We start from the raw sequence: 54,758 nt of genomic DNA, 5'->3' as shown, positions 1-54,758 counted from the left end.
GACCTTTGAAACCATCGTCAGCCGGGCAGCGGTCGAGGGGCTTCAATGCAGCGGTTACGACAGCAATCCGAGCCAGCGGCCTGAGTTGCAGGGCGCACCGAAATTCAAGGGCGTTTGCGGTCCTATGTGGGATGGCGATGCGATCCGCTACGAGTGCAGCGCCACCTATGCGGAGTTGAGCGCATGAGCGCCGCCGCCGCGATACGCACCGCGCAGGCCGACCAGCTGGGCGACCAGATCATTGCCGCAGGCTTCGCGCCAAACGGCTTTGTGCTGGACATTAACGGGGCGCTTGATGTGCCCCGCGACTTTCCCCTTTCCGCGCCGTGGAATCTGCCGTCGCGCCTGTTTCAGTTCCCCATCGAGGTCATCCGCGCAGAGCAGGACGAGCCGCGCAAGATCGGCCTTCGCCATCCTTTGCTTGCCGCCCATCCTTTCGTGCAACACGTCGAGCGTGCGCTAGGGATCGAGATCGCCCGCGATGGCGTGACGAACCGCCACGGCTACAGCAACCGCGTTCATTCGCTCTGGCATCATGCGGTGGACCTTATCAGCGCCGGGAAATGGCGCGAATTGCTCGCCACGCAGGAGTTCACCGAGCCGCGCAATATCTTCAATGCCGTTGTCTATGGCCTTCGCTATTCGGACCACGCCGACAGGAAGGCGAGCGGCCACATCAGCACCGTCGAGGCCCGCCAGATCATGCGGGAAATGGGAGCTACCGAGCCGACCGACCGCGCCGCGTTGCTTCGCAGCTTTTCCGCGCCGTCGCCCTGCCAGCAGGAACGCGGGGCCGAGCATTGGCCGATCAATCTTCACGGACCTTGCGCCGAGGATAAGGCATGGTCTTTCATCATCGGGATCGAGGATGGTTGGTTTTCCTATGACCGTTCCGGGCATCTGCAATGGTCCCCCATGGGCCGCGACCGTTACGCGGCAGGCGATAGCGCCAGCTTTACCGAGGCGAGCGGCCAGACCGCTTTCGCCTTTTGAGGGGATCGAGCATGGCCCGCCATTGCATCCGCGAACCTCGCTACGTTCCCCCGGTGCAGCGCATCGGGGAGCAACCCGACTTGTTCGGTGGACCGACCCTTAGCCACGTTGCCGAGCGCCAAGGACCGCCGAAAGGATGGCAGCGCCAATTGCAGAAATGGGGCCGCTGCACCGTCATTGCCGATCTTGAGGCAGCGCCGCCGTCTGTCATCGACCCTCCCCCGTCCCCGTCTCCGGTTTTCCTTGTCGCTTGCGTTGCTGCGAAGCTGGACCGCCCCGCCCCGGCGCGCGATCTTTACGCATCGCCATGGTTCCAGAAGGCCCGTGCCTATGTCGAACGACAGGGCGGCGCATGGTTCATCCTGTCAGCAAAGCATGGCCTGATCGCCCCGGAAACCGTCATCGCGCCCTATGACGAAACGCTAGGCGCGATGAAGGCAGGCGCGCGCCGCCTTTGGGGCGCGCGCGTGATCGAAGCAATGGCCGAGCAGATCGACGCCGCCGCGCCGCTGATCGTTCTCGCAGGCCGCAACTATCGCGATCCCCTTTGGCCGCAGATCGAACGGCGCGCATCGGTTCCGATGGAGGGGCTTGGAATCGGTCAGCAGCTCGCTTGGTTGAGCGACAACTGAGAGCGAGAATTGTCGCGGTCCATGCGCAACTTCGCACGATGCGCTTCGAGGGGGCATCTGTTTGTCGCGCCGCCCTTTCAATCTATCCAACGCCATTTGGCGTTGTGAGTTTGAGGATTATAGGCCCAGCAACGGCCCAAGCCCCCCGGTAGGGCCGCCCACTCTCGGCAAGCGCAAATGGCGTAGTTTGCGCTTGCCGGGAGACCAGTTGCCCTCTCTATATGGCAAGGTGACTGCCCTCTCACCGACAGCGCCCTTGTGGACCCAAGATCAGGCCATCGCCTATGAGGCGGCCCTTGAGGCCATCAACGACGTTATCGCCGGTTACAGTGAGCAGATCGCGCTCGAGCATGGTTGCGTAGCGCCGAACGCGGCGCGGATCGCTTGGCTCGAAATGCGGACGGATCAGGCATCGGCCACCGGCCATGCGCTCAATGTGGTGGATGATGAGAATGTCCGGCAAACGCTGCTGGAATACAGCGCGATCGTTCGGGCGCGAGACGGCGCAGGGTGAAGGTCCGCTCGATGGGCGGGCGTTAGTTTGTTAAATCCCCCCGTCAGTGTCTTCCTAGCATGAGGGCTGCACCAGGCCGCATCAAGGATCGGCGGTTCCCCCAATTTGCTGCGCAAATCGGCTCCCCCACCGCCCGCTAGCGCGGCCGCTTCGCGGTCCCTGACCCGACCCGGCGCTGCCCTCCCCTTGGCCTTGCCAATTCCGGCAACAAGGAGGTTGTTATGTCTCATCGTCTGTTCGCTCAGCTGGCTTTCGAGCGTGCGCTTGGAAATGCTGCGATCGAGGCGCTGGCGACCGCGTTGAACGATAAGGATCATTTCGACGCGGAAAGCATGTGGCCGAAAGACCCGATGTTTATCGGCAAGACGAGTGCTGACATCGAGGCGGTTGCGGCCGAGCTGGGCCAGATCATCGAGGACCGTATAAAGGACGTGCTCGACGGCCCCGGCATCCGCAACATCGAGCGCGGCGAATGCGTCTATCCGCAAGTCGTCGCGGTCGTGCTGGCGGCCAAGGCGAAGCGCGGCCAATCCGGCTGACGCCGGAGGGGCGGGCTAACCCCGCCCCTTTTCGCCCGCTGGGCGAAACCGATGATCTCGGTGCCATGCAGAGCGCGGGGCGGGGCATCGAACCCCGCCCCGCGCAATCTCTTCTCTCTGTGTGTCGTGGCATTTTGGCATGGGTGCGCGCCAGCTTTCAAGGATCGGCGGTTCCCCCAATTTGCTGCGCAAATCGGCTCCCCCACCGCCCGCTAACGCGGCCGCTTCGCGGTCCCTGACAGCCGGCGCCGGTGCCCATGCCGGGTGTCTCCCGTCACCAACGAGGGGTGACTACACGAAAGTGACGTATCTGCACGCTAAGGGTGAACGGATCGGGAACGCTTGGGCTTTGCGTCCTTCTCCGTGGCTTCGAGGGCTTTGTAGAGGGCGGTTTTGCCGATCTTGAGGCGCGCGGCGGCTTCGCGAACGGTGAGGCCGGAAGCGATATGATCGCGTGCCTTGCGGAGCTTGTCGGGTGTGACCACTGGCCGACGCCCGCCGGGACGGCCTCGCTCGCGAGCAGCCTTGAGGCCGGCATGGGTGCGTTCCCGGATCAGATCGCGTTCGAATTGGGCAAGCGAGCCGAAGATGTTGAACACCAGCATCCCGCCGGAAGTGGTGGTGTCGATGTTTTCGGTGAGCGAGCGGAACCCGATGCCGCGCGCCGCCAGCTCGCCGACTTTCTCGATCAGATGGCTCATGGAGCGGCCAAGACGATCGAGTTTCCAGACCACCAGCGTGTCACCGCTGCGCAGATAGGCGAGCGCTTCGGTCAAACCAGGCCGATCGGCCTTCGCCCCTGATGCGTGATCGTTGAATATACGGTCGCACCCGGCATTGTTCAGCGCGTCGAGCTGAAGCGAGAGCTTTTGGTCTGCGGTCGAGACTCGCGCATAGCCGATCAGCGCCACAGACTGTCCGATCCTGTCCGTTTTCCCGTCATTATGCAATCTTGTCCGAATCGCCGTTGCAGGTCCAGAGTTAACGGACATATTCCTGTTGGCCGCCAGAGGACCGTTTGACGGACAGGGGAAATGCCACTAGATTGTATTGCACAATACAAATGCAGGAGGTCAGATTGTTCCGTCTCGTCAAGCCGCTGCCGCCATGCAACCAGTGCGGAAAGCCAACCGCCAATCTCAAATCCCGCGTGTGCGAGGAGTGCAAGAAAGAGCGCGCGGCGCGGGCCGTCACAACCGACCGCCAGTTGTTCACCGCCGTTCGGGCGCTGCCTCATATGGCGATCACCAAAAAGGAAGGTGAGTATCGGGTGACGTTCCGGCTCGCCTCGATCGTGGAGGCCGATCAGGGCCGCCATGATGCCGATTGGCACCGGGACCATGCCGAACGGGTCGCCTACTACACGGATGACCGCGACGACGCGCTAGGCTCGGCCAAGTCGCTTTCTGACAATATGGTGCGCGTCATGGCCCGCCTCGCTGAACAGGGAGCCAGCCAATGACCCATGAAGATCAGCAGCGCGCCTATAACGCCGGGTGGAACTGTGGCCGCTGGCCCGATGATCCCCGCTATCAGGGCTGCGAACCGACCAACCCCGACCTTTGGGAGCATTACGAGGACGGCAAGGCCGATGGCTATGTTGAACGACGCCGCAATGAAAGAGGGGTCTGATTATGGCGAAGGAAAAGCCCCTCAAGGGGCACAAGCTGGCAAGCTATAGCTTTGGCGTTTCGGTAAGCTGCGAGTGCGGTTGGCGCTCCGGGACATGGTTCGGGAAAGGTGGTCGCGGTAGCGCGCTGGGCGAGTGGTATTCCCATAAGGATCGCTGCGCGGCCGAAGCGAAGGCGCTGGGCGCATGACCAACCCGACCGCGCAAGCCTATGCTGAATTGCAACTGGCGTTCGACCATTACAACCGGGAGCTGTTCGCGGGCGAGCTGCCCCCCTGCCTGATTACGATGCAGAGGGAAAAGCGGAGCTACGGCTATTTCTCATCGGAACGGTTCGTGCATCATCACGACAAGAGCAAGACCGACGAAATCGCCATCAACCCGGCATATTTCGCCGTGGTCCCCCTGCTCGAAGTCCTCCAAACCGTAGCGCATGAAATGGTCCACGCATGGCAGTTCCATTTCGGCAACCCGTCGCGCTCCGGCTATCATAACCGGGAATGGGCCGACAAAATGGAAGCGATCGGCCTCATGCCGTCCAGCACGGGCCAGCCCGGAGGCGCTAGGACAGGGCAGAAAATGGCCGACTATGCCATTCCGGGCGGCCCCTTCATGCTCGCCACGGATGCCCTGTTGACGCAGAATTTCCGCATTTCGTGGGTCGATCGGTTCCCGGCCATCATGCCGACGCCGGCGATCGACGCCGGCGCCGGCGCCGGCGCTGCCGGCGGCCATCTGGCGGACGTGCTTCAGCCCGCCACGGGGAACCGATCGAACCGGATCAAATATCGCTGCCCTACATGCGGCGTGCAGGCATGGGGCAAGCCCGCGCTGCGGCTCCTGTGCGGTGGCGACGATTGCGCCAGCGCGCCCCTCGCCCCTGTCGAATAAAGGGGCTAGGATCAGCCCATGACGATGCGCAGCCTATTCGACGGGGCTTTGACGATGATCCTCTATGTCCTCGCCTTCGCAGCGGGGACAGTTTTTGTCCGGGCCAACTATGATCTGGTTGAGGCACACCCGCTTCTGGTGTTCTTTGTCGGCGCGATCTGCGCCTACCAGCTATTCAACCTGATCCCGCTTGCCGTTGTGACCATCAACGATCACATTTTAGGCCAGCCTGAACAGCGTCAAAAGCGAGACTAGAGGCCATCCCTTCGGAATAGCGTTAATATCGAGCGCAAGCGGCTCGGTTTGTCGGGAGCTGCATGGTCCGGGGCCGGGGCCTCCGTCGCTGCGGGGTGGGCCTCATCCCATAGAGCTTTCCAACGCTCCGCCTCAATGCGGCGCGCCATTGCGCGGTTCTCAACCGCGTGCAGCCTTCGCGCTTCTCCGGGATCGCTATCCATGAATCTCGCGCTGCACGATGAATGGTAAGTTTCCGTTGCACACCATGATTAACAGCCTGCCGACGATAAAGGCTGGGCATATCGCGCGGGCGCAGCTCCTTCGCCTTGCCAGCGCCGTGCCTGCCCGATACGGCTCTGCAACAACTCTGCTTTCGGGTCGCGCACAACCCGCCGTTGTGTCCGAAAGTGCGAAAGCCCGGCCCTGTGTCGGGCTTTCTTATATTCGTGCTAGACCACGCTCCAACAAATAGTTCTGGTTCTCATAGACGCCTGCGTCTATGCCGGATCTGACAGAGGAAGCGGGATGGCATTGGAACCTATCAGGGTATTGGAGTTCGCGGACGCCGATCGCGCGGACGTGCAACGGCGCGTGGTCGATGCCGTGCAAGCTGCGCCCGAACGGTTCCTGACAGACTATGCGGCCCGACCCGGCACTTTCGGGGGGCGCTACGTCTGTGCGGACGCCATGAAGGAGCTGCTTCCCGAATATACCGCCTCAAGAGAGGCCCGCGGCCGATACAACGCGCCCGTCCACAATGCCGCGGCCGTTCTGGCGGCCGAACAATACCGGCGCGTAGTAGCCGATAGCTCCGATCCGACCCGCAACCTGGTGCTGTTCGTAACCGGGATGCCGGGGGCCGGGAAAACCTCTGAAATCCAGTATGCGGCGCTGCATGAAGGAAACCGGCTCGGCCGTGACGTGCGCGCGATCTTTGAGGGCCAGCTTGTCGATCCGCAAGCGAGCATCGCCAAGGTCGAACAGGCATTGAGCGCCGGATGCAGAGTCGGGGTAATAGCGGTGCTGCCTCGGCCAGAGGAGGCGCTTGCGCACACGTTCCAACGCTTTGAGGAGCTAGGCAGGGGCGCGAGCGCGGCCGTGATGGTGCGTATTCAGGAGGGCACGCCTGACGGCCTAGAGGCCCTTCTAGGTCGCTTTGGCGATCAGATTTCGGTTGCGGTCCATGACGTGCGCGATCGTGCGAATGTTCATCGCCTAGAAGGCATGGACGGTGTAAATATCTGGCGGAAGGAATTGGAAAATGGACCTGTCCAAGAAAGGCTTGAAAGAGAGTTCGACCGGCTCAACCAGCTCGGCCGCGTCAGCGCCGATTGCGCCCTCCAATTCAAAGGACAATCTCCCCACGGGCAACTTTACGCGATTGGAGGCCCTGATGTTGGTGGGAGCCTCGCACATGGCGACGGACGAAAAGCTACGCCGGAAAGTGGCCGAACGTCTCTCCTGAACGCGGCGCGGGGAAGCTCGCTCGCCGGACTCTCCGACGCCCTCAAGACAGGCCAGAGCGAAGGCGACGGCAAAACCAAATCCAACGAAATCGGCCACGGCCTGCCTAAGCCGCCGTCGCCCCGGCGTTCCAGATGAACGCCCCCAGCCCGAACCTTCCGTTTGGTGTTAGCCGGGGAGCGTTGCGAGGGGCTGGCCCCTTGCTGTGGGGGTCGAGCGGGACGCTGGGCGGCCCGATCGCAGGGGGACGCTTCCCCCGCCTGCTCCTTCTTTTCCAGTAGGTGCCATGACCGGCTATCTCGGCTCGAAACAGGTTTCGGGCGCATATCAGGCTGTGATTGCCAATATGCCGCCGCACGATACCTACATTGAGACGCATCTAGGCTCCGGCATCGTCCTCCGGCGCAAGCCTCCCGCTGCCCGCTCGATCGGCCTCGAAATTGATCCGGCTACCTTTGAGTGCTTCGGCTCGATCGCGGCAGAGGAATCGAGCGCGTTCGATGGCGCGGCCGTCGAAACCTACAACGTCGATTGCCTCGCCTTCCTGCGCGATTTCGACTTTTCGGCCGCTGGGCGCGTGCTGATCTATGCTGATCCGCCCTATGTCCTCGCCACGCGCTCCCATCCGGGCACGCGCTACCGCTATGACTATACGGAAGCGGACCATAGGGAACTGCTGGCCGTCCTCGATGCGCTGCCCGCCTCGGTGATGATTTCAGGCTATCCCTCGTCCCTGTATAGCGAACTGCTGCCCGCGCCGCGCTGGCGCGTCCTGTCCTATCAGGCCATGACGCGAGGCGGGCCGCGCACCGAATGTCTATGGATGAACTATGCGCCCGACGCGGCGCATTGGGCCACCCATGCCGGGGTGGATTTCACCGATCGCCAGAGGATCAAGCGCAAGGCGGCACGTTGGAAACGCATGTTTAGCGAGCTGCCTGCGGGCGAGCGAATTGCGATCCTCGCCGCGCTGCTGGAAGTGGACTCATAGCAGGCCAGCGCCGCACTCGTTGCCGTTGTGAAATGATTAACCAAAGCATCCTAGATCAGCCCTGCGACCCGAAGAACCTTTCTCGATCATTTAGGTTCTTTCACTGGACCCGGCTGCATTAGCTGTCGGGTCCATCTTTCTGCGCCGCCAGCTCGTCCACCAACATTTAACCAAGGCGGGCAAGGGTCCGATTACCGCTCCTGTGTCAAAAGAGGCGATGAACGGCGATAACAACAGGCCCTTTTCGCGCGGCGATTTGTCGGCGCTTCTGCTGCTGCTGTTCACGCTCGCCATGATGGCCTATAACTATCGGCATCCAGAGTGGGCGAGCCAAGGCGGCATATGGGCCTACATTGTTCCCCGCCACGGGACAGCATCATAGGCGTGCGCGCCTATCCGATGACTGAACGGACAAAGCGGACGATCGGCGGCCCAACGCCCGCGAGGAAGGCAAGCCCGGTAAGCGCCAGCAATCCCCAAAACTCGATGTGGATAAGCAAGTCGCTGCCGGAATCGTCGTTCGGATCGGGCCAGTCCTTCATGGCACCGGATGATTACGGCTCAGGCTCGATGCTGCAACCTCCTAAGCCAGCAAGGGGCTTCACCGGCCAGCATCATAGACGGGAACGTCTATGCCACCGGCGACATAGACGCGGGCGGCTATGCTGCAGCGCATAGACAGCGGCGACTATGCTTCAGCGGCCAACATTTCCGAGACAGGGCAACCGATCGCGTCCGCGAGCTGCGCCATAACATCCAAGGTCGGATTGGCCTTCCCGTTCTCGATAAACGAAATGTAGGAGGCCGTGACGCCGGTTTGCTCATGCAGCATCGCTTGCGACATTTTGAGGGCCTGCCTCCGCGCCCTCAACCGCTTCCCGAATAATTTGCTCAACGGGTGCGCCATATCGTCCAAACGTAGGTATATTGCCATTCTGGAACCTGCTTCGGAGTCGGGTGATGATGGACTTGAACGACGAACAATATCACCGCCTCCAACATGCTATAGCCCTCACGCGCGAAAGCCTCGCTATCGCGGCGGAGCTGGGCGACGATCTATCAGCCTTTCAACTGAAACACGCGCTCCATTCGCTGCATTACATTAGCGAGCTAGCCCGCCTTATTCACCAAAAGTGTCCTGAAGGGTTGGCGGGAGTGGCGTAAGCCTCTGATCTGAATTAGGAACTGGGTGTCTAAGCCGAACCTGCCGCAGGGCAGAAAATGCCACGGGCCACACCCGCCATGAACGATGATATCGCAAGCTCATTTGGATTCCCAGCAGTCGGCCGCAAGAAAATCACAGCTGCGTTCGACGGTGGCCGGCTTACCTCGGATGGCGGTGTTCTACTGCTTGCACAGGCCGAGCGCGCGATGGGGATTTGCCAGCGCCTGGCGGCTTGTATTGCCGATCCGCGCGATCCAGCGCGGGTGATCCATCGCCTGGATGACATTCTGCGTGCCCGTGTGTTCGCGATTGCGTGCGGCTATGAGGATGCCGATGATCTCGATGCTCTGCGCGACGATCCAGGCTTCCGCCTGGCGCTCGGCAAGCTGCCGGAATCGGGCGCGGGGCTGGCCAGCCAACCGACGATGAGCCGGTGGGAAAATGCACCGACTACGCGCGAACTGGCCAGCATGATGGCCGCGATGATCGACATCTACTGCGCCAGCTATCCCGCCCCTCCGACAGCGGTCACGCTGGATATCGACGACACGTGCGACGTCGTGCATGGCTATCAACAGCTCTCGTTCTGGAACGGGCATCATGGGGAGCGCTGCTTCCTACCGATCCATATCTACGACACCGCGACCGGCAGGCCGGTGGCCATGCTGCTGCGCACAGGCAAGACGCCTTCTGGAAAGGAGGCGGCGGGGCACATCCGACGCCTGGTGCGTCACCTGCGCCGTAATTGGCCCGATACCCACATCACTATCCGCGGCGACGGGCACTATGGTCGACCCGAGGTCATGGCCTACTGCGATGCGGCCCGCGTCGATTACGTGTTCGGCCTGCCCACCAATTCAGCGCTGCGCGCCGATCCCGCCATTGTTGCGGTCGCCGATGCCTGCGCGGTCAAGCGCGCCCAGCGTCAGTGTCCCGTCCTGCGCAACTATGCCGAGACCCGCTATGGGGCAAAGACCTGGAAGTGCCAGCGTCGCGTCGTTGCACGGATCGAGGCCAGCACGCTGGGCATGGACATCCGCTATGTCGTCACCTCGTTGGCAACAGGATCGGCCGAGCACATCTACGACACGCTCTACTGCGCGCGTGGTCAGGCCGAGAACCTGATCAAGCGCCACAAGTCCCAGCTCGCCAGCGACCGAACCTCGTGCCGCTCGGCCAATGCCAATCAGATGCGCCTGATACTGCACACTGCCGCATACTGGCTGCTATGGCGCATCCAGCAGGCGATGCCCAGGACCGCTGCTCTGGCAAGCGCGGAGTTTACCACCTTGCGCCTGCGGCTGCTCAAGGTCGCTGCGCGCGTCGTAGAAAGTGCTAGCCGCATCCGCATTGCCTTCGCTTCCGCCTGTCCGGATGCCGACCTGTTCCGCGCCCTCGTTCTCCGGCTGAAGCCTGCGCCGACGTAGCCCATGCGGCAGCGCCGCAGAACTCCGAGCCCAGCCCTTCAACCCGAAAAGCCCATCAATCCGAATGCGGTGAAACAAACGCCAGCGATGCCGGTCGTCCGCGCAATACAGCCAGCCGCAGCAAATGCCCAGAGCGGGCCCGAAACCGAGCGTCGTGAATAAGAGAGGTTAGGCGGCGCTGCACCGTCCGCAACAAGCCCTCGGGATAGTCACCCGGCTGCTCCGCCTGCAACTTCTCAAGCAGCTCTCGTCCGGTCCGCCACGGCTCCTTTTCGAACCAACACTTCAACTGTTCCGTCACGTCGACCAGGGGATCGGGTCGACGGCGGCCGCGAGGGACCTTGGGCTTGTCGGTCGCGGTCGGACGGCCGCCACCGCTCTTCCATGCGGTCCGGAGGCTCGACAGGAACGCGTCGAGCTCAGGTGAGGCCTTTTCGCCGACTTTGGTTGGGACCGTCATGTCGGCGAGCGCGACCAACCGCTGCTGCGCGGACCTGATATCGCGCAGCAACCGAACGGGATCGAGCCCCTCCTGCATGATCCGGAGCCGTTCGCGGGTAGCATCATCCGTTCGCGGATCGTCGATCAGGCGCTGGCACGGCGTTGCAGGAGAGTGATAACGCTTGTGGACGCGGGCGCCATCCCGGCGCTTCTCCGCCAGCTTGAACGATGGCTGGAAGAAGTTCACGAATAATCGCGCAGCAGCGTACAGATCGGCCAAGGCGGCAGTAGCCTCCAGCCCCTCGAAGCGGCGATAGCCGACCAGCCGGCGCACGACCGATCCGTTCTTCTGTTCCACCCACGCCTGGTCGTTCTTGCGATAGGGGCGGCAGCGAGTGAACGCGATGCCGGCCTCCAAGCAGTAATCCCGGACCGTCTCGTTGATGAAGACGCTGTCGTTGTCGGTATCGAATCCCAGCAGCGCAAAGGGCATCAACTTGCGCAGCTCGTTCAATACCGCGACCAGCACCGTTTGTTCGCGTACCAGCAGCGGGGCGCATTCGGTCCAGCCGGTGGCGATGTCGGTTAGCGTGAACGTCCAGGCGAAGCTTCCCTTCGCTACCGGGCCGCTATGCGACACCAGATCGGCTTCGATGTGTCCCGGCGCCGGATCGTTCCAGTCGGAGAACGTCCTAACCGGCACGCTACGCCTGAGCGCGGTGCCTGCCACACCTTGCCGCTTCGGCGAACGGCCACCGACCTTCACCTCGCGCAGCGCCCGATCAATCGTCGCAGCGCTCATCCGCGTCAGCATGGTCTTCACCTCCGGCGCCACGTCCAGATGCCCGTGCCGTTCCATCGCCTCCAGCAGGATCGGGATGAGCGGTTGCAATCGCTTGCCGCACAACCGGTCCGATGCTTCCCACACCATCACAAGCGCCGTCCGAACTGCCTCGTCGTAGACCCGTCGTGCGGGGCGTGTGCCTTCCGCTGCTTCGCGCTTCGCGCGCAGCAGCCGCATCGCATGCTTGCGGTGGAAACCAGTCACTGCCGCGAACTCATCGAGGACGCGCCCCTTGCTGCGTTTGTCCGCCGATCGGTAGCGTTCGCCAACCGCCTCAACCAACTCCGTCCGCGTTGCCATGCTCACCTTCCTCATCGTCCGCTCCCGATCGTCTTCGGGAGCATTCTAGATGAGGCAACGTTATCCCCGCCGGGAGCAGTTCAGGTGAGGCAATGCGGCAAGGGCGATTCTTCGCTCTGATTGTCGCTGATCGACATTTTCTCGATGGATTTGATTGTCGCGTATTTTGGGGTCCTTCCAGCCCCTGTCTGTCGCTGGAGGGCGGCCCTGCGACGATAGCTCTCGACATTCATCTCGAAGATGGTGGCGTGATGAACGAGACGGTCGACGGCCGCGAGCGTCATGGCGGGATCCGGGAAGACCCGGTTCCATTCGCCGAAGGGCTGGTTGGCCGTGATGAGCATGGATCGGCGCTCATAGCGTGCGCTGATCAACTCGAAGAGCACGGAGGTTTCAGCCTGATCCTTGGCGACATAGGCGAGGTCGTCCAGGATGAGCAGGTGGTATTTGTCGAGCTTGGCGATGGCGGATTCGAGCGCCAGTTCGCGGCGCGCGAGCTGAAGCTTCTGGACCAGCTCGGACGTGCGGGTGAACAGCACGCGCCAACCATTCTGGACAAGTTGCAGGCCGATGGCTGCCGCCAAGTGGCTCTTTCCTCCGCCCGGCGGGCCGAACAGGATGAGATTGGCGCCCTTTTCCAGCCATCCGTCGCCCGAGGTCATGGCCGTGACCTGCGCCCGCGAGACCATCGGCACGGCGTCGAAGGCGAAGCTGTCGAGCGTTTTGCCCGGTGGTAATCGTGCGTCGCTCAGATGACGTTCGATCCTACGCCGGTCACGTTCGGCCATTTCATGCTCGGTAAGTGCAGCGAGCAGTCGGGTGGCGGGCCAGCCCTCCTTGTCGGCACGTTCGGTAAACTCGGGCCAGATCACCTTGATGGCAGGAAGCCTCAACTCGTTGAGGATGAAGCTCAGGCGCTGGGCATCGACGTTATGGGCCTTGGTCATGCGGCCTCTCCCAGCAGCAGGGCATCGTAGTCGGTCAGGGGGCCAAGCTCGACCACCACCTCGGGCAGCGCGGCCGGATCGGGCGAGAAGCGCGTTCGCAACGCGGCGATGTCAGGCAGCCGGCCTTCGTCAAGGTCCTGGGCGAGAAGATCGGCAAGCTCGGCCTCGCAGGCCCGTTCATGGGCCATGGACAGCAACTCGACCATCTTGCGGCAAGCGTCACGCTCGGACATGGCTTCGAGCAGCCGTTCGAACATGAGCCTGTACGCCTCGCGCGGGAACAACTGGTCGCGATAGGTCAGCTGCAGCAGGGCCATCGGCTTACGCCTGAGGCTATGGATCACGTGACGGTAATCCACCACATAGCCATGTTCGGTAGCGCTTTTCGGGCGACCGCGTGGCCGGGTCATGAGATAACTGCCGCCCAGGAACAGATCGAGCCGATCATCGTAGAGGCGCACACGCAGTCGATGCCCGATCAACCGTGACGGCACCGTGTAGAACACCTTGCGCAGAACGAAGGTGCTGGACGAGGTGACGGGAAGGATATGTTCCTCGTAGTCGCTGGTGCGACGATCAGGTAGCGGTTTGAGCGTTGCCCTTTCGGTGTCGATGCGGGCGGCACTGCGCCGGTTCTTTCGGGCAACGATCTCGTCGATGAACCTGCGATAGGCCGCGAGGTCCTCGAAGTCGGTCGATCCACGCATCGCCAGCGCATCCTCCACCGCCGCCTTGAGATGGCCGTGGGAGCTTTCGACGCTGCCATTCTCATGCGCGATGCCGCGGTTGTTGCGGGTCGGCGTCATGCCATAATGTTCGCACAAGGCGTCGTAGCGTGTGGTCAAGTCCGCACGGGCATCGGCATCAAGGTTGCGAAACGCGGCCGACAGACTGTCGCTGCGGTGTTCGCCCGGCGCGCCGCCCAGCATCCAAAGCGCGTTCTGCAGCCCCTCAGCCAATGCGACATAGCTCTCGCCGCCCAGGATGACATGGGCATGTTCGAAGCCTGACCACACCAGGCGGAAGTGGTAAAGCAGGTGATCGAGGGGCGCACCCGCGATCGTGACTTTGAGGCTCCTCATGTCGGTGAAGTCCGAAAGGCCCATTCGCCCCGGCTCATGAGTCTGGCGGAAGATCACTTCCTGTTCCGGGCCATGAACGGCCCGCCAGGCACGGATACGACGCTCCATCGTGCGGCGAACCCCAAAATCGAGATCGGGATGGCGACGGCGCATCTCCTCGAAGATCGCCACCGCCCGCAAGCCAGGTGCCGCCTTCAGCATTGGTACGATCTCGCTCTCGAAGATCGATTCCAACGGATCAGGTCGCCGTCGGCCGCGGGGCGCTTTACGGTGTGAAGGAAGCACCGGATCGCTCGCGATCCGGTAGCCCGTCGCGGTGCTGAACCCGGCCTTCGCCGCAGCCACCGGGACCGGGTTGGTCTGTCGCAATTTCATGAAAAGCCTCATTTGATGATCGTTGACTTGGCAACCCGGCACTCACGGCATCTCCCTCCAATCTGGATATGCCAATGAATATTGGGTCGGCCCCGACGATCTGCGGCTCCTCCATTAAAGGGCCATCGGTTGTTGGGGTCTCGGCTACGGGCTTCGGGCTACGCCCTCCGCCCTTCACCGACACCCCAACAACCGATTCTCATCTTGATTGTCGCTACGCTCGCATCCTGTCAGTCGCCGCGCATCCCGCGTTGCAAGCATAAAGTGATGATCTGACGTTCCGTCGGGTGCAGTCGTCTGTCCGGCCTGTTGATGCAGTCGGTGTAGACTGCTGGCCCTGATGGTGTCCGCGAACAAGGTCCGATCGGCTTTGCAGGCTATGACGCCTAAGACAGTCCTTGGGTTGTCCTTGTTCCCGGTCCGACCGGTTTTGCCATCACATCCTTCGCTCTCACAACCTCGTGAAGCTGATCTCCTCAGCTAAACTCTTGATCTATGCTGCTGCCAGCATGGGCGCATGCCCGCGTTCGAAGACGCCGCCGCGCGCCATGACCGCCCATGCGATCCGCGCCATCTTATTGGCGATGGCGACCGAGACAACGCGCGCAGGCTTTCTGGCGAGCAGAGCGACAAAGCGCGGATCGACCGTGCTGGGTTTCTGCTTGGCGTATCGGACAAGCGCGGTTGCGCCAATGACCAGGAGCTGCCGCAGATATCTGTCGCCCATCTTGGTAATGCGCCCCAATCGGTCCTTGCCGCCACTCGAACTCTGCCGCGGGGTCAGCCCTAGCCAGGCGGCGAACTGGCGCCCTGACGAGAACTGGCTTGGATCGGTCACTGACGCGGCAAGCGCGGTCGCGCCGATCGGCCCGATACCAGGGATCGTCGCCAGGCGCCGGGCCCTGTCGTCGCTCCGCTGCAGAGCGGCGAGACGCAGGTCGAGCTTTCGCAACTGGGCGTGAAGCTGGAGCAGTTGTCCTGCCAGCATGGCGACGACGTTCACCGCTTCGGTCGGCAGGTCGAGCTTGGACTCACCCTCGGCGATCTCCCGCGCCATCTGCAGTGCCTTCACGATCCCCACCGGGATCGCGATGCCCAGCTCGGCGAGCACGCTGCGCATCATGTTGACCAGCTGCGTGCGCTGCTTGATCAGCAGGCTACGCACGCGATGCAGCGACAACGCTGCCTGCTGCTCGCGCGACTTGACGGGCACGAACCGCATCGTCTGACGTGTGACCGCTTCGCAGATTGCCTCTGCGTCGGCGGCATCGTTCTTACCGCGCTTCACATAAGGCTTCACGTAAGCCGCCGGCATCAGCCGCACCTCATGGCCCAGCTTCGTCAGTTCGCGCGCCCAGTGATGCGACGTCCCGCAGGCCTCGGCGCCGACAAGGCACGGCGGCAGCTTCTCGAAGAACGGCAACATCTGCGATCGCCGCAGCGCCTTGCGAATGACGACCTCTCCGGTCGCGCTGATACCGTGAACCTGAAAAACGTTTTTGGCCAAATCGAGGCCGATCGTGCTAATCTCCATGGCGGGTGGCTCCTTCTCGGGTCGCATGACAGCAAACCCATCTTGGCACTTAGATGCCGTGAGCGGGAGCCATCCACCTCATCCGCTAATCGATCTCGCGCGTGCGCGTTCGACCCCGCATTCGTTCTACGCGATTTCGAAGATCTTCGCGGAGCTGACGAGCAGCGGGTACGTGCTTAATCTCGTGGGATGTAGCAAAACGGCGAGTTCCCGACAGCCGCTCTCCCGTGAAGTCCGACGATATGATTGCAATTGTTCCGCAGTTAAACATCTGCTGAATAAAAGAGAAATGAACCTTGATATCTTTGACGCGATAAAGCTCAATCTCGTCCTCTTGGCGAAAAATTATTCCCGATCGGATGAATAGCCGCTCACTATCCATACGGTAGTGCGTCGTCTTATTACGAAGCCACCAAATTGCGAGCAATGGCAGCGTAATCATGAAGGCGGGAACAGACATGATGAGGAAAAGCCAGCCACCACCCGACTTAAGCAGAAACGCTTTGGTTGACGGACGAAATTCAAGGATTCTGGTCGGATCCGATGCTGAAGATGAACTCATTCTTTCCCCCATTGTATTTTATAGCGCAACTTGGCCGCAAACCGTTCAAAGATCGTTACTTTGCGTCACTCTTTGCATCAATAGTGCAATCAGTGACTCAGGTAGCGCGCTCAGCCAGGAAGCTCGTCCCGGAGACCTTCAGTTTTATGCGATTTGCCCAACTACTCTTGGCGCGGCTAGCGCGAGATAATGACTGGACAAGGCCGTTCATGCACTTTAGCCGCACTCTAACATCGGTGATCACGCCAATATCGAGGCCAGACCAATACCATTTTAGTCGCGATCATTGCGCACGAAAGGTCGCGCCCATCGGCCAAAGTGCACCAGGCTGCCGTACGACTTCCGCCAGCGCCTCCGACTGACCGACAGACCATCGGGACTGACCTCACCTGAACGTGGCCAGTCGCAATGCGTCCTTTCGGTCCTCCGAACAGATTGACCAATGCGTCACGTGCTTGCTGCGCCGATGCTTGTGGGCAAGGCTGATTAGGACGGCATGTGCCATCTGCCTCTCGGGCAGCTATGCCGCTGATCCGAACTTTTGGACCCTCGGCACACCATATCGGTCCATCTCCGTCATATACGTGAGTGGGACGACACTGGAAAACCTCGCCAGAAGGCACAATCATCGCAGCGGCGGCAATCAATGATATCATAAAAAGGGGTTGTCCTCATCCGCATAGCGCTGCCCGATAAACTGGGTATTTTGAGTGAAGGCGTCTATGTCATGCTGAGCGAGATTGCGCAGGATTTCGTCGATCCTGCCCTGCATCTTGTCGAGGCTCTCATTCAGGATGAAGCTGGCTGATTTGCCGGTCTTGCGAAAGATCTCTGACCGGTGCGCTGCCGGGATGTCGATGTAGCTTTTGACCAGTTTTGGCAGGTGGTGACTGCGCATCTGCTCGACATCAACGCGGGAGAAGCCGGGAATGGTTTCCCGCTCCATTGCCCCTTCGATCTGCTGCAGGCATGCAAGGATGCGGCGAATGCGGTCTTTGGCCGGGCCTGGGACGCGTTCATCTTCATAGTCAATGAGGGCCGGTGGCAGTGGCGATGTGGTTGCAGGGGTGGCATTGGTCGGCGTGGTTGATGCAGATGCCTGCCCGCCGAAAAGGGCACGGTTGAGCTTGTCGAAAATGCTCAATTCAGCCTCCAGCTCGCGTCTTGTTTCTCGCCATGACCTTCGTCCATCTTTCTTCAACCGCGCGTCATACGCCACCCATTCTGCCCTACCAGCACGCTTATTGCGATACTGGTAGAGCAGCAACTGCAGGACGTGCCACGCAGCAATCAGACCGATGAGGATCGCAAGGGCAGCGATCATGCGACGCTGAGTAGCGGATCCGTTCCGGCAGCGCGTTGCGATGCGCCTTCAGAGCGGGCGATGTAGCCCTTGGCCTTTTCCGTTTCGGCCGAGAGCACATCGACCGTCTGCTTCATGTTGGAGAGCGCCTTGATCTTGAATTCATCGACGGCGTCCATGGTCGCGTAGATGTTGGCAAAGGCCCTCTGCAGCGTTTCGACCTGGATGGTCGAGGAAGCGGCCTGCTCGTGGATGCGTGCCGTGTTGGTCTTGAGCAGTTCGCTGGTGCTCTCGATCATGTTCGAGGTGGTGGTGTTGAGGGCCGTGATCTGATCGAGCACGAGCTTCTGGCTGGCGAGCGCCTGGGCCACCGTCACGGCGGTGCGCAGGGCTGCAATGGTCGTCGTTGACGCGCGATCGACGCCCTTGATCAGCTCGATGTTGTTTTTCTTGATCAGGTCCATGGCGAGGTAACCCTGGACCGTGACCGCCATCTGGGTGAGGAGATCGGTGGTGCGCTGGCGAACGTAGAACAGAGCCTGCTCGCGGATCGCTTTGGCTTTCGCTGGGTCAACCGCGTCCAGATCCGCCGCCTTGTCCTCGAGGCGGGTGTCGAGCGTCTTGGAGATATGGATCATCTGCTCCAGTTTGCCCATCATCTCCCACATTTTGCGGCGCTCAGCTTCGATGGCGATATTGTCCTGAAGCAGGCCATCCTTGCCTCGGGTTAGAGCCGTGAGGATGCCGTTGATGTGGCTCTGGGCGGAGGCATATTTGTCGAAATAGGCCTTGAGCTTATTGCCGAACGGAATGATGCCGAACAGCTTGCGCGGCTGGAGCAGGCCGCCGTCGCGGGAAGGATCGAGGCCCTCGATGACATTGCGAAGTTCGATCAGGGAGCTGCCGACGCCACCCTCGCCGTCCATCGCCTTGGTGGGGCGATCGAGGAAGCGATTGCTCTGGCTCGTGAGGGCAACGATTTCCTTCTGGCCGATGTTGGCCAGCTGGTTGACCTTGTTGCCGAAGTCCGGGCTGTTGGCGTCGAGCGACACGAGTTCGCCGACATATTGATCGACCTTCAGGTCGAGCTTGCTTTTCACGTCGGACTCGATCGGTACCAGGCCGGCAGCCTTTTCCGACGGAATGGCGGCGACGGGTTCCGGCGCTTTAAGGACGAGATCGTTCATGATTACCCCCAATTTTCTTTCTGCATTCAGTGATTAGGCGATTTTTCGCGCGTGCTCCAGCCTATGCCACTCTGCATTGCGCCTCAGTTACCGGTGTCGCGGTGCCATAAATTTGTGCTCGCTGAATGATCGTCCCGGCCCACCGCAGGTGAGTAGCGGGTTCGCACATGCTGCCATGAGAACCGAACACCGCTGGGGCATCCTTTTCGAGAATGGCCCGAGCTTCAGCCATTTCTGCTCCGCTCGGTCGGTAGAGGCTCTGGATGGTTTCGATCTGTAGGGGATGGACCGCCGTCTTGGTCAGCAACCCATGTTCGATATCCTGCTCTACCTCGTTGCGGAGCAAATCGGTTGAGGAGAAATGTTCGAACACAGGCGCCGCGACGCTGAAGCCGTAAGGGAGGAAGGTTCCGGCTATGTCACGGATGACCGGGCCAAGCGGACCATCATAAGCCGTTCGCGTCTTGGAGCGGCGGACTCCAAGAATGTTGAGGATGTCGTTGCCGCCGATGCGGATGGCGGTCACACGATCCGCATAGGGCAACAGCTGATCGCGCAGCCGGCTCAGCGCAGTTCGATCGAAGGCCTCCTCACCCTCGATGGTGGGCATGAAGGCATGTTTTCCGTGTACAAGCACGGATAGCCATTGGGGCAAGTTCTGGGTCGTGATCTTGGGAAGCACGAACCCCTGAATCGCGTCGATGCCGGGCATGCGCAGCAAGCGCACCAGCATCTCGATATTGCGCGGGCGTGCGAACACGAGAACTGGCGTTGCGCTCGCGGCGAAACGGGTCAGCGCTTCTGCAAAGCGCTCTTCAGCGTGCGTGACCTCATCCTCACGGATTGCGTCTTCAAGACAGATGACAATGGACCGAACCGAAGGGTTGGCTCCGTAGGCAGTGTCGAGGAGATTCTCCTTGATCGCGGGGACGTACAGGGTTGCCCCCAACTCAATTGCCTTCATTCCTGTTCCCCCTGCAGGCGCTTGATGATCGTCACAGCGCGGTAGTTTTTCAGGTCCATTTCTTCGACCACCAGGCCGACAGCCTCTGCCAAATGCCTGATATGCTGGACTTCAGGGTCATGCAGATCGCGAACGCAGATGCGATCCGGAACGCGGCGCAGGATCGCCCGGGTCGCTTCGGCGATGCCAGGCTTGATCCGGTTCACGTCGCTGATCTTACCCTCCACGGCGAACTCGCGGAGCAGGGCTTCGCGCCCTTCTCGTGCTTCCTTGGCCGCATTTAGCGACCAGGGATTCCAGATCGCCGTAGGCATAGGCGCCTGTTCAATGGCTGCGATGAAATCACGGCTGATGTCGAATGGCGCGTGCTCTTCCTGGAAAAGGCAGGCGTGGAAATCCCCTGGTCCGACAAGGTCGTCGGTCAGCACGGAGCGGCTGATGAGGCCGGAGACGATGCCGTTCAGCAGGCCGCTGGGGATGACATAATCTTCGGTCGTGGCAGCCAGGTCCGCGCAGCCGGCCGGATCGGCGATAACGGCGAGATATGGCGAGAAGCCCAGCGATTCTTGGGCGAGCGAATGCTCAAGCTCACCTTTGATGGCGCCCTTTCCCGTCCAGCCATCGAGGAAGATCGAGGTTTCCGTGCCGTGCCGGGCTTTGATGTACCGAAGGGCGTTGAGATCGATCCCGCGCCCCCGAATGATGCTGATCGAATAATGATGGGCATCGATGCCGATACGGAGCAGCGCACGCTTCAAAAGGACGCCAATCGGCGTGCCTGCCCGGGCGAGCGAGATCACGACGCACTCCTTGGCGGTTTCCGGGCGGGCAGCGATCTTGCGGGCGAGGAACTCGACATGCGCCCGCAGTGTCCCGCCGTTGCGGCGAAGCGCATCGGCGTAGAGCGTCATATAACGTTCGTCCGGCACCTTCTCGGGCGACAGCATCTCGGAGTAGTGGCGAGAGCCAGACTGGATCAGGCGCTCCTTTTCCTCGACATCGACATGCTTGATTGCGGCCGGTTTGAGCAGGATCTGGACGTCCGAGGGATCATAGGATCCGGAGAACAGGGTGGGTTTTACAGCGAGGATCGTGCTCATCAGCGGGTCCAATCATTGTCGTTGCGGACAGCCTGCCAGAGCTGCGAGTTGGTGGGAGCCATGGCGAAATCACACAGGTCCATGAAGCCGACGTCGGACGTGCTGTCGCCCACGCCAATGATGGGCGTTTGGGGGGCCGTGGTCCGGATCTTGTTGATCAGATAGGTGACAGCATGCCGCTTGTTCAGCCACGAGGGCATATAGGCCAGATTGTTGCCGTTCTTGTGGCGGCGCCATCCCGCCGGAGTGAGCGACGCATGCGAGTCGCGCAGCTGCTCGAGAATCTCGCCATCGTCGACATTGCTCTTGATGACGATGTAGAGTGGCAGGCCGTACTCCGAAACGATCCAATGCCGGAACTGCCCCTCGTCGAGAGGACCCGTCATCGCAGCATAAATCTCAAAGATGCTCGGCTCCTTTGCAGCGGATGCCTGAAGATGGCTGTGCCATTCATCATCAATCACGCCTCCCTCAAGGGTGATGCAGCCGCCATTGGAGCAGATTGCGGGTGCTTGCTCGATGTCGACGCGAGCCATGACCTCGGTGCTGCGGGCGGTCACGGGAATGACCTTGCCGGCGCGAAACCAGTTGAGCAGGTTTTCTTGGCGTCTTGTGGCATAGCCCGACGGTGAACCGTCGACGAGCGTGCTCATCAGGCGGAGGCCATCCACCTTCTTGTCAGGGCACTTCCGGGCAGTTTGGAACAGGGTGTCATCCAGATCGGTAAACACAACAGGCGCGGTCATTCTTATTTTTCCTCCGCAGAGTGATATCCGCAAAGGACCATCTCAATCGGTATGTCCTTGCCAAGAGCGGCGACGGCCGCCTTTGCCTGGTGGACCTGCTCACCCGCGATTTCAGCGGCGATGATGATGCGGTCGGGCTGATGGCCCAGGATGTTGTAGAGGTGACAGGGGGCGCCGCTGCCATAGGCATCGTCGAAATGCGACACAGTCTCCATGGCATGTCCCAGCAGCGCGGGTGTTCGGGTAATGCACTGGATCGCGGCAACCCCGCCCTTGGCCTCGATCTCCTCGGCGATGAGCAGAGCCTCATAACTGTGTTCGCCGTCGCCAAGCACAAGGATGCGCTCTCCGGCCTTGGGTTCCACCGGCGCTCGGAAGGCGCGCTCCGGGTCGACGAGACCCGAACGGCTGCCCATGCCAGTGGCCGGCGCCGTGCCTACACCATTGCTGGTGCTGGCCAACTGGGGCGGCACCTGGTGCAGGTTCTTCTCCCAGTTCATTGCGCCCCGCAGGATCGCGTGCCCGGTGGTGGGAAGCGGCATGGCGCTGCAATAGGCCTGGCCGCTCCAGTCGGTGAGGCAGCAGGTTTCGATGCGCTCAAGGTTCGGCAAGGCTGCCATCATTGCTTCCGCGCCGCCGATGAAGGTGTTGCCCGTGCTGCATTCGTCATCGATGATGACGAGGGTGCGGGCGGAACGCGCAAGCGCGATCAGCTGCTCATCCGCGATCTGGACGAGATGCGAGGTCGCATGGCTGTGCCCCTCTTCGAAGGTTGCGATGATCGTTGATCCTTCGACGCGCTGGCGGGAGGTCTGCAGGTAGAGAGCAGAGACATCAGGATTGGTGCGCCGATAGGCGGCAAACACGCCTTGCCCAAGAGCTGTCGCCGTCTCGGCCATGCCGAGGAAGGCGACCGGCTGGGGTAAGTCGGCGGGCAGCATAGCCCCCAGCTGATCCATGGAACCGCGCATGGCGGCCGGAGCCGCCGGCAGGTGGCGTCCGAGAACCTTCGAGACGATCAGGAACCCACGCTTGGGATTGGCGCGGGCTGCAAAGCCGCACAATTCGTCGATCGAAGCGTCGTTGTGAATTTTGAGGGTGAGAGTGCCGCTTTCAAGCGACACGACGCGCGTGTCGTCGACCATGATCGTCATGGATCAGAAATTTCCTCTTTATCTGTGAACCCGATAGCCGGGTATGCCTGCATATATTTGATCATGTCAGAGGCGTCTGGACCAGCAGTATTCCTCTGCTGTTGGTTTCTATTTTTGCCCCGAGATGCCGGAGCAGATTTTGAGGTTCAATCTGCGCAAGCGAGGCAAGATTGACCTCGCCCCAGGCCGACCGATCGACCGACAAGGTAGCCACATATTCGTCTCGTTCTTGCCCAACTGCGCCGCTTCTCTGTGTGTAGGCGGAGACGGCGACCTTATGGATATGCTCAGCGACCGCCATGGAATGGCCGACGAGCCGCACCAGCAGCGAGCAGACATGGTCGAGATAGAGAGCTGCGCGCTCCTTCTGGGTCAGCTCTTTCGGGCGGAATGCCAGCTGTGTGAAGTCGGCGGACCATTTGACCGAGGGCATGTCCTCGATTTCTGGGAGGTCCACGTCGAGCAGTAGCCGTCCGCCGTTGAAGGAGATCGCGATGTTGGTTTCACGGGGCCATTCCAGCGAGCCGAGACGCTGCAGCAATGCGTCTTCGACCGCAGCGAGATCGGGCCCAGCGTTCGCTTGAGCGGCCCGCCAGGCCATGAGTGCTGCCATGTGATCCTCGCCAGAAGCAAATTGTTCCCGGCTTGGCTTTCCAGCGCTGGAGCGCAAGATCTGGCCGACCGTTTGGGGAATGTCGAGATGGATGGTCGCCAGAGAGGTGGCAGCATCATTGCGCGCTTCGACATTTTCCTGAAGAAACTCGCGCAATTCGTCCTTCATGGTCCGTTTGATGAGCGGGATCAATGCAGGATCAATGGACTGGCCCTCTCCATCGAGAAACACCAGCTGATCATCGATAATTCGAGCAACGAGGCCATTGGGGATCTGCGGCTCCGGCGGCGTCGGCGCCTCAGGCGGGCGGCTCGATGTGGACCTGCGGCTGGGCTTGTCGAGCCGCTCGCGATAGCTCAGCCCGGTCCCGGGGATGCCGACATTGCCATAGACACCGCGCTTGCCCATGGTGATCGAGGCGCCGCGCGGCCCGACGGACAGCGAGGCGCCAGATCCGCTGAGGTTGAGCCGGACCCCCGGCAAGATCGAAATACGTTTGCTGAAGCGAAAACCCATGAGACTCCCCTCAGGCGCTGACGATGATGCTGACGACACTCGCGCGCAGCCGGTTGACGACCTCGCGGCGATTATTCTCCGAATGGTGGCTAAGCATTGGCGCGGTGAAGCCGGCGGCCGCGATCATTTCGAACACAAAGCTGCTGCGGATGCCGAAGTTCACATTTTCCGAGATCGAACCCCGTTCGCGCATATTGCCATGCGCGAGGGACGCTGAAGTGACGCCTACCAAGTTGCCATATTCATCGACGATCGCCCCGCCAGAGGATCCTGACCCGATGGGGGCAGTGAACTGGAAGCGCGAGATGTCGCCGTGGTTTCCTGCAAGGCCAGAGATGTTGCCGGTGGTGACCTTAAGATCGGCTCCCAGCACGTCCATCAGGGGAAAGCCGGCAGCCATGACGCTTTCACCAAGCCAGATGGGCGCGCCGATGCGCATGGGCAGAGGCTGGCCATTGGTGGAGCCTTCGAGCAGCGCAAGATCATGCTTGGGATCGACTGCGACCGGTCGGAGGAGGTTCTGCGTTCGTCCTTGACGAAAGCTCTCGCCATCTTCGATCACATGGGCATTGGTGATGATGAGGTCGGGCGCAACGATGATGCCACTGCCAGTCCCGATCACCTGCCCAGGCTCCGCAGACGGCCGGTGACGGTCGGGCTCGAAGGGCGAGGGCCGATCCTGCTCTTCTCTCGAGCGCCTCTGCTGGCGGAACGGCATGGCGACAGAGGGGAGATTACGGGCGCGCAGATAGGCGTCGATGCCGAAGGTATAGCCTTCGTTCGAAACCTTCATGCGCCGAGTGCCGGATTTCATGTAGATTTCGGCCAGGATAATGGCGGCGAGCTGGCCATCTGGAGCAGGCAGCGCATATTGCTCGCCTGAAATCTCCATCTGGATGGGATAGCTCTGATTGACGAAACCGCCTGACCGGTCGTCGAGAATATAGGCGATGATCTCGAACTGGTCGCCAAGGGACGCGAAGGAGGAGAGATACCAGTTCCCCTCCTGGCCTTCCTCGAACGGCAGAACTGCGCCCTGCAGGTTGATCGCTGCGACGCCCAATCGTTCCGCATTGCGCCCCAGGATCCGGATATGACATTCAGGATTATCGTTGAGCTGGATGCGCTGACCAGGTTGTGGAGTGATCACCAGAGGCCCCCTCGATTAGCTGACTTCAAGAACGGTGCTTGAGATGGCGATCTCGGTGTCGATTGAACGACGATCGATGCTGTCGGGAGTAAGGCGTCCGGTCAGCAGTCCCGCCCAATCTGCAATGATGCGCGCGCCGACCTTCTCGCCATAGACAACGCCGCCGGCTGGACGGCTGTTGATCTCAAGCGCCTTCCAGCTGCCGTCCTTGGCCTTCCGGAACTGGACGTTCACAACGCCGTGCAGTTTGAACAGCTCGATGAGCCGCGCGGCAGCGTCCTTAAGCGGATGCTCGGACTGAATGCGCTGGCGGCCGTTCTCCTGTTTCGTGCGAGCGACTGCTTTCAGCAGCCGGCCGTGATGCGCGAGAATGTCGAACGAGATCTCTGGGCCCGGCAGGAATTCCATCAGCACGAGTTCGTCGATCGGGCCGTCCACCTCCTGTGCGCGCATCGCATCGAGGTAGAGGTCCACTCGGATCTTCCGCTCGTCGGGGTTGAGGAGATGGCTGGTCGGATTGACCTTGGTCAGGTGCCAGAACCCCAGGCCATTGACGCCCTTGCGCGGCTTTACGCAGGGTTCAGCGTCCTCGCCATGGACCTGGGGGAAGGTGAAGATGCTGCTCTCCAACTGCCATGTGGTTGCCACGGGCGTGGTCAGCAGGTGGAAGGGTTCCTCCTCGATCGCCTGCGCGAACTCATATTTGTCCTCGAGCAGCGCGAGGGTTTCGATCGAGCCTGGCAGTTCAACCCGGCACGGCAAGTCTGCCTGCGAGAGGGCTTTGCGGTACCGCGTCGGAATGAGGATATCGATGCCCCGGGCGATCACCATCTCCCGTGCCCATTCGACATATTGTGCCGCCGGCAAATTGGGTTCGACCCAGGTTTCGGTCGGCCCTTCATAGGTCGGCATGCCCTCGCCCACACTCGCATAGACCTCCAGCGTCGGATCGGCTGCGATCATGGCAGCCGAGATAGGAGCAAGGGAGAAGCCGCGATTGAACCAGATACGCATGGGAAAGTCCTAGAGGAGAGATGGTGCTTTTGAGGTTAAGACAGGGTGATCAGGGCATGATCCGAGCGGCACGCGCCGCCTTCAGCCACGCCGGGAATTCGGACAGAATGCGGTCGTAAAGCTGATCGTCGCTGATGCGTGAGAGATCATCGACGCTGAAGAAGCCGGCATTATCGACCACCCGACCCTCGATGGTGTCGAGCTTGCGTAACACGCCGTAGTTCGCATTGCCGACGCCCACGAACTGCCAGAAGATCGGTCGGTTCGATATTCTCTTGAGGATCGCGATGATCTCCTTCGAGGTCGAGCCGTCGATGCCGCCGTCGGTCAGAAAAATGATCAGCAGCGGCTTGGTGCGCTGGGTCGGCTCGGAGTCCAGAATGGCATTCATAACCACTGGCTCATTGTTCCCGTAGCCGATGGAGTCGCCGCCTTCCTTGATCGCGCCCCCGAAGAAGCCCTTCTTGCCGGTTTCGCGGGCGCCGATTTTTGCGCCAGGAGAAGGGAGCGTGCGAGCGACGAAGCCTTCAAGGTTTGTTGCAGTGAGATCCTCGACCTGCTTGCAGCTGGAGGCATAAAACCACGTAGCCATGGTGCCATCATCATCCAGCCGCAGGGCCACCGGCGCAATGCGTTCCACCGTCTCCTGGACCGTGCCGTTGCGGTAAAGGGTGCCCATGGAGCCGCTGCCGTCGATGACGAACAGGACTTCGGCCTTCTCATTCTCGATCCCTAGCTTCTTGAGCGAGACGCCGACTTGCTGCTTGCGCAGATCTACCTTGCTCAGCGAGACTGGGGCTGATGGAGGAGCAGCGGCAACGGGAGCAGCCGCAGGGGTGCTCGGTGCGGGGGATGAAGCCGACCCGTCATCTACTTCTCCGCCGAAGTGGGTGACCAGAGCGCCGAGACCCCCGGCAAAGCCCTGAACCACAGCGCCCAGGCGCCAGGCACCATTGTGGCGGTAGAGATCGAGCAGCATGACCGCTTTTTCGTCGCCCAGATGCGGTTTGGCATCGATCGTGACGGCATTGTTGATCGTCGCCTTCAACACCGTTGCGCGTTGCAGCGGGAGCGTATCGTGGGTTGCGGTGATCGTGATCCGCTCGATATGGGCGGGCACCTTCTCGGGATAGACCGAGAAGAGCGTGCCGCTGTCGAGCCGGGACATATTGATCGATTTGTCAGGGCTGGCACTGTTGCTGAAGAGGACCGTGTAGCGGTCGTCGGCAATTTTCTTGGCAGCATCGAGCCCGAAAGCGGCAATGTCGATGTCGGCCGGATCATGGCTGACGATCACATTGATCACATCGCTGGTGGTGAAGTCAGCGATCGCACGCTTTTCGCCGGGGTTCATCTGGTTCAAGGCTCGATATCCTGTGAATGGAAGAGATAAGTGAACCGCCGGAGGCTGGCCCCGGCGGTTCGCATCGACATCTTATGGGGGACGTATCGACATGTTATGCCGGTACGCCTCGCCATTTTATGGGGATCAGCCGAGGTTAACGCCCATGCCGCCGGCCAGGCCCGCCAGGCCCGATTCCCAGCCTTCGCCGATCGCCTTCACCTTGATCTCGCCCTGCGCGCTGCGATACAGCTCGACGAAGATCATGGCGGCGTTGGTGCTGCTGTCTTCCGACAGATCGAAACGCGCGAGCTCCTTGCCATCGGCGTCGTTCATGACGCGGGCATAGGCGTTCGAGACCGAGCCGAAATTCTGCTTGCGCTCGGCGCCTTCGTGGATGGTGACCGCGATCACGACCTTCTTCACGTCGGCCGGCAGCTTGGCGAAGTCGATCTTGATCGTTTCATCGTCGCCATCGCCATCACCGGTGCGATTGTCGCCGCCATAAACGACCGAGCCATCGGGCGAGGTCTTGTTGTTGTAGAACACGAAGTGCGCGTCCGAGATCACCTTGTCGGTCTCGCCGATGATGAATGCCGAAGCGTCGAGGTCGAAGGCCTGGCCATCGGTCTTGCGCACGTCCCAGCCGAGGCCGACCGTGACGGAGGTGAGGCCCGGAGCCTCCTTGGAGAGCGAAACGTTGCCGCCTTTGACGAGAGAAACAGCCATTGAGGACTCCTGCTGGTGCTGTGTTTTGAAAGTATGAGGCAGGTCGGGGGCGCGCTTGCGCCCCCGAACAGATCAGCCGACGTTGACGCCGAAGTTCGTCGCGAGCGGGCCAAGGCCGCCCTTGAAGCCCTGACCGACGGCACGGAATTTCCAGTCGGTGCCGTGACGATAGACTTCGCCGAGGATCATCGCGGTTTCGACCGAGGCGTCTTCCGAAAGGTCGTAGCGAACGACTTCGTTGTTCGACTTCTGGTTGACCAGACGGATGAACGCGTTCGAGACCTGGCCGAAGCTCTGGCCCTTGGCTTCGCCTTCGTGGATGGTCACGACGATGGCGACCTTGTCGATGTCGGCCGGCAGTTTCGACAGCGTGACCTTGATCTGCTCGTCGTCGCCTTCCCCCGCGCCGGTGCGGTTGTCGCCCTGATGCTCGACGCCGGCCACGACCTTGTTGTTGTAGAAGACGAAGTCACTGTCGCTGCGAACCTTGCCGCTGGCGGCCAGCAGGAAGGCCGAGGCATCGAGGTCGAAGTCGGAGCCATCGGTGGCGCGCGCGTCCCAGCCCAGGCCGATCATGATTTCGTCGAGAGTCGGATCTTCCTTCGACAGGCTGACATTGCCACCCTTGGAAAGCGAAATTGCCATGTTTCAAACGTCCTTTCATTTTGGCGTTGGTGGTTCCGCGCGGCGCCCGCCCAGCAGCACGCGAGAGATGATCAAGCTATTTGCGCTTGAATTCGATTGCCCCCTTGCTGATGTCCCAGGTGCCATCCGCATGAAGGCGGGGCGCCCGTTCGGCGGCGACAAAGGCTCGGCCGCTCTTCCCATATGTCTCGACATGCTGGATGACGATCTCGCGATCGATATCGAGATGGGTAATGGCGACCCAGTAGGAGGTTCGGTTGGGATTGAGCAGCGGGACGGTAACCTCGCTGCCATCCTGACCGTAGAAGATGAGCTTGGGACGATAGCTCTCGAAGGAGCCAGCTCCGTTGCTGACGGCGCTGTAAGCGCCAAACAGGGCGTAGCGAAGCTCGTCCGGACGATGCAGGACTATTTCTTCTTCACCAGCTACCTGAGAATCTCCCGACAGGGTGATGTAGGGCAGCGCGTGAGAGCGCCCCATGTCCTTCCAGTAAACCTTGCCGCAGGTCCCGTCCTTGAGGACGTAGAAGCAATAAAGGTCGAGGTCGCCCTCTCCCTTTCCACGTCCTTCCCATTTGAGCTTGGCGCGGATGCTGCCAGTCGATTTCGACAGGCTCACACGCTCATTCTTGGCGAGCGTGACCTTCTTGAGGGACACAGCGCTCACTGGTGTGGACGGGGCGGCTACTGGCGCGGGCGCTTGCTCATTGGCGCCTTCAACATCCACGCCGAAATTGGTCGCTAGAGGGGCTAATCCGCCGTTGAAACCCTGACCGACAGCCCGCACCTTGAAAGCGCCGTTGCGCTTATAGACTTCACAGATGATGAGAGCCTGCTCGGACATGCCCGCCAGCGGAATTTCGAAACTGTTCGATCCCATCTGCATTTTGAGAGCGCCGACGTCGGCAAGGCGGCGCGCCGGATCCTGGGCTGTGTCCAGCGCCACGCAGAAAGCGATGGTCTCGATGGTCGCAGGCAGTGTGGCCGGGTTGATCTCGAAAACCGCTGCGCGCTGTTCCTGATAGATCGTGAGATTTGCACCCGGGACGCTGCGTTGGCCATAAAAAACCATGCCAGCATCACCTTCGACCTTGCGCGCGGCGGTCAAAAGATAGGCCGAGACGTCCACCTCGGCTTTGCCGGGAGTGGCGTGCCAGCTGATTTCCACGATATTGCTATCGATCTCGGCGTTAGCGCCTTTTTGAAGCTGCATGGCTCTTGCGTATGTCTGGAGGTGATGTGACGGGGCGCCGGCCGGCGCCCCGTTGCTCGATCATGCCGTCTGCGGACCAGGGTTGCCGGTCGGAGCAGCAGCCGGGCTGGCCTGCTCGACTGCGTCGGCACCTGCGGTGTGGGCGCCGGCGATGACCTGGCCGGTGGGCAGAATGGCCTCGGCTTCACCGCCTTCCTCATATTCATGCGGGAAGCGCTTGCGGTGGCGAACCGATGCCCAGAGCGAGAGCGCCAGGATGGCTGCGCCAAGCAGGCCGGTGACGACTTCCGGCGTCTCGATCCGGATGCTCAGCAGCATGATCATGCCCAGAGCGATGATCGCGTAGAAAGCGCCCGGTTCGAGGAAGCGGAATTCAGCCAGATGGCCGCCCTTCACCAGCGCGATGGTCATCGAGCGGACGAAGAAGGCGCCGATGCCGAGGCCCAGAGCGATCAGGATGATGTTGTTGGTGATCGCGAACGCGCCAATGACGCCGTCGAATGAGAAGGATGCGTCCAGAACCTCAAGGTAGAGGAACGCGCCAGCGCCGGAACGAACGACCGCACCCGTCGCATCTTCTTCGCCGCCTACCAGGTCGCCGAACCACTGCACCAGGAAGTAGACCACAACGCCGGCGAGGCCGGCAATCAGGAAGGTCTGCTGTTCATGACCGTGGACGAGGAAGGAGAGGCCGGCAACGATCGCGACAGTGGCGATGTAGGGCGAGTAAGGGATCTTGGCGAACGCCGACAGCGGCCCTTCGATGAAGCCGAGCCAATGATGCTCACGCTCATCGTCGAAGAAGAAGCTGAGGCCGACCAGCATCAGGAACGCGCCGCCAAAGCCGGAAATGCCCACATGGGCGCCGGTGACGATCTGCTCATAGAGTTCATGGTCGGTGACCGCGATGCGTGCGGCTTCCCAGGGCCAAACGAAGGCCGAGAAGGAGACGATCAGGATCGGGAAAATGATGCGCATGCCAAAGACGGCGATCAGCATGCCCCAGGTGAGGAAGCGGCGGCGCCAAACCTCATCCATGTCCTTGAGGACGGTGGCGTTGACGACCGCGTTGTCGAGGCTGAGCGAGGTTTCCATGACGCCAAGAACCAGCGCGAGGAAAGCCATGGAAAGGGCGCCGCTGAGCAGCCCGGACTCACTGTAACCGACGAAGCCGGCTGCAATGAGGGCAAAGACGGTAAACGCCAATGACCCTGTGAAATTCTTCATTTATACCCCCTGTGGGACGGCTGGATCTGGTCAATCCTGCCGCAAAAATGTGAAACGATGAGGTGGCCGGCTCAATCCTTCGAACCGGCTGTCCAGCGCAGGCGAATGCCGATGTCGTCGGCGAACTGCTTCTGGTCGCGATAATATTTCATATGGCGCTTCATCTGCAGGTTTCCCCCCACGTTATCGATGAGGGCGATACCGCAGAGACGGCGGTTATCATCCCCTTCATTCATCTGTACCTCGATCTCAGGCTGCCCCGGGATGTTCATCCGGACGATGCCGTCGGTCTGGCGCCAGTTGGGCACGCCGTCGTAGATCAGGGCGAACACGCCGATCCGCTTGATCTGGTCGAAGAAGCGGCCGTTGACCCGGATCGTTTCCCCTGTTGCTACCGAGCCGGTGCGGTCATCGCCGGAGAGCTCAATCCAAGGTGCGAAGTCGAATGAGCCGAAGCTCTCGCCGAGTGCCTGAATGCAGCCCTTGAAGCCATCATGCATCTCGAACATGACGCCGAGGTCCAGGTCGACCTTCTTGGACCCGCCGCCGAAGAAGCCGCGCTTCGCTTCGCCCTGGTTCCAGTTCAGGTTGAGGATGATCTCGCCGAATGTCGAACCGGTCTTCTTGAGGCTGACCGATGGATTGGATTTCTCCAGCGTGATCTTCTTCAACGAGACAGGCGCTGCCGGTGGTGGCGGAGGTGGAGGCGGCGCAGCAGGACGCGGGGGCGGCGGAGGCGCGGCCGGCGTCGGCGTGGGCGCAGGCGAAGGGGTTCCAGCTACTTCCCCGCCGAAATGCTCGATGAGAGCGGCCAGCCCTGCTGCAAAGCCGGCGGCCATCGTGCCAACCTTCCAGCCGGAGCTGTGGCGATAAAGCTCGATCAGCATCACGGCCTTTTCGGACGAGAGATGCTCTGCGACGTTGAACATCGCCTTGGAACCGTCAATCGTGACAGTCAGTGGCCGGGATTCAGCGATCGGGCGCATATCATGGGTCGCGGTAAATACGATCCGATCCACGGCCACTGGCAGCTGGTCGAGGTCGATGTTGAAGACGGCACTGTCTGATGTCGGAATGAGCGTGACGGCTCCCTCCGGCGTGCGCGTGTTGGAGAAGAGAACGACATAGCGGTCGTCCCCAATCTTCTTTTCCTTGTTGAGGCCGAAGGCTGCGATATCGACGCCTTCGAGGCCAAAATCCACCTTGATCGTCAGACGATTGCCGACACCAAGATCAGACAGGCCGCGCTTTTCCCCCCGCTGCAGCTGCATGCGTTACTCCAGAATGAAGGCGGGGAGTTTTAGTCTCCCCGCCAAAAGGCATCAGATGTGGCGAGCGGCCTCGGCCGTCAGGTCATGAGCCGTCCGGCCAGTTGCACGGGCGCCGATGGCCTTGAACGTCCAATCGCCGCCATTGCGCGTGACGCTCGCAAGGACCAGGCCGGTGTGCGGGCCGGAGTCCGAGATGTCGAAGCGCGCCAGTTCCTTGCCGTTTGAGTTCACGACGCGGCCATAGGCGTTCTGGATCTTGTCGAAGGTCTGGCCCCGGAAGGAGTTCACAGTCAGAACCAGTGTTTCGACCAGGCCCGGCAGCCGGGTCAGATCGATGGCGATCGATTCATCATCGCCATCGCCTTCACCGGTGAGGTTGTCGCCGCTGTGACGAACCGAACCGTCCTTGCTGTTGAGCTGACCGAAATAGACGATGTCGAGCGGCTTGCCGTTGCCGTCGAAGAGAATGCAGGATGCGTCTAGGTCGATGCTGCCGCTCTGGCCACCGCCGAAGAGCTTGCTCATCATCCCGCCGCTGCTGGCCACGTCCCAGCCCACGCCCAAAGTAATACCTGTCAGGGCGCTGCCGGCTTGCTTCTGGAGGCTGACGCTCGAGTTCTTCTGCAGGGTCACCGTCATTGATATACTTTCCTCATTCTAACTTTGGCTGAAGTCTCTAAACTTTTGGCATGTTAATCCCGCGCCTGTCCGCACTGCGGTAGGATTGTCGTAACAACTTAAGATTTCACGAATTCCCCCTGAAATACGCTGCTGATCTTTAACCATGTCCTGCGGGATCCGCCCAGTAATTTTTTTCGTTCTCGATCACTCAGCGGGATGGTGCAGGGCAATCCGGATATTTCCCGGAAAAGATGGTGATGCTGGTCGAAGAGCTCTTCGGTCGGGTGGCGGATGCGTATGTCCAGGCCCCGGCTAACCCGCCTTATTCACCAAAAGTGTCCTGAAGGGTTGGCGGGAGTGGCGTAAGCCTCTGATCTGAATTAGGAACTGGGTGTCTAAGCCGAACCTGCCGCAGGGCAGAAAATGCCACGGGCCACACCCGCCATGAACGATGATATCGCAAGCTCATTTGGATTCCCAGCAGTCGGCCGCAAGAAAATCACAGCTGCGTTCGACGGTGGCCGGCTTACCTCGGATGGCGGTGTTCTACTGCTTGCACAGGCCGAGCGCGCGATGGGGATTTGCCAGCGCCTGGCGGCTTGTATTGCCGATCCGCGCGATCCAGCGCGGGTGATCCATCGCCTGGATGACATTCTGCGTGCCCGTGTGTTCGCGATTGCGTGCGGCTATGAGGATGCCGATGATCTCGATGCTCTGCGCGACGATCCAGGCTTCCGCCTGGCGCTCGGCAAGCTGCCGGAATCGGGCGCGGGGCTGGCCAGCCAACCGACGATGAGCCGGTGGGAAAATGCACCGACTACGCGCGAACTGGCCAGCATGATGGCCGCGATGATCGACATCTACTGCGCCAGCTATCCCGCCCCTCCGACAGCGGTCACGCTGGATATCGACGACACGTGCGACGTCGTGCATGGCTATCAACAGCTCTCGTTCTGGAACGGGCATCATGGGGAGCGCTGCTTCCTACCGATCCATATCTACGACACCGCGACCGGCAGGCCGGTGGCCATGCTGCTGCGCACAGGCAAGACGCCTTCTGGAAAGGAGGCGGCGGGGCACATCCGACGCCTGGTGCGTCACCTGCGCCGTAATTGGCCCGATACCCACATCACTATCCGCGGCGACGGGCACTATGGTCGACCCGAGGTCATGGCCTACTGCGATGCGGCCCGCGTCGATTACGTGTTCGGCCTGCCCACCAATTCAGCGCTGCGCGCCGATCCCGCCATTGTTGCGGTCGCCGATGCCTGCGCGGTCAAGCGCGCCCAGCGTCAGTGTCCCGTCCTGCGCAACTATGCCGAGACCCGCTATGGGGCAAAGACCTGGAAGTGCCAGCGTCGCGTCGTTGCACGGATCGAGGCCAGCACGCTGGGCATGGACATCCGCTATGTCGTCACCTCGTTGGCAACAGGATCGGCCGAGCACATCTACGACACGCTCTACTGCGCGCGTGGTCAGGCCGAGAACCTGATCAAGCGCCACAAGTCCCAGCTCGCCAGCGACCGAACCTCGTGCCGCTCGGCCAATGCCAATCAGATGCGCCTGATACTGCACACTGCCGCATACTGGCTGCTATGGCGCATCCAGCAGGCGATGCCCAGGACCGCTGCTCTGGCAAGCGCGGAGTTTACCACCTTGCGCCTGCGGCTGCTCAAGGTCGCTGCGCGCGTCGTAGAAAGTGCTAGCCGCATCCGCATTGCCTTCGCTTCCGCCTGTCCGGATGCCGACCTGTTCCGCGCCCTCGTTCTCCGGCTGAAGCCTGCGCCGACGTAGCCCATGCGGCAGCGCCGCAGAACTCCGAGCCCAGCCCTTCAACCCGAAAAGCCCATCAATCCGAATGCGGTGAAACAAACGCCAGCGATGCCGGTCGTCCGCGCAATACAGCCAGCCGCAGCAAATGCCCAGAGCGGGCCCGAAACCGAGCGTCGTGAATAAGAGAGGCTAGAGGCCGAAGGCCATGACGATCGGGAGCCTGTCACCCTGACCGTGGATGAAGCGGAGGCCCCGCGAACTGCGAGAACAATGCGAGACACGGACCTGAGCGATGAACAATATCGCGGCCTCCTCCACGCTATAGACCTCGCGCGGGAAAGCCTCGTTATCGCGGTGGAGATGGACGACGACATAACCGCCTTCCATCTCAAAACCGCGCTCCGTTCCCTCGACTATTCTAGGAAGCTGGTTTCCGCTTGATCTAGCGTCGAACGCTGCGGCGCTGGGCCGGTCGATCGTCTCCGATAACCGGCCCGGAACGCTTCCTTTCGCGTTCGTCGTCCAGCTCGATCCGGGGAGCCTCCCGCTCCTGCTGACGCGGGTTCTCGATCGCCGCCCTGATCTGGCGCACCACGCCTTCACGGCCCAAGCGGCTGTTCTGCTGCAAGTCGTTGAAGTCGGTGAAGCGTGCCGGGTCGGCCTGCTGCTCGCCGGGGGCGAAGGTCGGGAAGACCGGAACGCCGTTCACGGCCTGCGCCGCTTGGGTCGCCTTCTCCTTGCCGGGATTGTAGCCGAATTTCTCCAAGACGCGCTGATCGTCCTCGCCCATGATGAAAATCGGCTTGTCGGGGTAATGCTCGCGCAACGCGGCTGCGACGGCGGGAAGGTTGCCGGAATCGAACGCCGCGACGGTCGCATGGTCCACCACGCTAGAGACGGTCGCCATCGTCGCGTAGCCTTCGCCAATCATAATGCGCGGGGCCTTGTCGAGCGCGGCTAGTGCGGCCTGCGGCGTCACGCCCCCGTTGACCACATGGAAACAGCTTTCCTTGTGGCTCTCCTTCGCAAAACGCTTCGTGCCGTCTTCCTGAATATATTGCGTCGTCCAGTGCTTGCCGCTGGTGTCGATCGCCGGAAGGTGGATTGTATTATCGCTGGCGCTGGCGAGCGCGCCGATCGTCGGCGCAATGCCCTTCCTCTCCATGTAGGGCGTTGCCTGCTCGATCTGACGGCATTGCGCGGCGCGCTGCTGCACGCGCTCGGCCGTCGCGTCATATGTCGCCGTCCGTTCCCGATCGCGCTCCTCGCGCTTGGTGGCCGCCTCGGCGTTCAAGCGGGCCTTCTCCTCCTCGCTCAAGGTGTAGCCGGTGCTTTTCCAGCGCATATCCAGCCCTGAACGGTTGTTCTTGATATAGCCTGCGGGGTGGCCATCGGTGAACGCGACGTAGAAGCCCGCCGCCTCGCCTTTGCCGTCCCCCGCTGCGGGAACGCGGTGGGTCTTCCCGTCCATCATCGGGTGCCCTGCGGGAACCTCAAGGCCAAGGGATTTCATGGCGTCGGCAAACTCGACCTCCGGGCTTTTCGCCTCCTGCTGGCGCGGCTGATTGTCTATTTTCCAGCGCGCCAGCTTCTCCGGGTCTGCGCCCTCCGGCGCATACCAGCTCTTGCGCGCGGCATCCCATTTCGCGCCGTTGGCTTTGGCAAGGGTTCGTTCGCCATAAGGCACCGCCAGATATTCGCGCGTCTGTCGCGGGGTTTCCTTCATCGTATGCCCTTCCTGCGGCTGCTCCGGGGCCGTGGGGCGCTGCGCGCGCTCGCCGGGGAGCGATTGGCCTATATCTTCTGCGGGTGCCTCTACGGCGCTTGAAAGCCATTTCTGGAACGGCTCGACATTAGCGCCTGCCGGGACATACCATGATTTTTCGGCCTTATCCCACTTTGCGCCCAAGGCTTTCGCCTCGTCCTTCTCCCGATAGGGGACCGCAAGATATGTGCGGGTGGAAGGCGCTGGCGCGGCGTCCCGGTGGTCAGTCGCGTCAATGTCCAAGGATGGCGAATTGACCGCATAAAGCGGGGCCAAGCCCTGCCGCTCGCGGCGCTCATCGGCATATTGCTCCGCCTTCAAATTGATAAGGCGGGCAATCTCCTCCGGGTTCTGGTCGCGGCCATCAAAATCGCTGATCTGGTTCGGCCCAAGGGACAAGGCGATATAGCGGCGGCGCTCGCTATCGGCGGAATAGCCCGCCATAAGGTTTCGCTCGCCGTTCGGGGTTATCATCGTGCCGATCGGCCCGACGCCCTCAAATTGCCGTCGAACGGTGTGCATCGGCCCGCCACTATCAACCGGCTCCCAACCGTGCTTGTCGATCAGCGCGTGCAAAGTGCGGTCGGAATAGTGCTGCTGCGGGTCCGGTATAGAATCGCCTATGGCGGCAACGGCCCCGGCTGCGGCGGCCCATCTGTCGCCGCTATGGTCTGTCAGCCGCTCGACCGTAAACCCGGAATCATTAAGCGCCGCTGCAAGCGCCGGTCTGGCGAAGGCGGCCTTGATACGATCGTCCAGCTCCATGTTGAGGTCATCGGATATTACTAGGTCCGCTTCCTCGTTCCCATCGAAATGGGGGCCGTTCTGCCACTCCTCATAGGCTTGAACCGTCTCGGCCACGGCCGCGACCGCAAGCCGATCGCCCTCATCAAGATCATTCTGGCGCTGCTCCGGTGCCTGCTGGAAGTCTGGCGGCAAAGTCACGCGGAACCTATCAAAATCCTCGCGCGTAGCAGGCCGGATTTGATCTAGCGGACTGGCATAGAATGGCCCGTTAATCGGGTTGCGCCCGTCTATATTGCTGGCGAGGACGCCAAGCATCGTCATGCCCGGCTGCTGATAGCAAAGCGTATTCTCATTGCTGACGAAATATCGCGTATGGTCCTGCGCCTGCTCGACCTGCTGAATCAGCTTTTGTTCCAGCGCCAGAACATAGGTGTGAATCTTCTCGGCGTCCGATGCGGCGCGGACAATCTCAAGCGGGTCTTCCTCAAGGACTTTGATCCATGATCCGACATAGGCCGCGTGCTGCTCCGGGTCGTGGCCGATCTGCAATTCCTGCCCGGTTATGAGGCTCGCAATCTCGGCTCGCAATTCTTCGCGGGCATAGCCTTCCGAACCGAACGGGTGCGCCAAATCCCGGTCAAGGCGGTTGGGGTGGCCGGTCCAGTGCCCCAGCTCGTGCAGCGCCGTGGCGTAGAAGCGATCCGCGCTCGGAAACTGGCTGCGCAACGGTAAGGTGATGCTGTCGGTCGAAGGCCGGTAAAAGGCGCGGTCGCCCGCTTCTTCGGTGATTTTCGCGCCCGACGCCTGCAAGATGGCCTCGGCCCGGTCCACCGGATTCCACTCATGCGTAGTGGTGGCGATAGGTGGAAGCCCGTCGATCTGCTCGGCGTTGAACACCACGGCATAAAATGCGCGGGGCCGCTCAAGCTCGACCTTCTCTTTCCTCTGGCGGCCCTCGGCGTCCAGCACGGGCTTACCGCTCTCGTCCCGAACTACCCGTTCCTCCTCGAACTGCCAGTATTGGACAAGGGAGCCTTTCTCGCCCTTCCGCACCTGTGCGCCTTGGGCGGCGGCCTGCTTGTAGGTCAGCCAGCGATTATCAGCCCGGCCCTCGGACATGAGATTGAGGACATTGACGCCGCGATAGCGTTTCCCGGTCGTTGGATTGAACGGCAATCCGCTGCTGCCGGTTGTCTCCCAAGGCTTCTGCCAAGGGGCGGTGCCCTGCTTCAACTGCTCTATCAGCTTGTCGGCAACCCGCTGGTGAAAGGGCTTCTTCTCCTCGGCCATGTCCTCGCCCTCCCCTAGATCAATTCGCGTTGCGCGCTGCCGCGATCAATTCGCCGCGTTCCGTGGCGATCGGTGCCGCGTCACCATCAAGCCCTTCCTCGGCCTCGCGCGCGTCGGCCTCGCTCATGGCGTCCTCGACAAAGGCCCCTGCCCGCTCTGCTTCCTCCGGGTCGAACTCGACAACCGCGCCGGGAATCTCGGCGTCGGCAAGTTTGCGCGCCACCAGCTCGTCAAGGGTGGGCGCGTCCTGCGCCTTGGGCTGATCCGTCATGCTCGTTCTCCTTTGCTGAAATCGGGCTGTCCCTTGTTGTCGAAATAGGTCTGCTTGCAGCCGGGATAGGCGCTGCAACTCCACCAGAAGGCCCCCTTCTTTTTCGCGGAAGGACGCCGCACTAGGCCAGCGCCGCACGCTTGGCATTTGTGCTGCTGCGACGGCACGGGCGCGGGAGCCTTCGCCAGTTCCGGCTTGCCCGCCTTGTCGTTGGCGGTGAATTTGCAGCCGTCGGCATAGCCGGTGCAGGACCAAAAATAGCCCTTGCTCCCTTTGATCCGGCGCAGCGGCTTGGAACATGACGGGCAAGGCGGCGCGTCGATCGCTATGGCAAGGCCCTGCTCTTTCACCCGTGCGACCTCGCGGCCGACATAATCGGCCAGTCCGCGAACGAATGTCATGGTATCGCTCTTGCCCTCGGCAATCGCGCGCTGCTGTTCGTGCCAAATGGCGGTCATGTCAGGGAACTTCGCCTGATCGGGCAAGGCGTCATAGAAGGCACGCGCCTGCGGGGAACTGACGATATTCTTGCCCTTCTCGACCAAAAACCCGCGATCGAAAAGCGTGGCTATGATGCTGTCGCGGGTCGCCGGGGTTCCAATTCCGCCATGCTCACCCGCCTTCCCCTTGTCCTTCTCGATCAGGAGTTTCCTAAGCCGCTCGTCCCGAACATATTTCGCCACCCGCGTTAGGTCGGTCAAAAGCGTGGCCATCGTATAGAGCGGCTTGGGCTTGGTTTCCTGCTGGTCGGCGCTGGCCGAAAGGCATTGCCCGGCCATGCCCGACGCGATCGAACGCAAGTCGGCCGAAAGGGTGTCCTCGTCCTCGGCAATATCCTCATTACCTACATCGTTCTTATAGAGGACCGTCCAACCCGGCTTGGTCACAACCTTGCCCCGCGCGGAAAAGGCGTGGCCCGCAACCTCTATCTCGATTTCGGTCTGGTCATATTGGTTCGCGGGCCAGAACTGCGCGACATAGGCGCGCGCGATCAGCATATAGATACGCTGCTCCGGCTCTGTCAGCGCGGCAAAGTCGGCCGTGGCTTCGGTCGGAATGATGGCGTGATGCGCGGAAACCTTCTGCGAGTTGAAGGCCCGGCTTTTTATCGACGGGTCCGCGCGCTGCGCGATCGCTGCCAGCATCGGGACCGTCGCGGCGACGGCCGCCAGCACGCCGGGGGCGTCGGCGTGCTGCTCATCGCTCAAATATTCGCTGTCGCTGCGGTTGTAGGTGATAAGGCGATGCTTCTCCCGCAACGCCTGCGTAATGTCCTTCACCTGATTGGGCTTGTAGCCGAATTTCCGCGCGGCATCGGTTTGCAGCTTCAAGAGATTGTAGGGCAGCGGCGGCGCTGCCTCTTTCGCGGTGGTTTTGGCGCTGGCGATGCGAGCCGGTTGCCCCTGCACCGCCCCGGCTACGGCCGTCGCGAAATTGCGGTCGATCAAGCGGCGCTGCTCATCAACAGGGTCGCCCTCCCCGATCTGGTAACGCGCGGGGAAGGTCTGCCCGGCGAAACTGAACTGCCCCGATACCGTGTAGTAATGGCTCTTGGTGTGGGCCTCAAAATCGCGGTCGCGGCGGACGACAAGGCCCAAGATTGGGGTCTGCACGCGACCGACACTAAGAACGCCCTGAAACCCCCGCGCCTGCGCCGCGAGGGTATAGGCGCGGGTCATGTTCACGCCATAGAGCAAATCGCCCACGCTGCGCGCCTCGGCCGACGCGGATAACCCGGCATATTCGCGGTTATCCCGCATGGAGGCCAAGGCCCGCTGCACAACCTTTAGATTGTTGTCATTGATTAGCAGGCGTTGGACCGGCAACCGGCTTCCGGCCCATTGCAGAATCTCGTCAACGATAAGCTGGCCCTCATCGTCGGGGTCGCCCGCGTGAATGACGCTCCGCGCCGATTTGAGGAGTTTGCCGATCGTGCAGAGCTGGGCGCTCGTCTTGGCAACGGGCCGCTTTTCCCACGGGATGAAGCTGATCGGCAGCGCCGCCATGTTCCACGGGTCTTGCGGGTCCACTAGCTCAAGCATGTGGCCAATCGCCCACGTCACATAATGACGGCCGCAATCTATGAAGCCGTCTTGTCGCGCCCCTCCTCCAAGGCCCTCGGCAATGGCCCGCGCGAGTTCGGGCTTTTCGGCAATGACGATGATCTCTCCGCTCATGCCATCACCACGTCACTACGGGTTTGATGGAGGCGGTCACTTGCCGCGCGCTGATCGGCCCGAAATAGCGGCCGTCGAAAGAGGCCGCGCTGTCGCCAAGGACAAGGATTTCCCCATCGCCTAGCGTCCAAGCGGCATTGAGCCGGGGCAAGGCCCGCCCTGCCCCATCGGCAAGCTGCGGGGCGCTGTCGGGGACAAGGCGGCCGTTGATCCGCACGCCCTGCCCGCCAATCTCAACGCGGTCGCCTTTAGCGGCTAAAATCCGCTTCATCATTTCATAGCTTCCGCTGGGGCAGTCGCCGGGTTCGATGTAGCGCCTACGCAACGCCTCCAAAAAGGGCGGCGCTGCGGGCGGACAGAACGCCACAAGATCGCCCTTTTGCGCGGTCCCGCCCGTCGCCCGATAGACGCCTACCGGGATGCTCGGCGTAGCGTTGAAGCGAAGGCCCGCCGCCTTCGCGCCAAGCATGGCGATCATGGCCCCCGCCACGCCACAAACCGCATAGCGGCTGACCTTGGCGAAGCTCGGCCGCTTCATAGTTTGATCCTCCGGCCCCCTTCGGGCGGCTTCGGCGCGTGATTGCCCCTGATCGTGTCGCTCCGATCCGGCGCGGGAATCTTGGCGCGGGCACTAAAGGTCGGGTCTTGGAAATAGAGGGGCTGACGGCCATAGATCATGGGATAGCCTGCGACATAAATCAGCATGTCGCCCGCTTCGGAAATATCTCCGTCCGGGGTCTTCTTCGGCCCCGGCATCCTCATACACTCATCAGGCGTCAAAAGCGGGCGCTGGGTTTCCTGCACGGTCTTGGACACGGTGCCACCAAAGAAACCCCCGCCCCCGCGTCCGGTGCTTTTGGTGATTTGCTCTTTAAGAACGGTGGTCTGCCCGGTGAGTTTGGAAAGATGCTCGGCCGTCTCAACACGGTTGGGCGGATAGGCGTTCTGGATATGAGCGTTGGAGGTTATCAGCTCATCCGGCCCATAGCCGGTTTCCCGGCTCCTAAGCTGGTTGGTGTCCTGACAAATGAGATAGAATTTCAGGCCGTAGCCTGCGGCGAACGCCAAGGACTCCTGAATGATTCCAAGTTTCCCAAGGCTGGGAAACTCATCAATCATAAACAGGGCGCGGTGCTTGTAGCTCTGAACTACCCGGCCCTCCTCGAACTCCTGCTTGGGCGCAAGGATACGCACCATCATGTTGAGCATGACGCGGACAAGCGGGCGGAGCCGGTCCTTATCGGTGGGCTGGGTGATGATGTAGAGGCTAACCGGCCTCTCGCTGTTCATCAGGTCACGAATGAGGAAATCGGAAGTCGCGGTATTGGAGGCCACAACCGGGTCTTGATATAATTCTAGATAGCTCTGCGCGGTCGATAGAACCGATCCGCCCTCATCATCGGGGCGATTGAGCTGGGCGCGCGCGGCTTTGCCGACAACGGGATGATTTTTGCCGCCCGGCAAATGGCCGAACGTAAGCATTTCCTCCCAAACCTCCTGCGCGGGCCGAACCGGATCGGCCAATACGGCATCCACTTCGGCCAAGGTCGCCGCGTTGCCGCCATGCTTGGCTTTGTAGATGACATGCAGGATCACGCCTACCAGAAGCGCCCGCGAGGTCTTTTGCCAATGGCTTTCGACCCCCTTCCCGTCCGGGTCCACTATCAGCGTAGCGAGATTCTGAACGTCTGCGACTTCGTTGTCAGTCCCTACCCTGATTTCGTCCAGCGGGTTCCAGTGGGCGGAGCCGCGCGAGCTGGCCGGTTCAAATCGCATGACGATCTGGTTGGCGTGCTGCTTCCTCCAACCGGCGGTCAACGCCCATAGCTCGCCCTTCAAATCGGTGATGACGGCGCTATGCGGCCACGAAAGCAGCGTCGGGATGACAAGGCCCACGCCCTTCCCCGATCGGGTCGGGGCATAGGTTAGGCAATGCTCCGGGCCGGAATGGCGTAGATAGACCGTCTTCCCGTTCTTCTCCTGATATGCGCCAATATAGACCCCATCATTTTCAACGAGGCTGGCCGCGCGAATGTCCTCCATGTCGGCCCAGCGGGCCGATCCATGCAGATAGGCATTGCCCTTCCCGGCGTTCGATTTCGCCAGTTTGACAGCAGCGGTTATCAGGACGCCCACGCCGAAAACCACGGTGCCCACGCCCACGGCTTGCCCGAAGGCGGGTTTCAGCGCCGGAACCTCGCTCCATTTGCTGAACCATTGCAGGAAACGCCACGGGGCATAGATATGGCCCGCGTTCGGCCCCAAGGTAGCCTGATAGGCCATCTGGTGCGCGAACATCTGCGTTGCGCTCCATAAGCCTCCAAGGGCGGAACCGGCCACAAGGGCCGCCAGCAACGGGCGATTATCGCCCTTGCTTCCGCGCTCCCGCACTTGCGGCCCGATGGCTGTATTGCGCTTCTTTGCCATGCTTTGCCCTTCTCGCGGCCGTTACCGGCCGCGCCCCTTGCTTTTGACGGTGCCGTTGCTGGCAATCTCGATCGGCTCGCCAATCGCCAGCTTGCCCGCGCGGGCGGCGCTGCGCGCGTCCACGGGCAGCACAAGCATGTCAGCGCCATCTCTTAGGAGTATCAATTTCTGCCCTTCGATTTGTCGCGTCCCGGCGTAAATCAGCGGTCCATGATCGCCAGTGAACAGCCGATGCGCCGGTATATCCATTCCAATGTGACGCTTCGCATTGCGTTCCGCAATGTATTTATCCGCTGCGCTGGCCTGATCGTCGCTCACTCGCGGCCGATCGTCGTCCCGTCGCACAAGACGATCTGGCCGGGCTTTTTGGTCGTCCACGTCTGAATGAACATCACGCGGCAATAGCAAGCGACCTCGCTCGGCGTGCTGAACCACACCGAGTTGGGACAGGTCGCGCAAACTACCTCGGCTTTCGGGCGGCGGCTCTCGTCCAACGCGGCCAATGTTGGGCTTAACGGCGCGCTCGCTGGGGGCCTCGGCTCCTCCGGCGCTAGAATGTCCATTTCTGGCGGGCTGTGCGGGGCCAGCTCGAATGGCGGCGCTGCTGGCTCCTCCGCTTGCAAGGCCGGTTCCGGCGTCGGTTCCTCCGGCGCTGACGGCTCCGGGTCGGAATGTCCCGTTTCGACCTGGTGCTGTGGTGCTGGCGTCTCGTCCAGCGTCATTGACGGCGTTTCGCCCAGCAACGCCAGCGCCGCCTCTATCTCCTCGTCCAACGATTTGTCTGTCACGCGCGCGCTCCTCTTGCCTGATATTTTGACGCCGGGCCTCTAGATCGGGGTCCGCAAATGTGATGGGCATGGCCGATCGGGCGGCGGCTTCCACCACAAGGGCCTTGAATTGATCGCTGCCGCTGATCGCCAGCCTGTCGCCATAGCGTTCGTGCGCAAGCCGCAAGGCGGCAACAACGCCCTCGATCTGCGCCCCGCGCGATACATGCAGGCGCTGGCCATCATCGCGCACCGCTGCATTGGCGGTGCGATAGATGATCGTCCCGCGTTTCGTGATGTGGTCTTGCCGGATCGCTGCGGGGTGTGCTGCGCTCGGCATCGCCGCAATGTGCAGCGCATCCTTGGGAGCGGTGCGCCGTCCCTCCCGCGCGCGCAGGGCCTCAAGGGCGGTGCGGTCGCCCGCCTTGGCCTGCTCCTGTAGCCAGTCATTCCACCCGCGCCGGGAATTACGAGACGCGATGCGCTCCCGTTCCCGCCCGTGGGCGGCAACAATCTTCGCAATCGCGGCCTTGGTGGACCGGGCCGCCAGTGCGTAATTGAGGCGCTTAACAGCCGGGCCGCCACCTAGCAGCTTTATCGCCGCCCGCTTCGTCCTCCCGATGCGCTTCACCTGTTCAATGGCCGCGCGGCGCTTGGCTGCGGCCTCGGCCAGCTCGACCTTTCGGCGCGTGGCGCGCGTGCCCTGCTGGGCGCGGTAGGCAGCAAATAGGCCGCTGGTGTCGATACGGGAGGGCACGGGGCGCTTTTCATAGGTCTGTCGGGCTTTCGGTGCCCCCTCCCCTCCCCGCGCGCTCTGGAAGGCTCCCAAGCGTTTCTCTAACGCCCCTTTTGACAGCTCGCGCGCGATGGAACTGGCCTTTACGGTCGTTCCGTCCATCGCAGCGAATATCAGGCCGTTGCCGCGCGCCTGCACGGACAGGCCGAAGTCGGCCGCGATCTGGTGCAACTCGGTCCAGCTCGCGGCGGCCTTCAAGGGTTCGGCGCAATTCCGCTGCGCCCAGCCTATCAGGCTCTCCGTGCCCGCGATCTGCTCCATGTCCTTCGCGCGGTTTTCCCCGCCGCGCTGGTGGGCGTTGTGGTTGACGCGCTCCAAACCGTGACGGACCTCTAGCAGCTCGCATAGCTCGGCAAGCGTCCGATAATCCCGCAAGGGCGTATGGATCGTGTGGCGGATCGGATGAATCTTGTTGATCGCCAGATGAATATGCGTGTGGTCGGTGTCGTGATGAACGGCGCTGATCCGCTGATGCTCGGCAAAGCCCAGCCCCGCGCAAATCGTCTCCTCAATATCGCGCAAGGCTTCCGCGCTCGGACTCTCGCCGGGAGGAAACGAAATTATGAGGTGATATGTCTTGTCCGAAGCCGCCCGCTGATTGGCCGATTGGACAAGCATAACGTCCTGTGCGGCATCTTCTGGCGTCTCGCCTCGGCAGTTGGTGACAGTCACCACGCCCACGCGCTCATCACGCCCCTGCGCGCTGGTGATGTATCGCACCAACCCGCCGAAATCGCTCTTTGCGGTCGCCTTCATGGGGACGTGTTTTGCAATCATCCGCGCGGCCCTTTTTTTAGCCGCTAAAATCTTGCCGGGACCGCAAGACCTTTCGGATGATCCCGGCCAGCTCCTCCTGATTGGCCTCAATCTTGGACAGCACGCCCCGAATGATGACCGGCATCCGTTCGGGGGCCATTTCCTCCAACTTGGCGTCGTCGGTAAGCCATAGCTTCAACAGGCCGCCAAGACGGCCAAGGTCGCCATTGACGCGCACCAACTCACGCCCCTGTTCTATGTCGATTATGGGGCGCGGCTGATGCCCCAACCCAAGCACACGCAAATAGGCCGACGCGCTCAACCCGCTGGCCTGTGCGGCGGCTTCAATCGTCGCCTTGTCCTCGGCGCTGCACCATATCTTGATGTGGTGCCGCTCGCGCTTCGCCTTGGGTCTGTCGTTCAAATCACCTTCCCTTCGCTGCGGTAGCGGCGGCCTCGCAGAGCAAGAATCCCGTTGAGCGCCCCCGGCGCGAATAAGGGGAGTGATGGGGGTGTCCGCGCTTGCGTGGATGCCTCCATCACCTATCTTGCCCCGTCTTCGACGTTTAGACGCCAAATAGAAACTGTTGCTGGAACGATCATATATCGTTCACCCCCGAAAATATCTAGCGCCACACGGCCTAATCTGGCAGAAAAATACGATATAGCGGGAGTTCATCGGTTCGTGGCCGGTTTATGAACGCTTTATAGCCGATTATGCGCCGAAAAATATCGTAGGTGGAAATGACAGACAGCGGGAAATCCTTCACGGAGCGATTGCGCGAACGGGCGGCCTCACGGGAGCCGGGGGGCAAAAACCGGAACCTCGCGCAATTCCTCGCCGCTCGATCGGACATAGATGCAGCCCTTGCGGAAGGATGGCCGGTGCGCGGCATATGGGAGCTGCTGACGGAGGAAGGCCGCATTAGCTTCGGCTATGCGTGGTTCGCCAAATACGTTCGCCGGTATCGCGCGCCAGCTACCGGGGAACCGCCCAAGGCATCGCCAGCGCCCCCCTCCCCTTCCCGATCAGCAACGGCCTCGGCCGAAGCTGATCCGCCGCCCCGGCCCAAACCGGCGCGCTTCAATCACCCGGCCACTCCGAACAAAGAGGATTTGGTATGAGCAACGTCCACATAGTTTTGCAGGGCAAGGGAGGTGTGGGCAAGTCGCTCGCCGCCTCGATGCTGGCCCAATATCTGACCAAGCGAGGCGAAAGCCCGCTCTGCATTGATACCGATCCGATCAACGCCACCCTTGCCGGGTTTCAGTCCCTCAACGTGTCCAAGGTCGAGCTGCTGGAAAACGGCGACATAAACCCGCGCAAATTCGACGCCATGATGGAAATGATCGCCGGTTCCAAGGAATCGGTGGTCATTGACAGCGGCGCGAGCAGCTACAGCGCCCTATCCTCCTATATGTTCGACAACGGTGCGCCTGACGTGATTGCCGATCTGGGCCATAAGCTCGTCCTGCATACCATTATCGTAGGCGGGCAATCGCTGATCGACACGCTTCAAGGCTTCGCCTCGGTAGCCGAAGCCTTCCCCGATCCGGCTGCAATCGTCGTGTGGCTCAACCCCTATCATGGGCCTGTCGAGGCAGAGGGTAAGAGTTTTGAACAGCTCAAAGCCTACCGGGAGCTAAAGGATCGGGTCGCCGCGATCGTCACCCTCCCCGATCTGAGAAAGGAAACCTTCGGGGCGGACGTTCGGGACATGCTGGCCGCGCGCAAGACTTTTGAGGAAACGCTTGCCGATGGCGACATAGCCCTGATGCAGCGTCACCGCCTCGGCCGCGTTCGTGATGCGGTCTTTGCTGAACTCGACAAGGCTAAGGTCGTGTAATGGCCGATCACGAAAAAATCGCGGCGCTGATCGCGGAAATCTCGCGCCAGCACGGGGTCACGCTGTCCGCCGATGATCCCTTGATGATCCTGCAAACCATCAACGCGATGTTGCTGGGCGAAAGCGCCGATGCGCAGGAGGAGCAACTAAAGGCGTTCAAAAGCGAGCTGGAAGACATGAGCAATCGTTGGTCGATTGCTATCACCGACAAGGCGGAATCGGTGCTGAACGCCGCGCTGGATGCCTCGGAAGCCGCCATGAATGAACGTATGGAGGCCGCCGCGAAGGCTATCATCAAGGAAGTCGGAGAACATATCGGGACGGGGCTACAAAAGCCCCTGAACGATGGCCGGGCCGTCGCTAACCGCAATCTCCTAGCGTCGGGCCTGACGCTGATCGCGGCGCTGGTAGTGTTGGCCGCTGCCCTGTTCCATCATTGACGCCAGCGAAGGCCCCTCCCCCCCGTGGGTCGCGCTATCCCCCGTCTCTCGCCAACCCGCGCGCGAGCGTGCGGCCTGACGGTTTCCGATCGTCCGCCCCGCGCTCGACCGTCTTTTCCCTGATCTGCTCTTTCTCCCGCTCCGCGCGCATGTGCAGCTCATGCAACCGGCGCGCCTGCATCAGCTCCTCGAAATCATCGACAAGTTTCGGCTCTCGATATTCGAGTTTGGCCGCCGCGATCGTCTCCACGCGCGGGCCGTGAACGGCCATACCGTCGCGGATTTCGCGCACGGCTTCTAGCCTTACCGCGATCCGCTGCACGGCCGCTTGCGCATTGGCAATCCGGGCCTGCCATGCTTGGCGCTTGCCGGGCAGGGACAGGAAGCCGGGGGGCTGCTGCTGGATTTGCTGCAAGCGGGCGGTTTGCTGCTCCATCATGCTTTCTAGGCGGTCCTCGATCTGGTTCGCCTGCTCAACCTTCTCCTCAATGACCGTCTGTAGCTGGGCGTTATAGGTTTCCTCGGTTGGCGCGGTGGCGATAGCTGCCGTTTCCTGACTATCCAGCGTGCGCGCCTCGTCTAGCAGCCGGTCGGCATCGGCCTGTGGGTCGCCCGTTCCCTCGTCCAGTGAGAACTTGTCCGGGTCTGCAATCGGCGTGTCCTGCATGGCCGTTCCTTTAGCGGCTAAAATTTCGAGCTTGCACTATATCCGATTTTCCAGCCTACCGCGCCACAAAAAAGGCCCCGCTTGCGCGGGGCCATCAACTCGATGCTATGCGTCACTCAACGCATGTCGGGGGGAGGGTGCGGATTTGCCATCCACCAGTTCGGTTGCCCCCACGGCCCGTCTAACCATTCCCCATTTGTCAATTCGCCGCGAGTCCATATCCAATCGCAGCCCTCGCTATATGGCCGCCATGTGTCGCCGGTCGTCCATGCGAGAAGGATTTCAACACCAGATGGGGCTGTCTCGATAGGTTGCCAATCGTCGGTAGCCATAGATACCTCCAAATATTACCCCTCAAGAAGCGCGAGAAGCTGCACTTTCCCAAGATCGACCTCGGTTTCCTCGCCGCTGTCTTCATACTTGATCCACGCCACGCCATCGCGCGAGGGCCGCTTATTCAGGATCAGACGGGCAGGGCGCTTGCTATGGGAAACCTGCACAATGGCCTTTTTCAGCTTTAGCGGGTCTTCCTCTTTCGGTTCCTTCTCCTCCTCGGCCCCGGCGTCGTCACCAGCTCCGCCGTTGCCCTCATCGTCGCCCGCCTCCTCCTCGGCCTCGCCGCTCAAGCCGGACTCAAGGAACTCCTTCAAGAGCCGCACCGATCCGCGCGTAATCTCCTGATCGGCATCGGCCAGCCAGCGCGCCACGCCCTCGCTATGCTTCTTGTGGAGGCCCACAAGGTCATAGATCAACGTCACGTCCTTGCAACGCCCGCTCTGGAACGCCTTGGCGATCGGCTCCGGCAAATCGAGCAATGCCGCGTGCTGGGTGACAAAGGCCGGGGATTTCCCGATGGCCTTGGCAATCTCGCCCTTCTTTTTCCCGTTGGCCAGCTCGCGGCCGATGTAGTCGGCAATCTCGCGGGCCGTGAGAGCGTCACGCTGCAAATTCTCAATGACCTGATCGGCCTCGGTATAATCAGGGTCGATGAAGCCCGGAATTGTCACTTTCTCGGCCAACAGGGACGCGCGATAGCGGCGCGCGCCGTGGTTGATGAGATAGCGCCCCTCCACCTTGGGGTTGGGCCGAACGGAAATAGGCGTCTTCACGCCGCGCGCCCTGATCGTCTCGGCCATTTCCGCCAGCGAATTTTCGTCAAACTGCTTGCGGGGCTGGTGCGGGTCTTCGTCAATCAGCGCCAGCTCCAATTCGAGCGGAGCGCCAGAACCGCCCTCCGGGGCCGCAGGAGAGGCTAGGAGGCTCGAAAGGTCGCCCAACCCCTCCAACCCTAGCCCGGCGTTCTGCGCGGGCTTCTGCGTGGCCTTGGTGGACGATTTGCCCGCCTTCTTGTCCTCGGTGTTGTCGGCCATCGTCAAATCTCCATCTTTTCTTGAATGTGGCGGGCCATCGCTCGCATTTCCTGCGCCGCTTTCCGCGCCGAAGTCCGTTTGATCGACCAAACCGGCAAGCCCGACGCCAGCGCGTCCGCAACGCTGCTCCGGTTTCCGATCGGCGTCGGAATGACCAACTGGGGATAAGCACGGGTCAACTCGTCAAGGTGCTGCCCGTGCCGGGGATTCCGGCCATCAACCTTGCTCGGTATCATGCCAAGGAATTGCAGCGCCGGGTTCGCGCGCCGGATATTGGCGATCGTCGTCACCATCTTCTCAATGCCCTGCAAACTGTAGGCTTCAAGCTCGATGGGCGAGGCCGCAAAGTCGGCCGATAGCAACGCCGCTGCCATTCGGACCCCAAGGGAAGGGGGGGTATCTATCAGGCACACGTCAAAGCCTTCCGCCTCGATCACGGCCAGACTGCGCTTGAACGCGCCAGCAGCCGCACCGAGATCTAGTTTCTCAAGATCGGCCAACCGCGCGTCGGCGGAAAAGACAGCAATCCCCTCGGCGTTAGCCAGGTCGAATTGTGACACGGCATCGAAAAGGCCGCTCGCCAAGGCTCCGCTATCATATTCGCCAAGGGTGAAGCTGGCATTTCCTTGGGTGTCCAAGTCAATAACTGCGACCTTCAACCCCTGTTCTTTGAAGTAATAGGCAAGATGAACGGTCGTTGAAGTTTTACCAACGCCGCCTTTCTGGTTCGCTATGACAAGTGTTTTCATCGTTTGGCGTCCAATCTTTCCACCGCCTCGCGCTGCCATTGCCGCACAAGGAAGGCTTTATGTTTCGGTAAAATCGCCGTCACACGCTCGAAACCTTCGGGAACCTCGCTATGCGCGTTCCAAATCCGGTTGACCGCCAGACAAACGGCATTGCGGGACACGCCTTCGCGCTTCGCCACGGCCGATTGGGCCTCGCCGTCCACCAGAACGGCGCGCGCCATGTCGAGCGGACGCGCCGCGATATTGAGCCGTCCAGCAGCTTGCTCAAAGGCCGACGCGCTCAAGCGTTTATCCATTGCGCCTGCCGCGATTCTTCTCGCGGTATAGCTTCGGCTCATAGACGCCAAGGAAGATGTAGAGGGCGATATAGACCGCATAATAGGCGAGGAACTGCCAACCGGCATGAACATCCGGCGTGTTCCAATACCAGAGCATCCGGCAGAACTGCCAGAAGACGACAAGCGGGATGATGAAGCGCGCGACGGTCCAGATCAGGACTCCGAACGTCCAGACGGCCGCAATGACGTAATCCACGCGGTTGCCCTCCCATGCGGGTGGAGGATTGGGAAGCCGCATGACCGCAAAACGTGCGGGCAGCGGGGGAATTTTCGCCTTCATCGGAATACTCCGGTTTCGACCTTGGCGGGTTGCCCGGTCACAACCGATATAATGACAGCATCCCGAACCGTGTCAAGCCCCCGTAAAGTCTGAACGGCAATAATTTTAGCCGCTAAAATCGTCGTTCTGGTGTTCCCAAATATTTCCCAAGCCCGCAGCCGCGCACAACAGCGCCCATGCCGAATAGGGAATCTGATCGTCGCCGCCCGTCCAGCGCCGAATAACGCGGGTATTGCTCAAGCCTAGAAACTTGGACGCGCTGCCCCCTGTCATGTCCGCTGCTTTGAGGACCGCCCTTACCTCATCCGGCGTCGGCTGCTGCCACCCCTGATCGGCGGGCAATAGGCAATCTGGCCGAACATCAATCATGCGCGCGTCTGTTCCTTCGCTGGCGTTGCTCCTCATGGCGGCCGAATGAGGAATATGCCCGATAGGCAGGGAAGGGAAGGGGGGCACGCTGCCCCCCTGTGGCGCTAGTCGAGCGCGGCACCGATCGGCCCCGCTTCCGAATGTTGGGCGGCATAGGCAGATGCCCACGCATAGAGCTGGGCAAATTGATCCTCGCCGTATTTTTCGTGCATATGCCCCAGCATGAACAGGGTGGCTATAAGGCCCGCCGCGTCGGCCGAAACGTCGCCAGAGAAGCCGTTGCCGTCCCATTCCAGACGATATTGGGGCTGATCGCCGGGGGCCATGTAGAACCCGCCGTTCGATAGGGTGTAGAAATGCCAATATGCGCCCGTGTAGTCGGCGGATAGCTTGGACATATAGCCATAGGTGACGGCCTCGACCTCGATCATGCGCGCCAGCCCGAACAGCCGGGGCAGGCACATAATCCGGTCTTCTTCGCCAACCAGCACGGCGGCAATTCTCTCTCTGTTGCTCATCGGACTTCTCCGGTTTCGACCTTGGCACCATAGCCCGGCCATATCCGATATATTGGAGGTTTCCCGGTTGCTGTCAAGTTACGCTCGCCCGCCATGAAAATCTTTTAGCCGCTAAAATGGCCTCCATCGCAAGGCATATTTGGTCGCTGCCCCGCAGTTTTACAGAGTGCCGCTATCCGCGCCCCGAATGGACACGCATGTCAGCTCCCCAAATCGGAGCCTTACCCCCTTTTTGGTGTTCAAACAGTCTCAATTAAGCGTTGCGCGACTAGCGCAACTCCGCATCACCTTAGATAAATAAACTCAAGGGGAGGTTCAGAACCATTATGAGACTCACGGCTAGGCGACAACGCCATCACGGGCGCAAATGCCGTTCCATAGGCTGATTAGGGCCTCCGCTGTGGCCTTGCATGTCGTCGTCTCCCGTATGTAATCGGCCTTGCTCAACCGGGAGAGCATCCAAGCCTCATCTTCAAGCCGGTCCTGTAGGCGCTGGGCCTCGTCGTCGGGCACCGGGGCAGGGCGCTTGCGCCGGTCGAGCAATTCGAGAAGCATCCTCGGCAATTCCACCCGATAGGCATTGGAGGTCTGCTCTGATCGCGCCCCGTCCTCTGTGACGGTGTGGACGTAGCGCCGCAGGCGCGCCAGCAAGCCGATGCTGGTAAGGGCGTTCAAGGCCCTTGCGACGGTGGCCCTAGAGACGGTCGCCCATTCGGCTATCATTTCATAGCTGGGCACCACGTTGCCCCTGAAACGCTCCTCCATCCGCAACAGGGCTTGATACACCCGGATCGTGGAATTGGTGATGCTCATGCAATAGTGCTCGAACTGCGTTATCTCGCGCGGCTCGCGCCGCAGCTCCGCGCGCAGGGCGCGGCCCTTTTCAAACGCCAGATTGATCGCACGCCAGCATCCCTTGCGCGTCTTGGTGTCTCGCGCCGCGAGGAAGCCCTTTTCTACGTCGCTCCCGGCTTCCTTGCTGCCGCCGCGCACGCGGGCCTTGGTGATGTGCTTCCCGCCCCGGCTACGGTCGCCATAGGCTCGGCCGAAAAGCTGCTGGGTCAGCTCCCCGATCGCCAGCGGCCCTTTTCTTCTGGTGTCACTCATCGTCGTCCCTCCTTTGCGAAGGGCCGGGAGACAGGCAAAAAAATCCCGTTGCGCGAATCAAGCGCCCTTGAACCGAAGTCCGAAAACCGCTAAGTGGGAAATTGTCTGTAGGTTCAGTGTTGGCGCACTGTCCCACTAAGCGGTTTTGAGGGTGCCCGGCTTCGAGCCGGGCATTTTCTTATCCACTCACGGCCAGAAACTCCTGTTGCAGAAACATATCGTCCCCGATCCGCTCTAGGATCGCGTTGATTGCAGCCTCGCGGGACGTGAATCCCTTGCTGGCTTTCACCCTCTCCACGATCTCGACGGCTTTAGGGGACAAGGCCAAACTCATGCGCTTAAAGCCCTGCTCGCTCTGTGCCTTGGCGCGTTTGCGCTGGGACAGCGTGGAGGGTTTGAGTTGCGTATGATTCGCCATAATGCCCCGGCTTAAAGGACATTAAAGGTTCTGGCAATTCAGTGCTGAAAAAATATGCTGGCGACTGAAAGACATATATAGAAAAGCGGTCTGCGTTTACGTCGAAGTCCGCAGTTCAAGAGCATCAACGAGTGGCTTCTTGGGCCTACCAACTGAAAGAATCGAAGCTATAGCCTTACATTATCGAGCTACGCGCTACAGCCGTAATTTTCAAAATTGGTCGCCGCGATCTGATCGGCAATTAGCATCTTGGGGCCTGCGCTCGATCCTGCGAGCATTTACGGAATGGACGCCAAAGAGAATTACGCGGAAGCCTGATCTTGTCTCTCGCGCGTCACTTTCTTCTTTCAATCCGTTCGCTGCCACCCGTTATGCGCGCTCGCGCGCTCGGCCCGGCTCGTCCAAAAATGATGCTATAAACAATCATATTCGGCGTCATACCGCTTCCTTTCTCGCGCGCTCCGGCATATCCTCCGCAGCTACCCGGAATTTTAGCGGCTAAAACCAACCCCCTTGCGGAAGA

59 protein-coding genes (1 of these 59 running past the window's edge) are annotated in these 54,758 nt (G+C 61.2%); 18 read left to right on the top strand and 41 right to left on the bottom strand.

Going from position 1 to position 54,758, the window contains the following annotated elements:
• From DM450_RS24095 to DM450_RS24075, 5 genes are all read left to right on the top strand, one after another.
• On the top strand, window positions 1-187 hold the 3' portion of the coding sequence (locus tag DM450_RS24095) for a hypothetical protein (protein WP_030541643.1). It extends 62 nt beyond the left edge of the window; 187 of the gene's 249 nt are visible here — the last part of the coding sequence; the start codon falls outside the window, past its left edge; the stop codon is at window positions 185-187.
• A complete protein-coding gene (locus DM450_RS24090) occupies window positions 184-993 on the top strand; it encodes a hypothetical protein (RefSeq protein ID WP_008831890.1) in 810 nt (269 codons plus the stop codon). Before DM450_RS24095 ends, DM450_RS24090 begins: the two co-directional genes overlap by 4 nt.
• An 11-nt stretch (window positions 994-1,004) precedes the next feature.
• Complete coding sequence (locus DM450_RS24085; protein WP_030541642.1) at window positions 1,005-1,625, top strand: DUF6884 domain-containing protein; 621 nt, start codon at window positions 1,005-1,007, stop codon at window positions 1,623-1,625.
• Between the two features lie 256 nt (window positions 1,626-1,881).
• Window positions 1,882-2,139 (top strand): hypothetical protein, encoded by a 258-nt coding sequence (locus tag DM450_RS24080; protein WP_008831892.1) that lies wholly within the window; start codon window positions 1,882-1,884, stop codon window positions 2,137-2,139.
• 221 nt (window positions 2,140-2,360) lie between these two features.
• On the top strand, window positions 2,361-2,678 hold the full coding sequence (locus DM450_RS24075; protein WP_006953908.1) for a hypothetical protein: 318 nt from the start codon (window positions 2,361-2,363) through the stop codon (window positions 2,676-2,678).
• Between the two features lie 317 nt (window positions 2,679-2,995).
• On the opposite strand, the gene DM450_RS24070 is transcribed toward DM450_RS24075, so the two are convergent.
• Complete coding sequence (locus DM450_RS24070; protein WP_067407130.1) at window positions 2,996-3,589, bottom strand: recombinase family protein; 594 nt, start codon at window positions 3,587-3,589, stop codon at window positions 2,996-2,998.
• 167 nt (window positions 3,590-3,756) lie between these two features.
• Between DM450_RS24070 and DM450_RS24065 the strand changes: the two genes are divergently transcribed.
• From DM450_RS24065 to DM450_RS25995, 8 genes are all read left to right on the top strand, one after another.
• Complete coding sequence (locus tag DM450_RS24065) at window positions 3,757-4,140, top strand: hypothetical protein (RefSeq protein WP_238551638.1); 384 nt, start codon at window positions 3,757-3,759, stop codon at window positions 4,138-4,140.
• Complete coding sequence (locus tag DM450_RS26000) at window positions 4,137-4,310, top strand: hypothetical protein (RefSeq protein WP_168196124.1); 174 nt, start codon at window positions 4,137-4,139, stop codon at window positions 4,308-4,310. Before DM450_RS24065 ends, DM450_RS26000 begins: the two co-directional genes overlap by 4 nt.
• Window positions 4,311-4,312: 2 nt before the next feature.
• Window positions 4,313-4,498, top strand: a complete 186-nt coding sequence (locus tag DM450_RS24060; RefSeq protein WP_054944719.1) for a hypothetical protein — start codon at window positions 4,313-4,315, stop codon at window positions 4,496-4,498.
• Window positions 4,495-5,199 carry a SprT-like domain-containing protein gene (locus DM450_RS24055; protein WP_014194364.1) on the top strand — a complete coding sequence of 235 codons (705 nt, stop codon included), beginning with the start codon at window positions 4,495-4,497 and terminating at the stop codon, window positions 5,197-5,199. Before DM450_RS24060 ends, DM450_RS24055 begins: the two co-directional genes overlap by 4 nt.
• A gap of 18 nt (window positions 5,200-5,217) precedes the next feature.
• Complete coding sequence (locus tag DM450_RS24050; protein WP_041734157.1) at window positions 5,218-5,454, top strand: hypothetical protein; 237 nt, start codon at window positions 5,218-5,220, stop codon at window positions 5,452-5,454.
• Between the two features lie 507 nt (window positions 5,455-5,961).
• Complete coding sequence (locus tag DM450_RS24045; protein ID WP_054944310.1) at window positions 5,962-7,038, top strand: hypothetical protein; 1,077 nt, start codon at window positions 5,962-5,964, stop codon at window positions 7,036-7,038.
• A gap of 148 nt (window positions 7,039-7,186) precedes the next feature.
• Entirely contained in the window at window positions 7,187-7,891 is a 705-nt protein-coding gene (locus tag DM450_RS24040; protein WP_006954176.1) for a DNA adenine methylase, read from the top strand.
• Between the two features lie 217 nt (window positions 7,892-8,108).
• Window positions 8,109-8,273 carry a hypothetical protein gene (locus DM450_RS25995; protein ID WP_021223002.1) on the top strand — a complete coding sequence of 55 codons (165 nt, stop codon included), beginning with the start codon at window positions 8,109-8,111 and terminating at the stop codon, window positions 8,271-8,273.
• Between the two features lie 10 nt (window positions 8,274-8,283).
• Here DM450_RS25995 and DM450_RS25990 read toward each other — a convergent pair whose 3' ends face one another.
• Window positions 8,284-8,433, bottom strand: coding sequence for a hypothetical protein (locus DM450_RS25990; RefSeq protein ID WP_172668332.1), 150 nt, complete (start codon window positions 8,431-8,433; stop codon window positions 8,284-8,286).
• A gap of 146 nt (window positions 8,434-8,579) precedes the next feature.
• Window positions 8,580-8,723 carry a helix-turn-helix domain-containing protein gene (locus DM450_RS26410; protein WP_231382153.1) on the bottom strand — a complete coding sequence of 48 codons (144 nt, stop codon included), beginning with the start codon at window positions 8,721-8,723 and terminating at the stop codon, window positions 8,580-8,582.
• A gap of 410 nt (window positions 8,724-9,133) precedes the next feature.
• On the opposite strand from DM450_RS26410, the gene DM450_RS24030 reads away from it, so the two are divergent.
• Entirely contained in the window at window positions 9,134-10,483 is a 1,350-nt protein-coding gene (locus DM450_RS24030; RefSeq protein ID WP_013039775.1) for an IS1380-like element ISSp1 family transposase, read from the top strand.
• 55 nt (window positions 10,484-10,538) lie between these two features.
• Here DM450_RS24030 and DM450_RS24025 read toward each other — a convergent pair whose 3' ends face one another.
• From DM450_RS24025 to DM450_RS23920, 22 genes are all read right to left on the bottom strand, one after another.
• The gene (locus DM450_RS24025; RefSeq protein ID WP_409529380.1) at window positions 10,539-12,083 is read right to left on the bottom strand and encodes an integrase catalytic domain-containing protein; all 1,545 of its coding nucleotides are present in this window, start codon (window positions 12,081-12,083) and stop codon (window positions 10,539-10,541) included.
• Between the two features lie 65 nt (window positions 12,084-12,148).
• Window positions 12,149-13,015 carry an IS21-like element helper ATPase IstB gene (gene istB / locus DM450_RS24020; protein WP_142639882.1) on the bottom strand — a complete coding sequence of 289 codons (867 nt, stop codon included), beginning with the start codon at window positions 13,013-13,015 and terminating at the stop codon, window positions 12,149-12,151.
• Entirely contained in the window at window positions 13,012-14,484 is a 1,473-nt protein-coding gene (gene istA / locus DM450_RS24015) for an IS21 family transposase (RefSeq protein ID WP_161626247.1), read from the bottom strand. The genes istB and istA overlap by 4 nt, the downstream gene beginning before the upstream one ends.
• A gap of 481 nt (window positions 14,485-14,965) precedes the next feature.
• The gene (locus tag DM450_RS24010; RefSeq protein ID WP_142639880.1) at window positions 14,966-16,006 is read right to left on the bottom strand and encodes an IS110 family transposase; all 1,041 of its coding nucleotides are present in this window, start codon (window positions 16,004-16,006) and stop codon (window positions 14,966-14,968) included.
• Between the two features lie 85 nt (window positions 16,007-16,091).
• Window positions 16,092-16,568 carry a PH domain-containing protein gene (locus tag DM450_RS24005; protein WP_185928873.1) on the bottom strand — a complete coding sequence of 159 codons (477 nt, stop codon included), beginning with the start codon at window positions 16,566-16,568 and terminating at the stop codon, window positions 16,092-16,094.
• Between the two features lie 227 nt (window positions 16,569-16,795).
• Complete coding sequence (locus tag DM450_RS26585) at window positions 16,796-17,224, bottom strand: thermonuclease family protein (protein WP_142639876.1); 429 nt, start codon at window positions 17,222-17,224, stop codon at window positions 16,796-16,798.
• Window positions 17,221-17,892: a hypothetical protein gene (locus DM450_RS23995; protein WP_260610728.1), complete on the bottom strand. Its 672-nt coding sequence runs from the start codon at window positions 17,890-17,892 to the stop codon at window positions 17,221-17,223. The genes DM450_RS26585 and DM450_RS23995 overlap by 4 nt, the downstream gene beginning before the upstream one ends.
• Window positions 17,889-19,058, bottom strand: coding sequence for a toxic anion resistance protein (locus DM450_RS23990; RefSeq protein ID WP_142639873.1), 1,170 nt, complete (start codon window positions 19,056-19,058; stop codon window positions 17,889-17,891). The genes DM450_RS23995 and DM450_RS23990 overlap by 4 nt, the downstream gene beginning before the upstream one ends.
• A gap of 61 nt (window positions 19,059-19,119) precedes the next feature.
• Complete coding sequence (locus DM450_RS23985; RefSeq protein ID WP_142639871.1) at window positions 19,120-20,022, bottom strand: HpcH/HpaI aldolase/citrate lyase family protein; 903 nt, start codon at window positions 20,020-20,022, stop codon at window positions 19,120-19,122.
• Window positions 20,019-21,122, bottom strand: coding sequence for a cysteine protease StiP family protein (locus DM450_RS23980; RefSeq protein ID WP_142639869.1), 1,104 nt, complete (start codon window positions 21,120-21,122; stop codon window positions 20,019-20,021). Before DM450_RS23980 ends, DM450_RS23985 begins: the two co-directional genes overlap by 4 nt.
• Window positions 21,122-21,868: a sucrose-6-phosphate hydrolase gene (locus tag DM450_RS23975; RefSeq protein ID WP_142639867.1), complete on the bottom strand. Its 747-nt coding sequence runs from the start codon at window positions 21,866-21,868 to the stop codon at window positions 21,122-21,124. The genes DM450_RS23980 and DM450_RS23975 overlap by 1 nt, the downstream gene beginning before the upstream one ends.
• Window positions 21,869-21,870: 2 nt before the next feature.
• Window positions 21,871-23,022: a phosphoribosyltransferase domain-containing protein gene (locus tag DM450_RS23970; protein WP_142639865.1), complete on the bottom strand. Its 1,152-nt coding sequence runs from the start codon at window positions 23,020-23,022 to the stop codon at window positions 21,871-21,873.
• Window positions 23,023-23,083: 61 nt separating this feature from the next.
• Window positions 23,084-24,151 carry a DUF4236 domain-containing protein gene (locus tag DM450_RS23965; protein ID WP_142639863.1) on the bottom strand — a complete coding sequence of 356 codons (1,068 nt, stop codon included), beginning with the start codon at window positions 24,149-24,151 and terminating at the stop codon, window positions 23,084-23,086.
• A gap of 10 nt (window positions 24,152-24,161) precedes the next feature.
• The gene (locus DM450_RS23960; protein ID WP_260610725.1) at window positions 24,162-25,301 is read right to left on the bottom strand and encodes a S1C family serine protease; all 1,140 of its coding nucleotides are present in this window, start codon (window positions 25,299-25,301) and stop codon (window positions 24,162-24,164) included.
• Between the two features lie 15 nt (window positions 25,302-25,316).
• Complete coding sequence (locus DM450_RS23955) at window positions 25,317-26,315, bottom strand: ATP-grasp domain-containing protein (RefSeq protein WP_142639860.1); 999 nt, start codon at window positions 26,313-26,315, stop codon at window positions 25,317-25,319.
• A gap of 49 nt (window positions 26,316-26,364) precedes the next feature.
• Window positions 26,365-27,669: a VWA domain-containing protein gene (locus DM450_RS23950; protein ID WP_260610730.1), complete on the bottom strand. Its 1,305-nt coding sequence runs from the start codon at window positions 27,667-27,669 to the stop codon at window positions 26,365-26,367.
• A 135-nt stretch (window positions 27,670-27,804) separates the two neighbouring features.
• Window positions 27,805-28,386, bottom strand: a complete 582-nt coding sequence (locus tag DM450_RS23945; RefSeq protein ID WP_142639856.1) for a TerD family protein — start codon at window positions 28,384-28,386, stop codon at window positions 27,805-27,807.
• 72 nt (window positions 28,387-28,458) lie between these two features.
• Entirely contained in the window at window positions 28,459-29,031 is a 573-nt protein-coding gene (locus DM450_RS23940) for a TerD family protein (protein ID WP_142639854.1), read from the bottom strand.
• A gap of 76 nt (window positions 29,032-29,107) precedes the next feature.
• On the bottom strand, window positions 29,108-30,244 hold the full coding sequence (locus DM450_RS23935) for a TerD family protein (protein ID WP_142639852.1): 1,137 nt from the start codon (window positions 30,242-30,244) through the stop codon (window positions 29,108-29,110).
• A 60-nt stretch (window positions 30,245-30,304) separates the two neighbouring features.
• A complete protein-coding gene (locus DM450_RS23930; protein ID WP_142639850.1) occupies window positions 30,305-31,471 on the bottom strand; it encodes a DUF475 domain-containing protein in 1,167 nt (388 codons plus the stop codon).
• 71 nt (window positions 31,472-31,542) lie between these two features.
• Complete coding sequence (locus DM450_RS23925; RefSeq protein ID WP_142639847.1) at window positions 31,543-32,742, bottom strand: TerD family protein; 1,200 nt, start codon at window positions 32,740-32,742, stop codon at window positions 31,543-31,545.
• 51 nt (window positions 32,743-32,793) lie between these two features.
• Complete coding sequence (locus DM450_RS23920; RefSeq protein ID WP_142639845.1) at window positions 32,794-33,381, bottom strand: TerD family protein; 588 nt, start codon at window positions 33,379-33,381, stop codon at window positions 32,794-32,796.
• 426 nt (window positions 33,382-33,807) lie between these two features.
• Here DM450_RS23920 and DM450_RS23915 point away from each other — a divergent pair, with 426 nt between their 5' ends.
• Window positions 33,808-35,157: an IS1380-like element ISSp1 family transposase gene (locus DM450_RS23915; RefSeq protein WP_013039775.1), complete on the top strand. Its 1,350-nt coding sequence runs from the start codon at window positions 33,808-33,810 to the stop codon at window positions 35,155-35,157.
• A gap of 421 nt (window positions 35,158-35,578) precedes the next feature.
• Here the strand turns inward: DM450_RS23915 and DM450_RS23905 are convergent, their stop codons facing one another.
• The 7 genes from DM450_RS23905 to DM450_RS23875 are packed head-to-tail and all read right to left on the bottom strand — an operon-like array spanning window position 35,579 to window position 46,556.
• The gene (locus tag DM450_RS23905) at window positions 35,579-38,938 is read right to left on the bottom strand and encodes a zincin-like metallopeptidase domain-containing protein (protein ID WP_142639843.1); all 3,360 of its coding nucleotides are present in this window, start codon (window positions 38,936-38,938) and stop codon (window positions 35,579-35,581) included.
• 19 nt (window positions 38,939-38,957) lie between these two features.
• Window positions 38,958-39,209, bottom strand: a complete 252-nt coding sequence (locus DM450_RS23900) for a conjugal transfer protein (protein ID WP_054944723.1) — start codon at window positions 39,207-39,209, stop codon at window positions 38,958-38,960.
• Window positions 39,206-41,386: a DNA topoisomerase 3 gene (locus DM450_RS23895; protein ID WP_086485397.1), complete on the bottom strand. Its 2,181-nt coding sequence runs from the start codon at window positions 41,384-41,386 to the stop codon at window positions 39,206-39,208. The genes DM450_RS23900 and DM450_RS23895 overlap by 4 nt, the downstream gene beginning before the upstream one ends.
• 4 nt (window positions 41,387-41,390) lie before the next feature.
• Complete coding sequence (traF, locus tag DM450_RS23890) at window positions 41,391-41,924, bottom strand: conjugative transfer signal peptidase TraF (RefSeq protein WP_054944722.1); 534 nt, start codon at window positions 41,922-41,924, stop codon at window positions 41,391-41,393.
• Window positions 41,921-43,813, bottom strand: coding sequence for a type IV secretory system conjugative DNA transfer family protein (locus DM450_RS23885; RefSeq protein ID WP_086485396.1), 1,893 nt, complete (start codon window positions 43,811-43,813; stop codon window positions 41,921-41,923). Before DM450_RS23885 ends, traF begins: the two co-directional genes overlap by 4 nt.
• A gap of 21 nt (window positions 43,814-43,834) precedes the next feature.
• Window positions 43,835-46,132 carry a TraI/MobA(P) family conjugative relaxase gene (gene traI / locus DM450_RS23880; RefSeq protein ID WP_242003417.1) on the bottom strand — a complete coding sequence of 766 codons (2,298 nt, stop codon included), beginning with the start codon at window positions 46,130-46,132 and terminating at the stop codon, window positions 43,835-43,837.
• 37 nt (window positions 46,133-46,169) lie between these two features.
• Window positions 46,170-46,556: a plasmid mobilization protein gene (locus DM450_RS23875; RefSeq protein WP_054944721.1), complete on the bottom strand. Its 387-nt coding sequence runs from the start codon at window positions 46,554-46,556 to the stop codon at window positions 46,170-46,172.
• A gap of 320 nt (window positions 46,557-46,876) precedes the next feature.
• Between DM450_RS23875 and DM450_RS26580 the strand changes: the two genes are divergently transcribed.
• From DM450_RS26580 to DM450_RS23865, 3 genes are read left to right on the top strand one after another with little or no spacing between them, the layout of a single operon-like run.
• The gene (locus DM450_RS26580; protein WP_158636722.1) at window positions 46,877-47,257 is read left to right on the top strand and encodes a TraK family protein; all 381 of its coding nucleotides are present in this window, start codon (window positions 46,877-46,879) and stop codon (window positions 47,255-47,257) included.
• Window positions 47,254-47,979 carry an ArsA-related P-loop ATPase gene (locus tag DM450_RS23870; protein ID WP_006954191.1) on the top strand — a complete coding sequence of 242 codons (726 nt, stop codon included), beginning with the start codon at window positions 47,254-47,256 and terminating at the stop codon, window positions 47,977-47,979. The genes DM450_RS26580 and DM450_RS23870 overlap by 4 nt, the downstream gene beginning before the upstream one ends.
• Window positions 47,979-48,419, top strand: a complete 441-nt coding sequence (locus DM450_RS23865; protein WP_019053940.1) for a hypothetical protein — start codon at window positions 47,979-47,981, stop codon at window positions 48,417-48,419. Before DM450_RS23870 ends, DM450_RS23865 begins: the two co-directional genes overlap by 1 nt.
• 34 nt (window positions 48,420-48,453) lie before the next feature.
• On the opposite strand, the gene DM450_RS23860 is transcribed toward DM450_RS23865, so the two are convergent.
• From DM450_RS23860 to DM450_RS23820, 9 genes are all read right to left on the bottom strand, one after another.
• A complete protein-coding gene (locus tag DM450_RS23860) occupies window positions 48,454-49,086 on the bottom strand; it encodes an IncP plasmid survival protein KfrC family protein (RefSeq protein WP_044663213.1) in 633 nt (210 codons plus the stop codon).
• A gap of 347 nt (window positions 49,087-49,433) precedes the next feature.
• Entirely contained in the window at window positions 49,434-50,456 is a 1,023-nt protein-coding gene (locus tag DM450_RS23855; RefSeq protein ID WP_044663212.1) for a ParB/RepB/Spo0J family partition protein, read from the bottom strand.
• A 2-nt stretch (window positions 50,457-50,458) separates the two neighbouring features.
• Entirely contained in the window at window positions 50,459-51,205 is a 747-nt protein-coding gene (locus DM450_RS23850; protein ID WP_006954197.1) for a ParA family protein, read from the bottom strand.
• Window positions 51,202-51,489 (bottom strand): TrfB-related DNA-binding protein, encoded by a 288-nt coding sequence (locus tag DM450_RS23845; RefSeq protein ID WP_006954199.1) that lies wholly within the window; start codon window positions 51,487-51,489, stop codon window positions 51,202-51,204. Before DM450_RS23845 ends, DM450_RS23850 begins: the two co-directional genes overlap by 4 nt.
• 4 nt (window positions 51,490-51,493) lie before the next feature.
• Window positions 51,494-51,823: a KleE stable inheritance protein gene (kleE, locus tag DM450_RS23840; RefSeq protein WP_006954201.1), complete on the bottom strand. Its 330-nt coding sequence runs from the start codon at window positions 51,821-51,823 to the stop codon at window positions 51,494-51,496.
• Window positions 51,824-51,928: 105 nt separating this feature from the next.
• Window positions 51,929-52,192 (bottom strand): hypothetical protein, encoded by a 264-nt coding sequence (locus tag DM450_RS23835; protein WP_006954203.1) that lies wholly within the window; start codon window positions 52,190-52,192, stop codon window positions 51,929-51,931.
• Between the two features lie 104 nt (window positions 52,193-52,296).
• Window positions 52,297-52,710, bottom strand: a complete 414-nt coding sequence (locus DM450_RS23830) for an antirestriction protein (RefSeq protein WP_006954205.1) — start codon at window positions 52,708-52,710, stop codon at window positions 52,297-52,299.
• Window positions 52,711-53,049: 339 nt separating this feature from the next.
• Window positions 53,050-53,817 carry a helix-turn-helix domain-containing protein gene (locus DM450_RS23825; protein WP_006954207.1) on the bottom strand — a complete coding sequence of 256 codons (768 nt, stop codon included), beginning with the start codon at window positions 53,815-53,817 and terminating at the stop codon, window positions 53,050-53,052.
• Window positions 53,818-53,995: 178 nt separating this feature from the next.
• Window positions 53,996-54,235 carry a hypothetical protein gene (locus tag DM450_RS23820; protein ID WP_019053948.1) on the bottom strand — a complete coding sequence of 80 codons (240 nt, stop codon included), beginning with the start codon at window positions 54,233-54,235 and terminating at the stop codon, window positions 53,996-53,998.
• Window positions 54,236-54,758 lie beyond the last annotated feature (523 nt).

The sequence above is a fragment of the Sphingomonas sp. IC081 genome, from assembly GCF_006874585.1.
Lineage (GTDB): Bacteria > Pseudomonadota > Alphaproteobacteria > Sphingomonadales > Sphingomonadaceae > Novosphingobium.
Note: the sequence above shows the minus strand (reverse complement) of the source record. Positions and strands in the feature narration are given on the sequence as shown.

Excerpts from the sequence above, each read along its gene's own strand:
- DM450_RS26585 (WP_142639876.1), bottom strand. The coding sequence starts at position 17,224 with ATGATATCATTGATTGCCGCCGCTGCGATGATTGTGCCTTCTGGCGAG.
- DM450_RS23860 (WP_044663213.1), bottom strand. The coding sequence starts at position 49,086 with ATGCAGGACACGCCGATTGCAGACCCGGACAAGTTCTCACTGGACGAG.
- DM450_RS23995 (WP_260610728.1), bottom strand. The coding sequence starts at position 17,892 with ATGATCGCTGCCCTTGCGATCCTCATCGGTCTGATTGCTGCGTGGCAC.
- DM450_RS24045 (WP_054944310.1), top strand. The coding sequence starts at position 5,962 with ATGGCATTGGAACCTATCAGGGTATTGGAGTTCGCGGACGCCGATCGC.
- DM450_RS24040 (WP_006954176.1), top strand. The coding sequence starts at position 7,187 with ATGACCGGCTATCTCGGCTCGAAACAGGTTTCGGGCGCATATCAGGCT.
- DM450_RS23885 (WP_086485396.1), bottom strand. The coding sequence starts at position 43,813 with ATGGCAAAGAAGCGCAATACAGCCATCGGGCCGCAAGTGCGGGAGCGC.
- DM450_RS23865 (WP_019053940.1), top strand. The coding sequence starts at position 47,979 with ATGGCCGATCACGAAAAAATCGCGGCGCTGATCGCGGAAATCTCGCGC.
- istB (WP_142639882.1), bottom strand. The coding sequence starts at position 13,015 with ATGACCAAGGCCCATAACGTCGATGCCCAGCGCCTGAGCTTCATCCTC.
- kleE (WP_006954201.1), bottom strand. The coding sequence starts at position 51,823 with ATGAAGGCGAAAATTCCCCCGCTGCCCGCACGTTTTGCGGTCATGCGG.
- DM450_RS23855 (WP_044663212.1), bottom strand. The coding sequence starts at position 50,456 with ATGGCCGACAACACCGAGGACAAGAAGGCGGGCAAATCGTCCACCAAG.
- DM450_RS23965 (WP_142639863.1), bottom strand. The coding sequence starts at position 24,151 with ATGGGTTTTCGCTTCAGCAAACGTATTTCGATCTTGCCGGGGGTCCGG.
- DM450_RS23825 (WP_006954207.1), bottom strand. The coding sequence starts at position 53,817 with ATGAGTGACACCAGAAGAAAAGGGCCGCTGGCGATCGGGGAGCTGACC.
- DM450_RS23820 (WP_019053948.1), bottom strand. The coding sequence starts at position 54,235 with ATGGCGAATCATACGCAACTCAAACCCTCCACGCTGTCCCAGCGCAAA.
- DM450_RS25995 (WP_021223002.1), top strand. The coding sequence starts at position 8,109 with ATGAACGGCGATAACAACAGGCCCTTTTCGCGCGGCGATTTGTCGGCG.
- DM450_RS23870 (WP_006954191.1), top strand. The coding sequence starts at position 47,254 with ATGAGCAACGTCCACATAGTTTTGCAGGGCAAGGGAGGTGTGGGCAAG.
- DM450_RS23835 (WP_006954203.1), bottom strand. The coding sequence starts at position 52,192 with ATGATTGATGTTCGGCCAGATTGCCTATTGCCCGCCGATCAGGGGTGG.
- DM450_RS23985 (WP_142639871.1), bottom strand. The coding sequence starts at position 20,022 with ATGAAGGCAATTGAGTTGGGGGCAACCCTGTACGTCCCCGCGATCAAG.
- DM450_RS26410 (WP_231382153.1), bottom strand. The coding sequence starts at position 8,723 with ATGCTGCATGAGCAAACCGGCGTCACGGCCTCCTACATTTCGTTTATC.
- DM450_RS23940 (WP_142639854.1), bottom strand. The coding sequence starts at position 29,031 with ATGGCAATTTCGCTTTCCAAGGGTGGCAATGTCAGCCTGTCGAAGGAA.
- DM450_RS23850 (WP_006954197.1), bottom strand. The coding sequence starts at position 51,205 with ATGAAAACACTTGTCATAGCGAACCAGAAAGGCGGCGTTGGTAAAACT.
- DM450_RS23925 (WP_142639847.1), bottom strand. The coding sequence starts at position 32,742 with ATGCAGCTGCAGCGGGGGGAAAAGCGCGGCCTGTCTGATCTTGGTGTC.
- DM450_RS25990 (WP_172668332.1), bottom strand. The coding sequence starts at position 8,433 with ATGAAGGACTGGCCCGATCCGAACGACGATTCCGGCAGCGACTTGCTT.
- DM450_RS23975 (WP_142639867.1), bottom strand. The coding sequence starts at position 21,868 with ATGACCGCGCCTGTTGTGTTTACCGATCTGGATGACACCCTGTTCCAA.
- DM450_RS24055 (WP_014194364.1), top strand. The coding sequence starts at position 4,495 with ATGACCAACCCGACCGCGCAAGCCTATGCTGAATTGCAACTGGCGTTC.
- DM450_RS23955 (WP_142639860.1), bottom strand. The coding sequence starts at position 26,315 with ATGCGTATCTGGTTCAATCGCGGCTTCTCCCTTGCTCCTATCTCGGCT.
- DM450_RS26580 (WP_158636722.1), top strand. The coding sequence starts at position 46,877 with ATGACAGACAGCGGGAAATCCTTCACGGAGCGATTGCGCGAACGGGCG.
- DM450_RS23915 (WP_013039775.1), top strand. The coding sequence starts at position 33,808 with ATGAACGATGATATCGCAAGCTCATTTGGATTCCCAGCAGTCGGCCGC.
- DM450_RS24005 (WP_185928873.1), bottom strand. The coding sequence starts at position 16,568 with ATGAGTTCATCTTCAGCATCGGATCCGACCAGAATCCTTGAATTTCGT.
- DM450_RS26000 (WP_168196124.1), top strand. The coding sequence starts at position 4,137 with ATGACCCATGAAGATCAGCAGCGCGCCTATAACGCCGGGTGGAACTGT.
- DM450_RS24060 (WP_054944719.1), top strand. The coding sequence starts at position 4,313 with ATGGCGAAGGAAAAGCCCCTCAAGGGGCACAAGCTGGCAAGCTATAGC.
- DM450_RS23950 (WP_260610730.1), bottom strand. The coding sequence starts at position 27,669 with ATGAACCCCGGCGAAAAGCGTGCGATCGCTGACTTCACCACCAGCGAT.
- DM450_RS24085 (WP_030541642.1), top strand. The coding sequence starts at position 1,005 with ATGGCCCGCCATTGCATCCGCGAACCTCGCTACGTTCCCCCGGTGCAG.
- DM450_RS24075 (WP_006953908.1), top strand. The coding sequence starts at position 2,361 with ATGTCTCATCGTCTGTTCGCTCAGCTGGCTTTCGAGCGTGCGCTTGGA.
- DM450_RS23905 (WP_142639843.1), bottom strand. The coding sequence starts at position 38,938 with ATGGCCGAGGAGAAGAAGCCCTTTCACCAGCGGGTTGCCGACAAGCTG.
- DM450_RS24025 (WP_409529380.1), bottom strand. The coding sequence starts at position 12,083 with ATGAGGAAGGTGAGCATGGCAACGCGGACGGAGTTGGTTGAGGCGGTT.
- DM450_RS23830 (WP_006954205.1), bottom strand. The coding sequence starts at position 52,710 with ATGAGCAACAGAGAGAGAATTGCCGCCGTGCTGGTTGGCGAAGAAGAC.
- DM450_RS23930 (WP_142639850.1), bottom strand. The coding sequence starts at position 31,471 with ATGAAGAATTTCACAGGGTCATTGGCGTTTACCGTCTTTGCCCTCATT.
- DM450_RS24030 (WP_013039775.1), top strand. The coding sequence starts at position 9,134 with ATGAACGATGATATCGCAAGCTCATTTGGATTCCCAGCAGTCGGCCGC.
- DM450_RS23895 (WP_086485397.1), bottom strand. The coding sequence starts at position 41,386 with ATGAGCGGAGAGATCATCGTCATTGCCGAAAAGCCCGAACTCGCGCGG.
- DM450_RS24090 (WP_008831890.1), top strand. The coding sequence starts at position 184 with ATGAGCGCCGCCGCCGCGATACGCACCGCGCAGGCCGACCAGCTGGGC.
- DM450_RS24050 (WP_041734157.1), top strand. The coding sequence starts at position 5,218 with ATGACGATGCGCAGCCTATTCGACGGGGCTTTGACGATGATCCTCTAT.
- DM450_RS23990 (WP_142639873.1), bottom strand. The coding sequence starts at position 19,058 with ATGAACGATCTCGTCCTTAAAGCGCCGGAACCCGTCGCCGCCATTCCG.
- DM450_RS23970 (WP_142639865.1), bottom strand. The coding sequence starts at position 23,022 with ATGACGATCATGGTCGACGACACGCGCGTCGTGTCGCTTGAAAGCGGC.
- istA (WP_161626247.1), bottom strand. The coding sequence starts at position 14,484 with ATGAGGCTTTTCATGAAATTGCGACAGACCAACCCGGTCCCGGTGGCT.
- DM450_RS24010 (WP_142639880.1), bottom strand. The coding sequence starts at position 16,006 with ATGGAGATTAGCACGATCGGCCTCGATTTGGCCAAAAACGTTTTTCAG.
- DM450_RS23980 (WP_142639869.1), bottom strand. The coding sequence starts at position 21,122 with ATGAGCACGATCCTCGCTGTAAAACCCACCCTGTTCTCCGGATCCTAT.
- DM450_RS23945 (WP_142639856.1), bottom strand. The coding sequence starts at position 28,386 with ATGGCTGTTTCTCTCGTCAAAGGCGGCAACGTTTCGCTCTCCAAGGAG.
- DM450_RS23900 (WP_054944723.1), bottom strand. The coding sequence starts at position 39,209 with ATGACGGATCAGCCCAAGGCGCAGGACGCGCCCACCCTTGACGAGCTG.
- traF (WP_054944722.1), bottom strand. The coding sequence starts at position 41,924 with ATGAAGCGGCCGAGCTTCGCCAAGGTCAGCCGCTATGCGGTTTGTGGC.
- DM450_RS23920 (WP_142639845.1), bottom strand. The coding sequence starts at position 33,381 with ATGACGGTGACCCTGCAGAAGAACTCGAGCGTCAGCCTCCAGAAGCAA.
- DM450_RS23935 (WP_142639852.1), bottom strand. The coding sequence starts at position 30,244 with ATGCAGCTTCAAAAAGGCGCTAACGCCGAGATCGATAGCAATATCGTG.
- traI (WP_242003417.1), bottom strand. The coding sequence starts at position 46,132 with ATGAAGGCGACCGCAAAGAGCGATTTCGGCGGGTTGGTGCGATACATC.